We start from the raw sequence: 46,094 nt of genomic DNA, 5'->3' as shown, positions 1-46,094 counted from the left end.
GGACCGTGAAACAGGTACGCGCCGATGATAGTGAGATCCGCTCTCGTGAAAGTAGGTCATCGTCAGACTTAACCCATTCAAAACACCCCAGTTCGCCCAAACGCAGACTGGGGTGTTTTACGTCTACTCCCACTTCACGCAATTTCCCCGGAAAGCCGACTCCGATCTGATGCAGCAGGGGGACGTGACGAGCGCAGCAGATGCTCTGTTAGATGACGAAAATGAGATAGTTTTCCTTGAAAGCAGAAAGTGAAGTTCAAACCGGTACGGGAGAGACGTCACAGCAACTGTGGCTGGGTTCGTTTGATGGTTGTGCCTGGCCAAATCCTGGAAAGATCGGTTTGGGACTTGTCCTTGTTTCTCCTGAGGGGAATATCCTCACGTTTAGTGAGCGGGCGTTGGGAGCCGGGTGCAACAATGTGGCTGAGCTGCTCGCCTGCCAGAGTGTGTTAGAAAAAGCTGAAGAAAATGGGGTTGAGCGCTTGCTGCTCCATTCCGACAGCGACTTCGTTGTACGTCACTGCGATGGTTCTGAGCGGACAGCAGTGCTGCATTTGAATCTGCTCGTCGAGCGTGTTCAGCAGATGATGAGTCGGTTCAAGTGGGTGAAACTATGCTGGGTGCCCCGATATCGAAATCGTGAGGCTGATGCACTGTCCAGGCGCGCTTTGGGCCTGCCCCCAAAGCCTGCCCCTCACCCTGGAAAACGCGATCGAAAGAGACGTTGATTGCGGATTTATCGGTTCCTGCTGGCCTCATCCACAGTCCCATTGTTATAGTTCATACCTTTAGTTTTTTCGCTCGTGTCCGTGCGAGTCGGGAAAACACGCACGACTCGTCGCAGTCGCGCGTTACCGGTGGTCGCTGCGGGGGCATGCGCTTGCGTGGCCACGAAACAGACCGCCGGCTGTAACCCCAATGGAGACTGATTCATGCGCCAAGCAGAGCGCGCCATTTTTGATTTGCGTCGTGGTTTGCCGGTGCTTCTTGGCAGTGAGGACGGAGATACGCTGGTGCTGCCAGTTGAAGGTCTGGTCAGCGAACGGATTGCGGAGGCGGTTGCATTAGCGGGCGCTTGCCCGGTGCTGGTTTTGTCGAGTCACCGGCTTGCAAGCCTGGGAATGACCGTGGATGGTGATTGCGCCTGTCTGCCCTTGGCAGAGGATGTGCAGGCTGCACAGGTCATCAGGTTTGCATTGGCTCGGGCGGAGGCGCTGGCGGCAGATCCGCCGCCAGCCTTGAGGATGCCTTCCGTGGCGGAGTCTGCAGCCCTGCAGTTGATGCGTAGAGCGCAGCTTATTCCAGCCGCGTTGGTGTTCAAGGTTGAGGCGACGCAAGGTGCCGCGGTAGAGGCTGTTCGTTTGGCGGGAGACGTCCTAAAAGTGGATTCCGCTGCGGCGCTGGCCTTGTGCCAGGACAGTGCGGGTCAGCTGACCATGGTCAGTGATGCACGCGTGCCGCTTGCCGGGCTGGGTGACGCCCAGTTTGTGCTGTTCCGGGAGGAGGATGGCATTCGTGAGCATGTTGCGGTGCTGCTTGGAGAGCGTAATGCCTGGCCCGAGGCGGTGCCACTTCGGGTGCATTCTGCCTGCCTGACCGGCGATCTGTTCGGTAGCGAACGCTGCGACTGCGGCGCGCAATTGCGTAACAGCCTATCGGCCATTCACGCGCTGGGTGGCGGTATCGTGCTTTACCTGGCCCAGGAAGGCAGGGGCATCGGACTGGCCAACAAGCTGCGTGCTTACCGCCTGCAGGATCAGGGACTGGATACGATCGATGCCGACGAGGTGATCGGTTTCGGCAAGGACGAGCGGGATTACAGAGTTGCACACCGCATGCTCGACGCACTTGGCATCCAGAGAGTCGAGTTGCTGACCAATAATCCCGAAAAAGTGCGTGCCCTGTGTGACGCCGGCATTGATGTCAGCAGTCGTCGTGCCCTGTTCGGCCAGCTCAATGACAACAACCAGCACTATCTGAGGACCAAGGCGGATCGTCACGGCCACATGCTTGAAGAGTTGCTGGCGACGCCGGTCAAGCGCTGAGAACGGTGCGTGCGGTAGCCTCGCTGGCCGCAGTGGCAGTAGGATCAGGGTATCGGGGGTGGGCTATGCGGCAGCACTGCGTAGCCCACCCCCGATGCGTCTTTGCTACCCAGTCGTCGCCTACAGACGGAAGCGCCTGACCGTTTCGCGTAGCTGCCCGGACAACTGCGCGAGCTGGCGTGTCGAACTGTCCACCGCGCGGGCAGATTCGCTGTTGCGACCGCTCATGTCGGCGATGTCGGCGATGCCACGGGCGATTTCGCTGCTGGTCGCGGATTGCTCGTTCAACGCGGAGGACACTTCGGTGACGGTGGCGACCACTTTCTGGGAGGCCGCATTGATGCGGGAGATGGCTTCACCCGCTTCGGCCGCCAGCGTCACACTGCTCTGAACGCTACGGACCTGCTCATCCATGGCCCTGACCGCCGAGTCGGTACCGGTGGTGATCAGGCCGACAATACGGCCGATGTCCTCGGTCGATGCCGAGGTCCGTTCGGCCAGCTTGCGCACCTCGTCGGCAACGACGGCAAAGCCACGGCCTTGCTCTCCGGCACGGGCGGCCTCGATTGCGGCGTTCAGGGCCAGCAGGTTGGTTTGGTCGGCAACCTCCTTGATCACGGTCACGACCGAGGCAATCTCCTTGCTGTGCTGGCCGAGTGAGCGAATCGCCGCAGAAGACTGATTGACCGATTGGGCAATACGCTCGATGTCACTGACGACGCGGTGAATCACGCCGGCGCCACGTTGCGAAGCTTCTCCGGATTCGCCCGCAATCACGCGGGCATCTTCGGTGAAATTCGATACGTGGCTGATCGAGACTGTCATCTGCTCGATGGCGCTGGCGATGGACTCAGCGGCCTCGGATTGCTGGATGGTGGCCGACGAGATGGCGCCGGTGCTGTTTGCGAGTGCTTCGCTGGCCGATGCCATCTGTTCTGCGTTACCTTGAATCAGCTGCACCATGTTGCGCAACTCTGCCTGCATCTTCAGCAGGGAGCCGGTCAGTTTGCCGATCTCGTCGTCGCGGCGGATCTGAATGTGGGTGCCGAGGTTGCCTGAAGCGATGTCGTCGGCAAACCGCCGGGCGTCGTCCAGCGGGCGCATCAGGAAGTTGCGCGCAAAGACAAAGCCGCCGATGCCCGATGCCAGGCCGCCAACCAGGATCAGTGCCAGCATGATGGCGACCGCCTGCTGAAAGCTGGCTTGTTCCGCATCGTAGTCCTGACGGGTTTGTTCCAGTTGCAGTTCGATCAGTTCGCGAATGACGTTCGCGATCGGGTCGATGGTGGGGTATAGCGATCTCTCGGCAATCGCGTGAATCTCGCTCAGTGCGCCCAGCTTGAGGCGTTCGATCATCAGATCGACCATCTCATTGCCCTTGGCCATCAGCGGTGTGGCGGTTTCCACCAAGGTCTGTTCGGTGGTCGACAGCGAACCCTTGCTGTAGGCCTGCCATTTTTCGTCGATCAGGCGGCGGGCGTTCTCCATTGCGGCGGCGCCGTCTTCCGGCGTCAGCGTCCCGTCGCGGACTTTCTGGGTGGCGTTGACCACGGACACCGCGTATTCGTCGGAGATGACCTTGAGGTCGCGTAGCGGAATGACGCGATGGTTGTACATCGCGTCCAACCCGTTCAAGGTGGAATACATGCCTTTGACGCCAAGCAGGCCAAGAAAGAGTGCCAAGCAGATCTGCAGGGCAATGGCGGCGTATAGCAGGGTGCGTACGGCGAGGCTGCCGCCGGATGCGGGTGTGGACGCTGTTCTCATGGGTCTCCTCTGGCGCTTGTGGCGCCGTTTTATTTTGAGTGTTACTTATTGAACGATAATTCGAAAAGTCAGCTGCGTCTACTAACGGCACATGACTGGAAATCTTGAAGCGGGTTGGGTGAGTGCTTGCTGAAGAGGGGACGAGTCGGAGTCACGCCACCTGCACGCGATGAACCGCATCAACCGATGAACACCAGCATTTGATGTGCGTCAGGACTTGATCTGCTTCAGGGCTTGAGCAGCCGTCCGCACAAGGATTGCAGCAGCTCCAGCATCGACTGCTGCGTTCCAGTCGCTGGACGCCTGGCGCTGACCGCGAGGGCGAGACGGCTGCGCAGGCGTGGCTCGACAATGGCGCGCGCGTTGAGCATGCCGGCCTTGCCCGAGGTGGTGACCGCATTCATCGATAGCACCGCGCAGCCCACGCCATCGGCGACCAGGTCGAGGATGCCGGTGATGCCGTCCACCTCCAGCACTGCGCGCGGGTGAAAGCCCAGGCTGGCCAGTTCGGCTTCGACCAGCATCCGGATCGAGTGCGGCCGTCCGGGGATCACCAGTGGCAGACCTGCCAGTTCGCGCAGGTCGATTGGCCCGAGGTTGCTCTTCGGATGCAGGCGTTCGACCAGGAAGAGATCCTCCTCGATGATCGGCAGGGTGTCGATTTCGGGTGAGGGGGGGGCGTTGTACAGCAGCGCGATGTCCAGGCGGCCGTTGATCAAGGATTCCTGCATGGTCAGCGAAAGCCCCTCGCTGATCGACAGCGTGGCTTCAGGCAGACGCTCGCGGAATTCGCGCGCCAAGGGCACCGTCAGCACCTTTGACAAGCTGGGTGGCAAGCCGACGGCAACACGGCCCGACAGCGCACCGCGAATGCGCGAGAGCTCTTCCTTCGCGCGCTCGATCTGGTGCAGTACGCCGCGCGCGTGCTCCAGCAACAGCTTGCCTGCTTCAGTCGTCGTCACACCGCGGCCATTGCGGATCAGCAGGTTCTGCCTCAACTCGACTTCCAGCAGACGAATCTGGCGGCTGAGCGCAGGCTGTGCGATATCCAGCGCGATCGAGGCGCGGGTAAAGCTGCCCATCTCGGCAACACGCACGAAGTATTCGAGTTGTTTCAGGTCCATGGGTTTGATCTATCTAGTAAGCCGGGGAATATCTCGTTCAATGTTATCGCAAACTGCAATAGCTGTTAGTGCGTAGTCGATCTGTCACAGGGCGTGGGGGCTGACCATAATTGACTTCATGCAAAAAGCCATTCCTACCTTGTTCATGCGCGGCGGCACTTCGCGCGGTCCGTTCTTCCGTGAATGCGACCTGCCGGCGGACATCCCGACCCGCGATCGTGTCCTGCTTGCCGTGATGGGGTCGCCCGACCGCCGTCAGATCGACGGGCTGGGCGGTGCCAATCCATTGACCAGCAAGGTCGGCATCGTACGCCCGAGCACCACGCCGGGCTGCGATCTGGATTTCCTGTTCGCGCAACTGCAGCCGGAAAAGGATACGGTGGATACCACCCCAAACTGCGGCAACATGCTGGCCGCTGTCGTACCTTTTGCGCTGGAAACCGGCATGGTGAGGGCGCAGGGCGAGGTCTCCACCTTTCGCGTCCTCACCCTCAACACCGATATGCAGTGCGACATCACCGTGCAGACGCCGGGCGGGCAGGTGAGTTACGAGGGCGACGCGCGCATTGACGGCGTGCCGGGCACTTCGGCACCGATCAAGATCAATTTTCTGGACACGGCCGGTTCGGTCTGTTCCGGCCTGCTGCCGACCGGAAATGTCCGCGACATCATCGACGGCATCGAGGTTACCTGCATCGACAATGGCATGCCGCTGGTCATCTTCAAGGCAGCCGATGTCGGACGTACGGGTTACGAAAGCGTGGCCGAACTCAATGCCGACACCGAGCTCAAGGCATGTATCGAGCGCCTGCGCATCGCCTGCGGTCACGCCATGGGGCTGGGCGACGTGACGCCAAAGAACTACCCCAAGATGACGCTGATTGCACCGCCCCGTGACGGCGGCAGCCTGAGCACCCGCAGTTTCATCCCGCATGTCTGTCACGACGCCATCGGCGTGCTGGCGGCGGTGACCGTGGGGACGGCCTGTGTGCTCAAGGGCGCAGTCACCGACGGCATCGCCGTGGTGGCGGACGGGCAGGCCCGGACGGTATCGGTCGAACACCCCACCGGAGAGTTTTCGGTCGAGCTGGAGCTCGACCCGGCCAATCCGCAGAACGTCACTCGTGCGGCGCTGTTGCGTACTGCCCGCCTCATCATGCGTGGCGAAGTCATGGTGCCCGCATCCACCTGGAACACACAAGGAGACAAAGCATGATCATCGATTGCCACGGTCATTACACCACCGCGCCCAAGGCCCTTGAAGAATGGCGCGCCAGACAGATCGCCGGCATCAAGGATCCCTCGGTCATGCCCAAGGTTTCGGAGCTCAAGATCTCCGATGACGAGCTGCGCGAAACCATCGAGAAGAACCAGTTGCGCCTGATGAAGGAGCGCGGTTCGGACCTGACCATCTTCTCGCCCCGTGCCAGCTTCATGGCGCACCACATTGGCGACTTCAACATCAGCTCGACCTGGGCCGCGATCTGCAATGAATTGTGCTACCGCGTCTCCGAACTGTTTCCGGACAACTTCATCGGTGCGGCCATGCTGCCGCAGTCGCCGGGCGTCGATCCTGCGACCTGCATTCCCGAACTGGAAAAATGCGTCAAGGAGTATGGTTTTGTCGGCATCAACCTGAATCCCGATCCGTCCGGTGGCCACTGGACCAGCCCGCCGCTGTCCGACCGTCAGTGGTACCCGATTTACGAAAAGATGGTCGAGTACGACATTCCGGCCATGGTGCACGTCAGCACCAGCTGCAACGGCTGCTTCCATACCACGGGTGCGCACTACCTGAATGCCGATACCACGGCCTTCATGCAGTGCCTGACCTCCGATCTGTTCAAGGACTTCCCGACGCTGAAGTTCGTCATCCCGCACGGTGGCGGCGCGGTGCCGTATCACTGGGGCCGCTTCCGCGGTCTGGCGCAGGAGCTGAAGAAGCCCTTGCTGACCGAGCACCTGCTCAACAACATCTTCTTCGATACCTGTGTGTATCACCAGCCGGGTATTGACCTGCTGACCAAGGTGATTCCGGTCGAGAACGTGCTGTTCGCCTCTGAAATGATCGGCGCGGTACGTGGTATCGACCCGGAAACCGGTCACTACTTCGACGATACCAAGCGCTACATCGAAGCGGCGGCGATCAGTGCCGAAGACCGCTACGCCATCTACGAAGGCAACGCCCGTCGCGTCTATCCGCGTCTGGATGCCGCACTCAAGGCCAAGGGCCTGTAAGGAGAGTACGAATGACCCAGGCATTGAACCAGCTCGGCGTTGTCAAGCGCAATATCGTCCGCGCCGACAAGGCCGCTGTCGACAAGCTGTCACGTTTTGGCGTGGCCACCATCCACGAAGCCATGGGCCGTGTCGGCCTGATGAAGCCCTATATGCGTCCGGTGTACAACGGCGCCAGGATGTGTGGCACCGCCGTCACCATCCTGCTGCAACCGGGCGACAACTGGATGATGCATGTGGCTGCCGAGCAGTTGCAGGAGGGCGATGTCGCGGTAGCCGCATGTACCACCGACAATGCCGACGGCTTTTTTGGCGATCTGCTTGCCACCTCTTTCCAGGCCCGTGGTGCGCGTGGCCTGATCATCGACGGTGGAGTCAGGGATGTGGCCGATCTGGAGAAGATGGGTTTTCCGGTGTTTGCCAAGGCCATCCATGCCAAGGGCACGATCAAGGCCACGCTGGGTTCGGTCAACGTGCCGGTGGTGTGTGCCGGTGCGCTGGTCAATCCGGGCGATGTGGTGATTGCGGATGTTGACGGCGTGGTGGTGGTACCTGCCGCGCTTGCCCGGCAGGTTGCCGATGCGGCCGAAAAGCGCGAATCGTTCGAAGGCGAGAAGCGCGAGAAGTTTGCCGCCGGCGTGCTCGGCCTGGACCTGTACAAGATGCGTGAAGGCCTCGAGAAGGCCGGGCTGAAGTACATCGACTGATCACCTCGACGCCCCGGTCCCCGCAATCCAGCGGGACCAGAGGGGCGCGCTTCCCACACCAAAAAGGATCCCCTGATGGAATTCCAGAAAACCCCCGGCTGGCTTGACTGGTACGCCGGTCCCAGCAAGCCCCGCTTCCAGCTGCCTGTGGGTGCGGTGGACGCCCACTGCCATGTATTCGGTCCCGGCGCCGAATTTCCCTATGCGCCCGAGCGCAAGTACACCCCGTGCGATGCCAGCAAGGCCCAGTTGTTTGCGCTGCGTGATCATCTCGGCTTTGCCCGCAATGTGATCGTACAGGCCACCTGCCACGGTGCCGACAACCGCGCGATGGTCGATGCCTGCAAGGCGTCCAACGGCAAGGCCCGTGGCATTGCCACCGTGCGCCGCTCGATCACCGATCAGGAACTGCAGGACCTGCATGCAGCCGGCGTACGCGGCGTGCGCTTCAACTTCGTCAAGCGTCTGGTGGATTTCACCCCCAAGGACGAACTGCTCGAGATCGCCAACCGTATTGCGCCGCTGGGCTGGCATGTGGTCATCTACTTCGAGGCGGTCGACCTGCCCGAGCTGTGGGACTTCTTCACTGCACTGCCGACCACTGTGGTGGTGGATCACATGGGGCGTCCGGATGTCACCAAGCCGATCGACGGGCCCGAGTTCGAGCTGTTCGTGAAGTTCATGCGCGACAACCCCAACGTATGGTCCAAGGTCAGCTGCCCCGAACGTCTGTCGGTCACCGGGCCGAAGGCACTGGAGGGTGAGCAGGCGGCCTATCAGGACGTGGTGCCGTTTGCCCGGCGCATCGTCGAGCTGTTTCCCGATCGTGTGTTGTGGGGCACCGACTGGCCGCATCCCAACCTCAAGGACCACATGCCCGATGACGGCCTGCTGGTGGACTTCATTCCGCACATTGCCCCTACCGCCGAGCTGCAGCACAAGCTGCTGGTGGATAACCCGATGCGTCTCTACTGGCCGGAGGAGTGCTGATCATGGCGCTGGACAAACCGTATCTCGACCTGCCCGGCACCATCATTTTTGATGCCGAGCAGTCGCGCAAGGGCTACTGGCTCAACCAGTTCTGCATGTCGCTGATGAAGGCGGACAACCGTGCCCGCTTCAAGGCCGATGAGCGCGCCTATCTCGACGAGTGGCCGATGACCGAGGAGCAGAAGCAGGCCGTGCTGGCGCGCGACCTGAACTGGTGCATGCGCACTGGCGGCAACATCTACTTCCTGGCCAAGATCGGCGCCACCGATGGGCTCAGCTTCCAGCAGATGGCAGGCAGCATGACCGGCATGACCGAAGAGGAATACCGCGAGATGATGATCAAGGGCGGGCGTTCGCCCGAAGGCAACCGCTACCTCGGCGAAGAAGGTGACGCGCAGCCGCATCGTCAGCCGCAGGGCGCCGCCGGCAAGAACAAGGACTGACCATGGCCAAGATTTCCGCATCCGTCTATACCTCGCACGTGCCGGCCATCGGCGCAGCGATCGATCTCAAGAAAACCGGCGAAGCCTACTGGCAACCGCTGTTTGCCGGTTACGAGTATTCCAAGCAGTGGATGAAGGAGAACACGCCCGACGTGATCTTCCTGGTCTACAACGACCATGCCACCGCCTTCAGCCTGGACATGATTCCGACCTTCGCCATTGGCACTGCAGCAGAGTTCAAACCCGCAGACGAAGGTTGGGGGCCGCGTCCGGTGCCGACGGTCATCGGCCACCCGGAACTCGCGTCGCACATCGCGCAGAGTGTGATCCAGGACGACTTCGACCTCACCATCGTCAACCGGATGGAAGTCGACCATGGCCTGACCGTACCGCTGTCGCTGATGTTTGGTGAGCCCGATGCCTGGCCGTGCAAGATCATCCCGTTTGCGGTCAACGTGGTGCAGTATCCGGTGCCGTCCGGCCGTCGCTGCTTCCAGCTTGGCCAGGCCATCCGCAAGGCGGTCGAGTCCTATGACGAGGATCTCAAGATCCAGATCTGGGGTACCGGCGGCATGAGCCACCAGCTGCAGGGCGCGCGCGCCGGTCTGATCAATGCCGAGTGGGACAACCGTTTCCTTGACCGTCTGATCGCCGATCCGGCAGGCCTGTCCGAAGTCCCGCACATCGAATACGTCCGCGAAGCCGGATCGGAAGGCATCGAGCTGGTGATGTGGTTGATCGCCCGTGGCGCGATGTCCGACATCAAGGGCGGCCCTGCGCCCACCCTGAAGCACCGCTTCTTCCACGTGCCCGCATCCAACACCGCCGTGGGCCACCTCATTCTGGAGAACAACTGACATGAGCAAGACGATCAAGGTAGCGCTGGCCGGCGCCGGCGCCTTCGGCATCAAGCATCTGGACGGCATCAAGAATATCGACGGCGTGGAAGTCGTTTCCCTGATCGGCCGTGATCTGGAGAAGACCCGTGAGGTGGCCGGCAAGTACGGTATCGGCCATGTCACCACCAACCTTGCCGACAGCCTGGCATTGGCTGAAGTGGATGCAGTGATCCTGTGTACGCCGACGCAGATGCACGCCGACCAGTCCATTCAGTGCCTGAAGGCGGGCAAGCACGTGCAGGTCGAGATTCCGCTGGCTGACACCCTCAAAGGTGCGGACGAAGTGGCCCGCCTGCAGAAGGAGACCGGACTGGTGGCGATGGTGGGCCACACCCGCCGTTTCAACCCCAGCCATCAGTGGGTGCACAATAAGGTCAAGGCGGGGGAGTTCAACATCCAGCAGATGGATGTGCAGACCTATTTCTTCCGTCGCACCAACATGAATGCGCTCGGCCAGCCGCGCAGCTGGACGGACCATCTGCTGTGGCATCATGCAGCCCACACGGTGGACCTGTTCGCCTACCAGGCCGGCAGCCCGATCGTGCAGGCCAACGCAATCCAGGGGCCGATTCATTCGGTGCTGGGCATTGCCATGGACATGTCGATCCAGCTCAAGGCCGCCAACGGTGCAATCTGCACCCTGTCGCTGTCGTTCAACAACGATGGGCCGCTCGGCACCTTCTTCCGCTACATCGGCGATACCGGCACCTACATCGCGCGTTACGACGATCTGTACAACGGCAAGGAAGAGCAGATCGATGTATCGCAGGTCGCGGTGTCGATGAACGGCATCGAGCTGCAGGACCGCGAGTTCTTCGCCGCCATCCGCGAAGGGCGTGAGCCCAATTCAAGCGTGGCAAAGGTGCTGCCGTGCTACCAGGTGCTGCATCAGCTCGAACAACAGTTGAACGCGGCCTGAGTCTGAGTTGAAGAGAGCATGCCGACTGCAGGTCTGCAGCCGGCTGACCGGCCCCAGCCTTACCGCTGGGGCCGTTTGCATCGTCAAGGAGAGGTCATGAAGCAGCGCAAACTCGGTCCCTTTCAGGTCAGTGCCATTGGTCTGGGTTGCATGAATCTGAGTCATGCCTACGGTGTGCCGCCGTCGCCCGAGCAAGGGGCTGAGGTGCTGTCCCGGGCGCTGGACCTGGGCGTGACCCACTTCGATACGGCTGCCTTGTATGGCTTCGGTGCCAACGAGACCCTGGTGGGCAAGGTACTGTCACCGTATCGCTCGCGCTTCACCCTGGCAAGCAAGTGCGGGATGACCGGCGTGGACGGCAAGCGCGTCATTGACGGCCGGCCCGAGACGATCAAGCGGACCTGTGAGGAGGCCTTGCAGCGTCTGGCTACGGACGTCATCGACCTTTATTATCTGCACCGCTGGGACAGGAAGGTTCCGATCGAGGACAGCGTGGGCGCCATGGCCGAATTGGTGCGCGAAGGCAAAATCCGCAGCATCGGCCTGTCCGAAGTCTCGGCCGACACCCTGCGTCGGGCGCATGCGGTTCATCCGGTCGCGGCGTTGCAGACCGAGTATTCCCTGTGGACGCGCAACCCGGAAATCGCGGTGCTCGATGCTTGCCGAGAACTGGGTGTGAGCTTTGTGGCCTTCAGCCCGCTTGGGCGCGGATTCCTCACTGCTGCGCTGACTGACCCCGCCCAGGTTGCCGCGTTCGACGCCAAGGACATACGCCGTGCCATGCCGCGTTTCCAGGGCGAGCACCTGAGCGCCAACCTGAGCTTGCTGGGCGACTATACTGCGCTGGCCGCCGAGGCCGGCTGCACCCCGGCGCAGCTTGCACTGGCCTGGCTGCTACAGCGTGGTGAGCATGTCCTGCCCATTCCGGGGACGACCCGGCTGGATCATCTGGAGGAAGATCTGGCTGCAGCAGATGTCGTGCTGAGTGCCGACATGGTGGCGCGGGTCGAGCGCCTGATCAACCGCAGCACCGTGTCCGGTCCGCGCTACAACGCCGCCACCCAGACCGAGATCGACACCGAAGAGTTTCCAGCCTGAGTCGGCGCGCTGGCAGCCTTTCAGTCTGGCTGGGTGGGGAATAGCACCTCGGTATAGCCGAAGCGGGTGAAATCACGCACCCGCATCGGGTATAGCGTTCCAGTCAGATGGTCGCACTCGTGTTGCACGACCCGGGCATGAAAGCCACTGACCTGACGATCGATCGGGCTGCCATCGGGCGTATGGCCTTGATACCTGATGGCGGTGTGGCGGGGCACCACGCCACGTAGCCCTGGCACTGACAGGCAACCCTCCCAGCCGTCCTCCAGATCGTCTGTCAGTGGTGTGATCACCGGGTTGATCAGCACGGTCCTGGGCACCGCTTCGGCGTCGGGATAGCGTTCGCTATGGTCGAAACCGAAGATCACCACCTGCAGGCCTACGCCAATCTGAGGTGCAGCCAGGCCGACGCCACCGGCCGCCGCCATGGTGTCGAACATGTCGGCAATGAGGGTGTCGAGTTCGGGTGAGGGGAAGCGGGTGACCGGTTCGGCTGGCGTCAGCAGGCGCGGGTCTCCCATGCGCAAGATCTCGCGTATGGTCATTGCTGTTTCCGGTGGCGGTTCATCATGGTGCCCAGTGTAGCGCTGGTTCGGGCGCCGTGAACTGCTCACTTGACTTGGGTTCGCTTGATAAGGGGGCCCTGACGCTGTCACGTCGGGACGTGCTTCGCACTTGGCTTGCGGAAAACCACAGGCGCGCACCAAGGGGGATGTTTCCTAGAATCCGGGTACAACATGCGCCCCGCGCCACGGGGTGGCAAGAACAATGCCCCGAGGAGACAGAGATGACCCCGTTTGTTGCCCCCGCCGTCAAGCTGATGAACAGCTTGCGTTTTGCGCCGCGTTTTCTCCTGATCGGCGCCGCTGGTGGCTTGCTGGTGGCTGGATTGCTGTTCCAGTTCCTGAGTTCGGTCGGCGAGCGCCTCCGCCTCACCGAGAACGAGTTGCAGGGCGTGCGGCATGTAGTCGCCCTGAGGGCGGTCAGTCAGTTGCTTGATCAACATCTGCTGGCTTCGTCCCTGTATTCCCTGGGTGAGAACGATCAGGCGAGGGAGGCACAAGCCCTGCGTGGACGCCTGGGTGCCGCACTGGCAGCCGCCAGGCAATCCGATGCAAGTGGGCAAGACAAGGTACTGGACGAGGCTTGGGCCGGGCTGGACAAGGAGTGGGACGTGTTTCAGACGGTCATCGGTGCCTCGTCTACCCCGGAGATTCGCGAGCTTCATCAACGGTTTGGCGATCGGCTTGCGGCACAGGCTCGCTTGGCGGCAGATCATGCGGGTCTGCCGCTGGATCCTGAGGTCGATACCAACTACCTGTACGACACGCTGGTCAATCGCCTGCCGCAACTGTTCGATGCGGTGGTGCAGATCCGGCTCAAGGCTGCCTCCATCGCCAGTGTGCAGATGATTGATGGTGCTGACATCGGTCGTCTCGAACGTCTCGTCGCCGACGCCCATGTCCAGCTCACCCGTATCCGGGAGAACACCGAGAAGATCGGCAGGGCCGCACCCGAATACAAGACGGCGCTCGAGGGCGGTCTGGCCGCGGTGCAGGCGGGCATCGACCAGACCCGTCGGCTGATCGACAACAGCCTGATCAACACCGCCAACATCGAGATTCCGTTTGCCGAAGTGATGCAGAAGACCGAGGTGCCTCGGCAGGCAGCGTTGGCGATGGAGCGCAGCATCATTGATGCGCTGGGGGCCAGACTGGAGCTGAGGATCGAAGGGCTGGCTGTGCAGCGCGCACTCAATCTTGCCTTGGTCGGACTGGGCCTGTTGCTTGCCGGCTACCTGTCCATGGGGTCCTACCTGAGCTTGCAGCAAGGTACGGCACGTCTGCTGGAGGGCGGAAAGCGCCTGGCCGATGGTGATCTGGCCTACCGGATCGATATCGGCACACACGACGAACTCGGTGATGTGGCCGACCGTTTCAACCGGATGGCAATGGCCTTTCGCGGCGTGGTCGGGACCCTGCAGACCTCATCCGAAGCTTTGCGTCAGGCCGCAGCCGAGATGACGGGCGCCACCGCCCGGGTGGCAAGTGGGTCGGCCGAACAGAACCGGCTCAGTCACGATACCGCGAGCGCCGCGGGGGAGATGTCGGCCCGGATCGGACAGGTTGCGGCACATGCCGACGAGGTCGACCAGATCGCACGCCAGGGGCGTCAGCAGACCGACGAGGGTTACCAGGGCCTGACCCGGATGCAGGACGAGATCCGCATCGTGCGTACGGCGGTGGAGCAGATCACCCACGCGGTTTCGGCGTTTGTCGCGACAACGCTGGAAATTCGCGGCATGACCGGACAGGTCCGCGACATTGCAGAGCAGACCAACCTGCTGGCGCTCAATGCGGCCATCGAGGCTGCGCGCGCAGGCGAGCAAGGCCGCGGGTTTGCGGTGGTGGCCGACGAAGTCAGAAAGCTGGCCGAGAAGTCAGCCAATTCTGCCACCGAGATTGATCGTCTGACGCAGGCGATCAATGCACGCTCAGATGGCGTCAGCGGTGCGATCCAACGCGGGCAGGAGTCGCTTGCGGCAAGCGAGGGCTTTCTCGCACAGGTGGCCAGCCAACTCTCCTCGGCCAGTGAAGCGGTGGCCCGCACCTCGGACGGGGTGGACCGGATCACCGATGCGATGCGCGAACAGGCTGAGGCGGTTCGTCGCATTGGTGACTTTGTTGGCCAGATTGCCGACATGGCCGGGCAAAACGATCAGGCCGTTGTGGGCGCTGCGGGTGAGGCACAACGTCTGCAACGGCTGTCGGAAGATCTGCGCGGTCTGGTGGCGCGTTTCAAGGTCTGAGCCCGCGCCGGTTCTGGCTGCTTCAGCGCGCGTCTGGGCCGGTTTCGCAACCGGCCATGCAGGCTTCGTGGCGGGTTTCGCACTGCGCCTTGCTGCTCGAGCCGCTTCCGTGCTGACAGGCATACAAGGCATCACCGCAACGCCGTGCGCAGGCGTTCCAGGTTTCCTGACCGAAGGCTGGGGCGCTGAGCGATGGAGACAGATGTCGCGGACAGGACAGCAGGTCGATGCGGCGCGGGGGGCCGGGCAGCAGGCTCCATTCTGCGGCGCCCAGTCCGGAAAAACGTGCCTGCAAGTCGCCGAGGTCGTCCAGCGACATCAGGCCCGAGCGCAACAGACTGCTGCCGGCCCAGCAGTCGGCACGGCGGCTGTCATCGCGGTTGCGCGGCTCGCCAGGGGCCATGCCGAGGTTGAGCCGGGCGCATTCATGGGCAAACAGGAACAGATGTCCCGCCTCGCCCAGTTTGGGCACGACAGCCGGGTTGTAGCGGATCACGGCGCCGTCCGTGCCGGACACGCTCTGCACCGCAACCGCTTGGTCTGGCGCAAGTTGCGCGATGACCGGTGTGCCGCTGGCATCCACACAGCCGCCATAGAACATTGACTGATCCGCATCGGCGGGAGAGGCAAGGCCGACGCCCAGCCAGAGCAGGGGGATCATCAACAAGGTGTTGTGCATGTTCTGTCCGATTGAGCAGGGGAGATTACCCTCATGCCATTGAGGATACTGCAGCTGGGGCATTGAAACAAAGGCGCAAGCGTGCGCAAAGGAAGGTGGAATGCCAAAATGGCGGGCTTTGACATGGAAACTTCGGGGAGTACTTGAGCATCATGATCAACATCCGACCCATGTCGGCGGGCGACATCGAAGCCGTGTTCGCCGTTCAGGCAGAAGCGTATGCGCAAGGGTTCATCGAGTCGCGCGAGGTCATTGGTGCGCGTCTGGCAGCAGCGCCGCAGACCGCCTGGGTCGCCGAAGCGGACGGAAGGGTGGGCGCTTACCTGGTGGCTTACCCGTCCGTTCGCGGCCGCCTGAGTGCCTTGGGCGCCCGGTTTTACCCCTCGACCGAGGCGGACAGCCTGTATATCCATGATCTGGCCGTGCAGCAGCGACTGGCGGGGCAGGGCGTCGGGCCTGCGCTGGTGCGACATGCATGGGCACAGGCCGTGCAGCTTGGGCTGACGCATTCTTCGCTGGTGTCGGTTCAGTCCAGCGTGGCGTTCTGGAAGCGGTTGGGTTATTGCTCGCAGGCGCCGGGAGAGGGCGATCAGGACGCGCTTCGTACTTATCCGGGGCCGGCGTACTACATGCTAGCCAGGCTTGTCGTTGCTCCGTGATGCATGCGGTGAATGGACTCAGCCGTTGTCCCCATCCGGTGTGGCGAGCAGCTTGATCAGGTCAGCGACCGGAATCGGACGGCTGAACAGATAGCCCTGGCCGCCGGCACAGCCCATGCGGGTGAGGATGACTGCCTGTTCCGCCGTCTCGATGCCCTCGACGATGATGTCCATGCGCAGGGATTCGGCCAGTGCAACCATGGCCTTTACAATTGCCGCACCGTCGGGATTGTGCTGCAGGTCGTGGATGAAGGAGCGGTCGATCTTGATGCGGTCGATGGGCAGATTGCGCAGGACACTCAGCGAAGAATAGCCCGTACCAAAGTCGTCGATACTGACGGCAATGCCAAGTTTCTTCAGCTCGCCCAGGATTTCCAGACTGCGGTCGATCGTCTGCAGGGTGCTTTCGGTAATCTCCAGCTCCAGCGCAGCAGCCGGAAAACCGGTACGTGCTAGGGTTTCGCGCAAGGCGTCGATGAAGTCGCTGCGCATGAACTCGCGTGCCGAAACGTTGACCGCCAGATGCAACTGACCGCCAAGCCCGTCCTTTAGCCCGGCCATCTCCAGGCAGGCGTGCTCCAGCACCCAGCGGCCCAGCGCGTCGATGACGCCGCTTTCCTCCGCGATCGGAATGAAGCGGGCCGGTGGAATCATGCCAAGTTCGGGGTGTTGCCAGCGGACCAAGGCCTCGACGCCAACGATCTGGCGGTCCGGCAGGGTCACCTGTGGCTGGAAGTGCAAGGTGAGTTGCCCGCCGTCGATTGCGCGACGCAGGCCTTGTTCCAGATGCAGGCGCTGATTGCTGCGTTCGGCCATGTCCTGGGAGTAGAACTGGTAACGATTGCGGCCTTCAGCCTTGGCCGAATACATCGCGATGTCGGCGGCGCGCATCAAGGCATGGCGATCGACACCATCGCTGGGATAGGTGGCGATACCGATGCTGCCGGAAATGGTGATCGAATCGCCACTCAGCGGCACAGGCTCGCACAGGACATCGAGAATCTTCTGCGCAAGGTCGGCGGCATAACCCGGGTTGTGGCTGCCGGCCAGAATCACGAATTCGTCGCCGCCCAGGCGGGCTATGGTGTCGGTGGCACGCAGGGTGTTGCGCAAACGTTCGGCGACGATGCACAGCAAGGTATCGCCATGGATGTGACCCAGGGTGTCGTTCACCACCTTGAAACTGTCGAGGTCGAGAAACAGCAGCAGGCAGTAGTGTTGCTCCCTACGCGCCAGTTCAAGCGCCTGCTCGAATCGGTCCTCGAACAGCAGGCGATTGGGCAGGCCGGTCAGCGGATCGTGATGCGCCAGATGGCTCAGTTGCTGCTCGGCCGCGTGAATCTCGCTGACATCGGAGAACGCGATGACGAAGTTGCTGACCTTGCCATGCGTGTTGTACACGACGCTGATGCTCTGCCAGGCCGGAAAGCGCTCACCGCTGCTGCGCTGGCATTCGACTTCGCCCTGCCAGTAGCCTTCCTGGCCGGTCGCAAGCTCTTCGAAGAAGTAGACGCCGTCCGCCGTCGCGCGCCGGGTCCGGAGCAGCACGTCGATATCCAGCCCGCTGGCCTGCTCTTCGGTATAGCCGGCGATGCGGGTAAAGGCGTCGTTAACCGTGGTGACCCGACGTTCATGGTCGACAATCACGATGGCTTCTGCCGCGGTGCGGAACACGACGCTGGATTTGTGCAGCTTGTCCTCCAGCAGCCGTCGTTCGGTGACGTCGCGCAGCACGCCAACCACGCGCTGGCCTTCGCCAGGGGTGTGGTACGCCTTGACATTGGCTTCGACGAAATACAACGCTTTTTCATCCGGTGCGGTGCGGAACTCGATCTGTGTGCCTTTACCCAGACTGCGCTCACGATCGAGCGCGGCGACCACTTTCGCACGATCATCGCGGTGTACCCGGGCGAGAAAGGCAGGGCAGGATTCGTCGAGCGTCGCTGACCGTTCGCCAAAGAAGCGGCCCAGATGCCCGTCGCTGCGCAGCAGGTTGCCCTCTGGCCGCCACTCGAACACGCCCAGCGAGGCAGCATCCAGTGCCAGCTTCAGCCGCTGCTCGCTCATCTCGACCGCGATCTCGGCTTCGCGGCGGGCAAGCGCCATCTGTATGGTGGCATGCAGCTCGCGAGCATCCCAGGGTTTTACCAGGTAACCAAAGGGGCGGCTGGCCAGCGCGCGATTCAAGGTGTCGTCCTCGGCAAACGCGGTCAGGTAAATGATGGGCACGGGCATCCGGCGCTGGATCTCGAGTGCGGCCTCGACGCCGTCCATTGCCCCGTCGAGATGAATGTCCATCAGGATCAGGTCGGGTGCCAGTTCGGTGACGCGCTGCACGGCCATCTCGCCGCTGGCCACCGTTGCGCCGACACGATAGCCAAAGGATTGCAACTGGTGCTTCAGGTCGAAGGCCACGACACGTTCGTCCTCGACCAGCATCAGGTTGATAGGCTCGGTTCGATTCATGATCAGATCCTTCTGGACGGATCGCTCGCAAAGCGCAGGGTGATGCAGCATCCGGGGTGCCCCTCGATCGCCAGTTGTCCGCCGATCTGATCCGCCAGCAAGGGGACCAACTGCAGGCCGAGTGAGGTGACATTGGCCATGTCGAAGCCGGCGGGCAGGCCGACGCCGTTGTCGGCCACGCTGAGTTCGATCTCGTCTCCCCGCGTCCGCAACTCAATGCGGATCTCACCCCCCTGCATGCCGGCAAAGGCATGCTTGTAGGCATTGGTCACCAGTTCGTTGACCATCAGCCCGCAGGGAATGGTGCGTTCGAAGTCGAGATACTGGGGGTGTTCCGGCAGTATCTTATGCACGGCAATCTGCTTGCCTGTTTCACGATAGCTGCCAATCAGCAGTTGTACCAGGCGATTGAGGTAGTCGCCCAGGTCGATGCGTGAGTAGTCCTTGCGCTCGTAAAGCAGTTGATGTGTCAGCGCCATGGCCCGGACCCGGCTCTGGCTCTCGCCCAGGATGGCGCGCAACTGGGGGTCGGTGGCATGGAGGGCCTGCAGGTTCAGCAGGCTGGAAACCAGCTGAAGGTTGTTCTTGACCCGGTGATGCACTTCGTTGAGCAGCACCGTCTTTTCCGCCAGTGCGTTCTCGATGCGTTGTTGCGCCCGCCTGCGCTCGCTCATGTCGACGATCGAGGCCAGCACCATGGTGCCTTCCGGCGTGTCGATCGGATTCAGGCCGATTTCGACAGGAAACTCGCTGCCGTCCTGGTGTCGTGCATAAAGATCACGACCACTTCCCATGGGCCGCGGGTGCGGGTTGGCAAAAAAGCCTTCCCGAAAACCGCCGTGCGTGGCGGTATAACGTTCCGGGATCAGGCATTCGACGGTCTGGCCTTGCAGGTCTTCACGGCTGTAACCAAACAGGCGCTCGGCCTGGGCATTGATCAGGGCGATGCGGCCGGAACCGTCGATCAGCACCATGGCGGTCGGTGCCCATTCGACGACACGGCGAAAGGCGTCTTCGCCCAATGCCTGCGTCGCGCCGGATGATCGTGTATCCATGACCGCATTCCAGTCTGAATGACATTGATTCAGCATAGCCGATCGAGTCTCGCCCGCAAGCAGGGTTTTCATCCATGCGATATCGACAGGACGGACGATGACGGGGCAACGGGGCCCACCGGGTCACGACACGGAGACCGGCTACGGACGTAGGAAGGCGCGCGAGCATGAAGCACTTGATCCTGGTCATTTTCTTTCGATGGGGCACGCGTTGTAATCCGCTGACAACAACTTCATTCCCCAGAGAGCAAGATGGCACTGATTCCCCTCGAAGAGCCGACGACGCGGCGCATCGCGCCTGATGTCTTCTCCCTGTTCGCACTTGGCTTCCGGCCTTTCTACCTGCTGGCTGCGCTGTTGGCCGTACTGGCGATTCCGGTATGGGTGCTGGTGTTCGCCGGTGTGCTCGCCACACCGATTCCCGGCATCTGGTGGCACGCGCACGAGATGGTGTTCGGCTTTGCGGTGGCGGTGATCATTGGCTTCCTGTTCACCGCCGGTCGCAACTGGACAGGCCTGGACACGCCCAGTGGTGGCTTGCTGGCCGGACTGGCGGGATTGTGGCTGGCCGGTCGCTTGGCGATGGCCTTCGGTAGCGGGCTGTGGGTCGCCGTGCTCGATGTGGCGTTCCTGCCGCTGGCCGCGGCGGCTTTGTTGCGGGTTTTGATCAAGGCTCGCAGTTGGCGCAACTACTTTGTCGGGGTCTTGCCGGCGATGTTGTCGCTGGCCAACCTGGCCTTTCATCTTGCGGTGAATGGCTGGCTGGCCATCGATCCGCTGGCGGCAGTGTATGTTGCCCTCGGCCTGGTGGTGGTACTCGAGACCATCATTGGTGGGCGGGTGATCCCGATGTTCACCTTCAATGCCCTGCGTGGTGTCCGGCAGTGGCGCAATGCCCGCTTTGACCTGATTGCGGCACTATGCACGGGTCTGGCGCTTGTGCTGTGGGCGGCAGGGGCGGTGGGCTGGGCGGGCGGGGTGTCGCTGCTGGCCGCATTGCTGCAACTGGTTCGCTGGGGAGGCTGGAACCCGTGGGCCACCCGGCGTACGCCCCTGCTGTGGGTGCTGCACCTGTCCTACCTGTGGATTCCGCTGGGCCTGCTGCTGACGGCGCTGGCGCAATGGGGGGTGATGCCGCGCTCGGCCGCGGTGCATGCCCTGGCGATCGGCGCCACCGGTGGGTTGATCATCGGCATGATCACCCGCACCGCGCTGGGCCACACGGGCCGGATGCTGGTAGCGGGCCGCCTGGAGGCGATTGCCTATGCGCTGGTGCAGCTTGCCGCAGTCGCCAGGGTGTTGACCCTGGTCGCGATTCCGGCGGCGGTGGTCGGTGGCATCCATCTGGCGGCAACCGCCTGGACGCTGGCATTTGCGCTGTACTTGTGGCGCTACACGCCTTATCTGCTTTATGCGCGGGTGGATGGCAAGGCAGGTTGATGCCCGGCGGAAGGTGAAGTCTCAGAACTTGTGAATAAATCTACTGCGCGGCTCGATTGCGGTGTTGCTCACTCGCTCACTCCTTGCCTATCCATTTGATATGTCTCGTCGTTCGCATCGCTCGCGCCTTGCACTCGACCCGCTCGTTACGATTTCTTCACAAGTTCTCAGGCGTTGCCAGACTCGAGTTGGGTCAGGTGGCGCTTGAGACGGTTCAGTAATTCAAGCAACTGCATCTTTTCGCCGTGGTCGAGGCCGCTGAACAGTTCGATGACCCAGCTTTCGTGCGACTGGGCCATGTCGCGGAAAGCGCGCTTGCCTGCCGGCGTCAGATGGACTGAATAGGCGCGGCGATCGCGCGGATCGTCGCGGCGTTCGACCAGGCCTTCCTCCACCAGTTTGTCGGTCAGGCCGGTGACATTGCCACCCGTGACCATCAGGCGGCGCGACAGCTCGCGCATCTTCAGACCGTCCGGGTTGCGATCAAGCTGGGCCATCAGGTCGAAACGCGGAAGGGTGGAGTCGAAACCGGTGCGCAGTTGATTGCGCAGGCGTGATTCGACGATATTGGTGCAGGTCAGTAGCCGCAGCCAGACACGCAGCGCTTCGTGGTCGTCGTCGGTGGCACGGGTTTCGTGATCGACGATTTCCGGATCCTGGGCCGAAAGGGCTTCGTATTGAGCTAATGTCATGGCTTCACCTGCAATATCTGAATAGTGCAGCGGGCTGATCCCGCTGGATTTTTCGCTATTCTACTCCTCGAAATCGAGTAAAACATTCATTTCTAAATTGATGCCGATGGCTTGGCGCCGGATAAGCGTGTCAAACAGATGCTGGCAAAGCGCGAATCAGTTCGAGACTCCGTTTGAACAGCGCCGAATGCGGGTCGGCAAAGGCGTCGCACAGGGTCAGGTGATCATGCCCGGGCATCGGTACCGTGCCTTGCCATACCGCAGACCAGCAGTGCGCCAGCAGTGCGAGATGGCGGCGGAACTCGGGGCTCTCGGCACCGCCGACGGCCCCGATCAACGGGGCCGCGGTGGCGGGTGTCAGCCGGATGGGGCTGAGTTGGGCAATGCGCTCTGCGGTGAAATCGACATCGTCGTGCAGCATCGGCACGGCTGCGAGCGGGGCCAGGTCCACCACAGGGCTCAGCGCCACACCCGCCGCGATCATGCGGGCCGGCAGGTCGGCCGCCTGCGCCGGCCAGTGGGTTGCCAGCGCCATGCAGCTAAGGTGACCACCGGCCGAGTGGCCGGAAACCACCAGCCGCCCGGCGTCGATACCGTAGTGACCGGCTTGCCGGTGCAGCCAGACCAGGCTGCGACGGGTCTGGGCGACAATCTCTTCCAGCGGGGTTGAGGGCGCCAGCCCGTAATTGACGATCGCGACGGCAACGCCTTCGGCCACCCAGGGCGGTGCAATCCACGAGAAATCGTCCTTGTGCAGCTTGCGCCAGAAGCCCCCGTGCAGAAACACCAGTAGCGGAGCAGGTCGTGTGTCGGGGGCTGGCAGGAACAGGTCCAGCGTTTCTGCTTCTGTGGGTCCATAGCGCAGGTCGCGCAGTCCTGGCAGGGTGTCGCGCGCCTCGGCGGCGCGGCGGGTCCAGCCCGCCTGGTGGCCGGGCGAGTCCGGTGCCCACTGCCTTACATCGTACTCGTGGGCGAAGTCGGTGCCGGTCGCGGGCTGAAGCGCGGGCGGCAGATCGAAGGGGTCAAGATCAAAGGGGTCAGACACCAAGATAGCGCTCCCATAGTTCGGGTTCGGCTGCCAGCGCAGCGTTGTCGCCACTCCACGGGCTGCGCCCTTTTTCGATGAAGGCGTGGCGGTCCGCCACCCGCATCAGCTCGGCCAGGTACTTGTCGATCACCAGGATGGCCTGCCCGGCTTGCTTGAGCTGACCGAGTACGCGCCAGATCTCCTTACGGATCAAGGGCGAGATGCCCTCGGTGGCTTCGTCCAGGATCAGCAGGTGTGGATTGGTCATCAACGCGCGGCCGATTGCCAGCATCTGCTGTTCGCCACCGGAGAGCTGGTTGCCCATGTTCTGCGCGCGCTCTTCCAGGCGGGGGAACAGGTGATAGATCTTGTCCAGCGTCCACGGGTCACGATTACCGCTGCGGTTGGCGGCGAAGGCCAGCAGGTTCTCCTTGACCGACAGGTTGGGGAAGATCTGTCGGCCTTCCGGTACCAGCGCCAGTCCCATCTGCGCAATCTGCTCGGTCGGGCGGCCATCGATGCGTTCGCCAAGAAAGCGGATCTCACCGGACCACGCGGGCAGTTGGCCGAACACTGCACGCAGCGTGGTGGTCTTGCCCATGCCATTGCGCCCGAGCAGGGTTGCCGCTTCACCCTCGCGGATTTCCATGTTCATGCCGAACAGCACCTGGCTGGGGCCATAGCCGGTTTCCAGATTTTCGATCGAAAGCAGGGCACTCATTGCATGTTCTCCGTGGCGGTCTCGTCCTCGCCAAGATAGGCGGCGATCACCTGCGGGTCATTGCGGATCTCGTCCGGCTGGCCGCTGGCAATGACGTGGCCGGCAACCAGCACCGAAACCCGGTCAGCGAGGCGGAACACCGCATCCATGTCGTGCTCGACCAGGATCAGGGTGTGCTCCTCGCGCAGGCTGTTGATCAGGTCGCCCATCTTCTTTGATTCTTCCGGATCGGTGCCGGCCATGGGTTCGTCGAGCAGCAGCAGGCGCGGCTTGCAGGCCAGTGCCATGCCCAGCTCGAGTGCGCGCTGGCGGCCGTGAGACAGCGTGCCGACGATGTGCTCCATCAGGTCGAGCAGCCCGACACGGCGCGCGGCCTCTTCGGCGCCTTCGTCGAGGTCGGATTCGTCCGCGACCGTGCCGAGGAAGTCGAAGGAGTGTCCGGTACGCGCCTGTACCGCGAGCGCCAGATTCTCGCGTACGGTCAGGCGCGGCAACAGGGTGGTGATCTGGAACGAGCGGACGATGCCCTCAGCCACCCGCTTGTGGATGGGCAGACGAGTGATGTCGCGGCCTTCGAACAGGATGCGGCCGCTGTCCGAGGCCAGCTCGCCGGAGAGTTGCGCCAGCAGTGTGGTCTTGCCCGCCCCGTTGGGGCCGATCAGCGCATGGACTTCGCCGGCGCGGATCTCCAGGTTGCAGTGGTCGGTGGCCACCAGGCCACCGAAGCGTTTGACCAGTTGGTCGACCTGCAGGATGGGTTGGCTCATTGCGCTTTCTCCCCGGCAGCGATTGAAGACTGGGCCTCGGCTCCTCCAGCGGGCTTGCGTCCGAGCAGCGCACGCACCCGCTCGCGCAGGCTCATGACGCCATCGGGCGCGACCAGCACGATGAACAGCAGCAGGGCACCCAATACCAGATTCCAGTGTTCGGTGTGGGCAGAGATGGTTTCCTCCAGCAGCAGGAAGATTGCCGCGCCGGTGATGCCACCCCAGAAATAGCCCGAACCGCCGATGATCACCATTACCATCAGGATGCCGGACTGGTGCCAGGTCAGGGTGTGTGGCGTGACGCCCAGGCTGAGATTGGCAAGCAGCGCACCCGCCAGCCCGGCCAGACCGCCAGACAAGGTGAAGGCCATCAGCTTGAGCCGGTACACCGGATAGCCGATCGCTGCCATGCGCCGCTCGTTCTCGCGGATGGCTACCAGTGCGCGACCGAAGCGCGAGGACACCAGGCGGTACAGCAGCACGAAGGCAAGGCCGGCAGTGAAATACACGAAGTAGTAAAAGCCCAGGTCGCCATCGAGCGGCAGACCGGGAATCACCGAACGTGCCGTCATCGGCAGGCCATCGTCGCCACCGAACTGCGGCAATGAGATGGCGAGGTAGTAGAACAGCTGGGCAAAGGCGAGCGTGATCATGATGAAGTACACCCCACGCGTCCTCAGACTGATCGCGCCGATCAGGCAGGCTGCGGCTGCCGCACACCCGACTGCCACCGGCACCGCAATCCACGCTGCGTCGATGCCGGACTTGGCCAGGATCGCCACCGCATAGCCGCCGATACCAAGGAAGGCCGCATGGCCCAGGCTGATCATGCCGCCGTAGCCCAGCGCCAGGTTGAGTGCGCTGGCCGCCAGCGCCAGGATCAGCACCCGGCTGCCCATGCTGATGTAGAAGTCCTCGCCCATCGAGTTCATCACCAGCGGGTAGATGGCCAGGATGACGGCTACCGCGATCGCGGTCCATGGACCGGGCAGGCCGATCAGCAAAGGGGTTTCGGTGCTGCGGCTAGGTCCGAATCTGGAGATCATGTCGATTACCCCCTTGCCGGGAACAGGCCCTGGGGCCGGAAGAACAGCACCGCCACCATCAGCAGGCTGACCATCATCGAGGCCAGCGTCGGCCCCAAGGTTGCGGCGGTGCTGCCGTCGACCACCAGCTTCAGGCCGAAGGTCAGCAGCAGGCGGCCGACGGTGTCGATCATGCCCACCAGCAGCGAGCCCACCAGCGCACCGCGCATCGAGCCGATGCCGCCGATCACGATCACCTCGAAGGCCGGGATCAGGATCGATTCACCCATGCCCACCGATACCGCCAGCAAGGGGCCCAGCAAGGCACCCGCCAGCGCACACAAGGCTGCACCCAGTGCGAACACGAAGGTAAACAGCGGCTTGATGCGTACCCCCATGACCGCGGCCATCTGCGGGTTGGAGGCGCCGGCGCGCATCCACATGCCGATGCGGGTGCGGTTGACCAGCACATACAGGCCGACTGCCACCACCAGGCCGACGGCAATGATCAACAGGCGGTAAGCCGGGTAGTACAGTTCGTCGGTGACCAGTTCGACCGGGCCGGACAGGCTTGCCGGCATGCCGATCATCAGCGGCTGAGCGCCAAAGATGATCTTGATCGTCTCGTTCGCGATCAGGATCAGTGCGAAGGTGGCGAGCACCTGGGACAGGTGGCTCATGCCCTGCAGCCTGCGGTAGAGCAGGCGTTCGAGGATCACGCCAATCAGTGCCGTGGCGATGATGGCGAGGAACAGCGCGGGGAAGAAGCTGCCCAGCCACTGGTAGAAAGCGGCCGCCAGGAAGGCGCCGATCATGTACAGCGAGCCATGGGCAAGGTTGATGAGATCCATGATGCCGAATACCAGCGTCAGGCCGGCGGCCAGCAGGAAGAGCATCAAGCCGTACTGCAGGCCATTGAGGGCCTGCTCGAGAATCAGATAGAGCATGTCGGATCTGCCTGAGTGAGGGCGACAGAAGTCCCGCCAGACGCCTTTTCAGGCAGTCCGGCAGGCCGGGCACGTAGATCGTTCAGCAGAGGGCCGGGGCCCTCCACCGACGATTACATCTTGCAGTCCTTGGCGTAGGCGTCGACGTGTTCGTCCATGACCTTGCCGACGAACTTGTTGCTGACGCTGCCATCGGCGTTCTTCACCACTTCGCGCAGGTAATAGGCCTGGATCGGATAGTGATTGTTGCCGAAGCGGTACTCGCCGCGGGTGGAGGGCGCCTTGACCGTGGCCAGCGCCTTGCCGAAGGCGGCCTTGTCCTCGATCTTGCCGCCTACGGCCTTGACTGCGGCATCCATCAACATGGCTGCATCGTAGCCCTGCGAGGCATACAGCGTCGGCAGACGGCCGAAATCCTTCTGGAAGTCGGCGACAAAACGCTGATTCACCGGGTTGTCCATCTCGCGGTACCAGTGGCTGGTGTTGAAGGTGCCTTCCATTGCCGGACCGACGGCCTTGACCACATCCTCGTCACCCGAGAAGCCCGGTGCGAACAGGGGCGTGCGCTTGAGCATGCCCGACTGAGAGTATTGCTTGATGAAGTTGATGCCCATGCCGCCGGGCAGGAAGATGTACAGCGCGTCTGCGCCGGATGCGCGGATCTGGGCAATCTCGGCGGCGTAGTCGAGTTGGCCGAGCTTGGTATAGACCTCTTCCGCAACGGCACCCTGGTAGAAGCGCTTGAACCCGGTCAGCGCGTCCTTGCCGGCAGGGTAGTTGGGGGCGATCAGGGCGACCTTCTTGTAACCCTTGTCCTGCACATGCTTGCCCATGGCTTCGTGGAGGTTGTCGTTCTGCCAGGCAACATTGAAGAAGAAGGGGTTGCACTCGGCGCCGGCATACTGGCTGGGGCCGGCGTTGGCGCTGATGTAGAAGGTCTCGGACGCGAAGAAGGCCGGGCCGACGGCCAGCATCAGATTGGAGAACACGACGCCGGTGGCGATATCGACCTTGTCGCGCTTGACGAAGCGCTCGGTGATCTGTTTGGCGGTCTCCGGGTTCTGCGCGTCATCGGCGGTGATGACTTCGGTGTTCAGTCCGCCGATCTTGCCGTCGAGGTGCTTCAGTGCGAGGTTGAAGCCGTCGCGGATGTCGATGCCCAGTCCGGCTCCGGGGCCGGAGAGCGTGGTCATCATGCCGACCTTGATGCTGTCCGCAGCCAGCGCGGTGCCGGCCAGCAGGGTGGAGCAGGCGAGTGCAACGCAAGTCTTCTTGATCATTATTTATCTCCAGAGGTAGGACGTGTTGCAGGCGCGATCTTCTCATGGCGCGCAGCTGCCGGCGACCCGCGAGCGGGCGCAACGGTGCGTGCGGCGGTGGGATCGTTCAGCCGAGGGACTTCAGCCGGAAGCGTTGCAGCTTGCCGGTTTCGGTTCGGGGCAGGGTGTCGACGTAATCGATCGCCCGTGGGTACTTGTACGGGGCCACCGTGTTCTTGACGAAGTCCTGCAAGGTCTTGGTCAGTGCTTCATCACCGGTGAAGCCAGGCTTGAGCACGATGAAGGCCTTGATGATCTGACCGCGGTCCGGGTCGGGCACACCGATCACGCCGCATTCGGCCACCGCCGGATGGGCCAGCAGTGCCCACTCGACTTCGGGACTGGAGACGTTGTAGCCCGAAGTGACGATGATGTCGTCGACCCGCGCGTGGTAGTAGAAATAGCCGTCGGCATCCATGTGGAAGGCGTCGCCGGGCAGGTTCCAGCCATCGCGCACATAGTTCTTCTGGCGTTCGTCGGCCAGGTAGCGGCAGCCGGTGGGGCCCTTGATCGCCAGCTTGCCGACTTCACCCGGCGGCAGCGGATTCATCTCGTCGTCGACGATCATGCCGATGTAGCCGGGCAGCAGCTTGCCCAGCGCACCGGGGCGGTAGTCCTCGGGACCGGAGGCGATGTAGATGTGGATCATCTCGGTGCCGCCGATGCCGTCATGGATCTGGATGCCGGAAGCCTCGCGCCACTTGTCGCGGGTGTCGGTGGGCAGGGCTTCGCCGGCGGAGACGCATTTCTTCAGGCTGGATACATCGTATTTGCCAACCATGCCCGCCATCTGCCGGTAGGCGGTGGGTGAGGTGAAGCAGATCGTTGCCTTGTGTGTGGCGATGGCCTGCATCAGCGGTTCGGGCGCGAGCTTTTCCAGCAGCACGGTGGCGGCGCGTGCCCACAGCGGGAAGCACAGCAGCCCCCCCAGGCCGAAGGTGAAGGCCAGCGGCGGCGTGCCGATGAAGACGTCGTCCTGCGTGGGTTTGAGACAGTGGCGGGGGAACACCTCGCACATTGCCATCACGTCGCGATGGAAGTGGATGGTGCCCTTGGGAATGCCGGTCGTGCCGGAAGTAAAGCCGATCAGTGCCGGGTCGGTGGCTGCGGTGGGTACCGCGTCGAAGTGATCTGCCTTGTCACGCATCGCGGCGGCTAGTTCGCCACCTTCGCCATAGCGCATCAACTGACGCAGCGTGGGGCTGTCGGCACGGGCCAGCTCCAGCTCCTCGGCCAGGCCGGCATCGCACAGCGCATGGCTGATCTGCGCCAGGTGGATGATCTCTTTCAGCTCCTTGGCACGCAGCAGGGGCATGGTGCCAACGGCCACGCCGCCAGCCTTCCACACGGCCAGCCAGCATGCCGCCAGCCAGGGGGTGTTGGCGCCGCGCAGCAGCACCCGGTTGCCGGGCACCAGGCCCATGTCCTCGACCAGTACCCGGGCCAGCAGGTTGACCTGGCGCTGAAGCTCGCGATAGTACCAGTGGATGTCCTTGCCGATGATCGCGGTGCGGTCGCCGTGGCCTTCGTCGATGGCGCGATCGACCAGTTCGACGCAGGCGTTGAGTTGTTCGGGAAACTGCAGTTCCGGCTGCTCGAACAAAAATTCGGGCCACTGCGCTGCCGGTGGCAGGTTGTCGATGACGAAGCGATCGAGGTGCGCACTGCTGCTCATGTTTCTTTCCTCTGCCTGGGGCTGGGGGCCCTGGTTCAATACCGGACTCTGACGGTCCGCTGCAGCCCTGCCTGAGATGCGCAGGATGACGGTGTGAGACAAGTTTTTTCCAATCGGCAGATGAAGTCAATAGGTAAATAGTAGAAAGAAGAATAATTTATAAATGAACTATATGAAATGGAATGGAAAATATACAACTATATGATTTTAAATAATTTGATACTTTTGTCCGCCGACGAGAAATGAGTGCCTCATGTGGCGACTTGCCGTCGTGCCAGGATCCGTTCGACCAGGCGGTCGTGAGGTGCAGATTGCTGGCCTGCGTGCTGGGCGTCCCGATCAGATCGTGACAAGCGTGCAAGACTGGTCTTATCATCGCCCGCCAATGCGCTGCTGTGGCGGCGCGTGACAGCGGTTAAATAGGAAGTGCGGTCGTCGAGCGCGGCGAACTGCACCAGTCGGAGACAGAAAGCCATGGATTTCCCGTCGTTCGCGTTGGGAGCGCCGCCCCGTTCCCGCCCCATTTGTTCGCCTGCGGCCTGGGCCGATGCGGTCAATGCCGGATTCCTGCCGCTGGAGCACACACCACGGCACACCAGTGAGTTCGTTGCGCATATCGATGTCCTCGACCGCATGCCCAGTGTGTTGGCCATGATCCGCACCCAGGCCCATCGCGTCACGCGTACGCCGACGCTGGCTGCAAGGTCCGACGAGGCCTACTTCAAGGCCTTCTGGTTGCTGCGCGGGCGTTGCGAGATCGAGCAGGGTGACAATCGCAGCATCCTGCAGCCGGGGTACTGGACGGTGTACGACACCGCACGGCCTTACTCGGTGGAGATTGATGATGGCAGTCAGTTTCTGGTGCTGCTGATGCCGCAAGGCACATGTCGCGAATGGCAAGCTTTTGCCGATACCCTGTGTGGACGGCCGCTGGAAACCGATACCTGCTCGCGCAGCGCCTTGTTTGCGCTGCTGTCGATGTTCGACGCACCTGCAACCGGCGGTCAGGAAGAGGGTAGCGCGGTGGTTGATGCGGTCGGGCGGATGCTGTCGGCCTCGATCCTCACCCAGGCGTGTACGCATGAGCGTGGTGGCCGTCTGGAACGCCGCCTGCAGGAGGCCAGGCGTTATGTCATGGCACACCTGGGAGATGCCAGGTTGACGCCGGATCGTCTCGCGGCTGCGCTGAATATGTCCCGACGCGCGCTGTACGGCTTGTTCAACGCACTGGGGGTGACGCCGGCCAATTTCATTCTCGAGGAAAGGCTGGAATGCTGCCGCACGGCGCTGTCGGATTCGATACACCGTCATCGAACGATCACCGAAATTGCGCTCGACAACGGCTTTTGTGACAGCGCCCATTTCAGCCGCCTGTTCAAACGCCGCTATGGCGTGACCCCAAGGCAATGGCGGGAGCGCAGCTGAATTTCCGAGCCCCGGCGTGCACGTCGGTACAAGTGCCGGTGCACGGTCGTAAAAGTTAGCGCGGCGCGTGCCTGCCAGACTCCCCATCGCATTCAACAAAACGATGGGGAGACACATGAAACTGCCGTCACGCCTGCACCTCGCCGGTGCCTGCCTGATCCTTCCGCTGGCGTTTGGCGCCAGTGCCGCCGGTGCGCCGGCCGCGGTCGATGCTGCACGGATCATTGCAGCCGATCGCGAGCCGGGTAACTGGATGAGCCACGGCCGAACCTACGACGAGCAACGTCACTCGCCACTCAAAAGCATCAATGATCGCAACGTTGGCGAACTGGGCCTGGCCTGGACCGCCAGGCTTGATATCGATCGAGGCGTCGAGGCAACGCCGATCGTGGTCGATGGGGTGATGTACACCACCGGCGCCAAGAGCATTGTCTACGCCTTCGATGCGCGCTCTGGCACGCTGCTGTGGAAGTTCGATCCCGAAGTGCCCGGCATCCGCCTGTCCGAGGGCTGTTGCGATGTGGTCAATCGCGGCGTGGCGGTGTGGCAGGGCAAGGTTTATGTCGGCGCCTATGACGGCAGGTTGATTGCACTCGATGCACGCGACGGGCGCAAATTGTGGGAGACCGATACCGTGGTCGACCCCGCCCGCAGCTACACCATCACCGGTGCGCCACGCGTGGTCAAGGGCAAGGTGCTGATCGGTAACGGCGGAGCAGAGTACGGCGTACGCGGCTATGTGTCTGCCTATGATGCCGATACCGGCAAGCTGGCCTGGCGTTTTTACACCGTGCCTGGTGATCCGGCTCAGGAGAAGGACGATCGCGCGATGGAAATCGCTCGCAAGACCTGGCACGGTACCGAGTACTGGAAGCAGGGCGGCGGCGGTACGGTGTGGGATTCGATGGCCTACGATCCTGAGCTCGACCTGTTGTACATCGGTACGGGCAATGCGTCGTGGTGGAACCGCCAGGCCCGCTCCGAAGGCAAGGGCGACAATCTGTTCGTGTCCTCCATCGTCGCCCTGCGTCCCGACAGTGGCGAATACGTGTGGCACTACCAGACCACGCCGGGCGACATGTGGGATTACACCGCCACCCAGCACATCATCCTGGCCGAGCTGCCGATCGACGGCAAACAGCGTAAGGTGCTGATGCAGGCGCCGAAGAACGGCTTCTTCTACGTCCTTGACCGAACCAACGGCAAGCTGCTGTCGGCGGAGAAGTTCGCGCCGGTCAATTGGGCCACCCACGTTGATCTCGCCACCGGTCGGCCAGTGGTGGACGAGGAGGCGGCCAACTACCTGAAGGGGCCGAAGGTGATCTCGCCGGCCTTCATCGGTGCGCACAACTGGCACCCGATGTCCTTCAATCCGGCCACCGGGCTGGTGTATATCCCGATGCAGGAGACCGCCGGCATGTTGTCGGCACCTGCCAATCCGCAGCGGATCGCCCACAAGTCGGTGGTCAACCTGGGGGTGGATGTGCCGGACCTGCCGGAGGATCCCGAGGTGGTCAAGCAGATTGCCGCCAGCTTCAAGGGCAAGCTGCTGGCCTGGGATCCGGTCAGGCAGCAGGCGGCGTGGACGCAGGACTATCGCACCATCTACAACGGTGGCACGCTGAGTACCGCGGGCAATCTGGTGTTCCAGGGCACGGCCGACGGTCGGGTCACCGCTTATGCAGCGGACAGCGGCAAGCTGCTGTGGTCGTCACCGGCCAATACCGGGGTCATGGCCGGGCCGGTCACCTATGAGGTTGATGGCGAACAGTACGTGACCTTCATGGCCGGTTGGGGCGGCACCTTTCCGCTGATTCTGGGGCCCTTGTCGCTTGAAGCCAAGGTGCAGCCCGAAGCTCGGGTCCTGACCTACAAGCTGGGTGGCAAGGCGGTATTGCCGCCACCGGCGCAGTTGCCGCAAGCGGTGCCACAACCGCCGGCAGTCACCGCCAGCGCCGAGGACATTGCCGCCGGCCGCACGCTGTACAACGGCTTCTGCGGCAGCTGCCACGGCTTGAATGCGATTTCCGGCGGTGTGCTGCCTGACCTGCGCTACCTCGATGCGCGCAAGCATGCCCAGTTCAAGGACATCGTGCTGATGGGGGCGCGCGCCGCCAAGGGCATGCCACCCTTTGCGGGTACGGTGTCCGACGCCGATGCCGAGCGTATTCATCAATACCTGATCAAGCGTGCGCACGACCTGCGGCAGGAAACGGCCCGTGCTCGACCCTGAATCCCACCGGGGAGCCCCGGGCTCCCCGTTTCTGCTTCACCCACATAACACCGATAACGGAGACGAACCATGAAACAGACCTTACGCGGCCTGGCGGCCCTTGTCGCACTCACGTCCGGCGTGGCTCATGCTGACGTCAAGCCCGATGCCGGCGATTACCAGGCCGCCCCGCCGGGCACTGACCTGCTGTTGCTCTACTATCAGCATCACGAAGCTGACAAGGCCTATAGCCGTGGTAAGCGGGTGGCGGACAAGCTCGATCTCGAGCTTGACGTCGGTCTCCTTCGCTACGTCCATTTCACCCGCTGGGGCGACTACATCGTCGACCCGCAGGTCATCCTGCCATTCGGTCAGCAGCGTGTCGGTCTTGCCGACAGCAAGACGTCCGGCATTGGCGACCTGATTTTTGGCGGTACCTTGTGGACCATTGCTGACTTCGAGCGTGGCGAGCATCTCGGCTGGTCAGTGTTCATTACGGCCCCGACCGGCAGCGACAAGAACAGGGGTTTCGCGCTCAGCCAGAATCGTTGGGCAGCGGATTTTCAGGTGGGCTATGTGCGCAAGCTCGCGCCCAAGTGGTCCGTCGACGCCATTGGCGAGGTCGAGTTCTACGAGGACGACCGCAAGACCGGCAGTCAGCGCGATCCGCTGCTGCAGATCCACACCCACTTGCGCCATCACGTCTCCGATGCGACCCATCTGGCGGTGTCCTACCGTCACAACTGGGGTGCGCGTGAACGCCTGTCCGGTACCACGCTGGCCAGCGAGCGCAACAATGGCAACCTGACGCTGACCTGGGCCTCCTTCATCGCCCCCACCTGGCAGGTTCAGCTGCAGTACAGCCACGACACTCAGGTGCGGGAAGGTCCGCTGACCCGCGGCATCCAGACGCGTCTGCTCAAGATCTTTTGAAGGGGGAGTGCAACATGCGTGAGTTCAACATGATCATCGACGGCAAGGCCGTGTCTGCGGTACGCGGACTCGAAGTCGTCAACCCGGCTTCCGGGCGGCCATTCGCGGTCGTGCCTGCAGCGAGCGAGGCCGATGTCGACCGTGCAGTGGCGGCAGCGCGGGCCGCCTTCCCTGGTTGGAGTGGCACCGTCGCTGCCGAGCGCCAGCGGCTCATTCTGGCATTGGCCGATGCGCTCGAGGCGAACATGCCCGAGCTCATGGAGCTGGTGACCCGCGAGACCGGCAAGCCGCTTGGTGGCCTGAATGGTGTCGGGGCCGGCATGGAAGTCGGCGGCGCCATTGCCTGGACCCGCGTGACCGCCGCACTGGAGCTGCCGGTGGAGGTGATCCAGGACAACGATGAGGCTCGCGTGGAGGTGCATCGCAAACCCTTGGGCGTGGTTGGCTCGATCACGCCATGGAACTGGCCATTGATGATCGCCATCTGGCATGTGATGCCGGCCTTGCGTGCGGGTAACACCGTGGTGATCAAACCGTCCGAACTGACCCCGACGGCCACCTTGCGCTTTGTTGAACTTGCCAATGCCATCTTGCCGCCGGGTGTGCTCAACATCGTCACCGGCGAGCGCGACATCGGCGCGGCGATGGCGGCGCATCCCGGAATCGACAAGATCGTATTCACCGGCTCGACGCCGACCGGACGCAAGATCATGCAGAGTGCCGCAGGCAACCTCAAACGGCTGACGCTGGAGCTGGGGGGCAACGATGCCGGCATCGTGCTGCCGGATGTCGATCCCAAGGCCGTGGCGCCACGTCTGTTCGCTGTTGGCTTTCACAACAATGGTCAGACCTGCGCCTGCCTCAAACGCCTTTATGTGCATGACAGCCTCTACGACGAGGTGGTCAGCGAACTGGCGCGCATCGCCCGCGAAGCGGTGGTGGGCGACGGCATGATGTCCGATACCCAGCTGGGTCCGGTGCAGAACAAGGCGCAGCTGCGGTATGTGCACGAACTGGTCGAGGATGCCCGCGCCCGCGGCGCCCGCATCCTGTCCGGCGGGGAAATGCCGACCGGGGACGGCTACTTCTACCCGCCCACCATCATTGCCGATGCGATCGACGGCATGCGGGTGGTGGACGAAGAGCAGTTCGGCCCCGTGCTGCCGGTGATCCGCTACACCGACCTGGACGATGTCATCGCCCGCGCCAATGACAACGACAACGGCCTGGGCGGTTCGGTGTGGTCCAGTGACATTGACCATGCAACCCGGATCGGCATGCGGCTGGAGTGCGGAACGCTGTGGGTCAACGAGCATGGCGCCGTGCAGCCCGACGCCCCCTTCGGCGGCGTCAAGCAGTCCGGCATCGGGGTGGAGTTTGGACGTTATGGGCTGGAGGAATACACCTCGATCCAGACCGTGAAGGTCATGAAACGCTGACTTGCGCGCAATGCGCAGTCCCTCCTGACCGCCTCGAGATGTGGTGTCGCGGGGTGGTCGTTTTTGTCCAGTGTGGGACAGTGCCGTTCAGTCCGGTCCGGGCTGGACGGCAGGTTTTTTTGAGCGGCGTAGAGGACAAGGCGCGTGCGGGAGACGATGATCGATCTTGATCCGTACAGGTCGATTGACGCGTGCCGAGGCTCTCCGGTACTGCCCCATTGTGGGGCTCCTGGATCACCCGCGCATCGTGCCGAACAAGCGGCGCCAACTGTCGATGCCGCCCGTAGGCAGTGCGCCCAACAGTGCCCCCAGGGAAACGATCACAATGCCAAGCACGGTGGTGATTCCCAGCACCTCGTCCAGAATCAGAACGCCACCCCCCGCCGTGAAGGCCGGAACCAGCGCGAGCATCATCGACGCCTGGCAGGCACCGATCTTCTGGTTGGCGTAGCTGTACATGCCGGCCGCGAGCAGGGCAGCGATGACGCCCTGATACACCGCCTGCAAACCGATTTCGCCCCAGCCCGCCTGGGCGATGTTGCCTGGCAGCCAGAGCAGGTAAATCGGTAGATACACCACCATCGACAGACTGGCGATGCCGAGGATGCCCTGCTGGGGGCGGATCTGCCAGCGACGCATCAACAAACCGAAGATTGCCCAGCTCAACGCGGCAGCCAGGAACAGGACATCGCCGATCCACGCATCGCCCGACGACGGCGCGAGCAGACTGTGAAAGCCGATCAGGACCAGCCCGCTGGTCGACAACAACAGCGCCAGCACGGTCTGGCGTGCAATGTGAAAGCGCGCGAGCGTGGCGACGATGACGACTGTCCAGAACGGGATGCCGCCATTGACGAAGATGCCGGCATGCGCGCTTGGTGCAAAGGCAAATCCGGCGTACACCAGGAGGCCGTAGCCCAGCCCGCCAAACACGGCCAGCACTGCATAGTGTGGCCAATCGCGCATCGGCACCAGTTTGATGAAAAAGGGCAGGGCAAGTGTTCCGGATACACCGAAGCGCAAGGCGGCAAGGTCGAAAGGGGTGAAGCTGGCCGTACTACCGAAGCGGGACACGAGATTGAAACCCGACCAGCAGATGACGACAAGCAGTGCGGCCAGCAAACCCTTGATGGTGTCCGTGCGCTCAATGGGGAGTGGATTCAACCGGGCCTCGTTCCGTGTCTGGCGATGAAGGTGAAAAAGGGGACCAGGCATAGTCGCCGAATGCGTCCAGCGCCGCCAGCAGATCTTGATCCTCACGCAACGAAAAAGCATCGAAACCGCACCGATGCAGGAAGTAAAGCTGGTCGCGCAGGATATCGCCAACCGCGCGCAGTTCTCCGGTGAAGCCGAAGCGGCTTCGCAGCAGGCGTGCGGTGGAGTAGCCGCGGCCGTCGGTGAATACCGGGAAGTGGATTGCAATGAGGCGGATATCGTTGAGGTAGGGCGCAATGGCTTCGGGCTCATCATCCGGGCCGAGCCAGATGCCGATGCGCGGGTGCTGCACCCGGAGCGTTTCCGCATGCTGGCGATAGTGAGCCAGCGGCAGGATCTGCAGTGGTCCGTCCGGTTGCAGGACGACGGCGTCGAGGTCTTCGTTGGACAGTCGTTCCCATTCGTCGGGTACGACCAGGCCACCTTTAATGAGCCTTTTCATGGCGTTCTCCGTAGACAGCGTGCTTGAAGGGGTCGAGTCCGATACGTTCGAGTGTGTCGATGAAAGGCTCTTCGGGGTGCCGCTCACGGACATAGGTCTGCATCAGCTGTTCGATGACATCGGGGATATCGCTGGCGGCAAACGATGGACCGATGACCTTGCCCAACTGCGAGCGTGTTCCTTCGCTCCCGCCCAGCGTGACCTGGTACCACTCTTCGTTGTTCTTATCGACGCCCAGGATGCCGATATGTCCGATGTGGTGATGCCCGCATGCATTCACGCAGCCAGAAATGTTCAATTCCACCGGGCCGAGGTCGAACAGGTAGTCCAGATCGTCGAAGCGTGCCTGGATGGCCGCAGCCACGGGTAGCGACTTGGCGTTTGCCAGTGAGCAGAAGTCGCCACCTGGGCAGCACACAACATCGGTCAGCAAGCCAATGTTGGGCGTCGCCAGTCCTTGTGTGCGGATGATTTCCCACAGCGGATAGAGCTCACGGAGTGGTACGTTGGGCAGGATCAGGTTCTGTTCATGGCTGACCCGGATCTCGCCTGCGCTGAAGCGATCTGCCAGATCGGCGACCAGATCCATCTGATCCGCGGTTGCATCGCCGGGGGGCACTCCCGTCCTTTTAAGCGAAAGCGTGACAATGCCATGGCCTGGATGACGATGCGGTGCGACGTTGCGTTCGACCCAGCGTGCAAAGGGACGATTTTCGGCGAGCGGTGCGACGAAGGCCGCGTCGGTGGCACGGACATCGCCATACATGGGAGGGGCGAAGAAGGCTTCCATGCGCTTGAAGGTGGATTCGGGGATGCGCTGACCCGAGCCCCGTGAATGCTGCCATTCGGTATCGACCTCATTGGCAAAGCCCTCTACGGTCAGATCCTTTACCAGGATCTTGATGCGTGCCTTGTACTTGTTGTCACGTCGTCCGTGGCGGTTATAGACGCGCAGAATGGCTTCGAAATAGTTCAGCAGTTCGGCGCGCGGCAGGAAGGGCATGATGCAGTGGCCGACCATCGGGGTACGACCCAGGCCACCACCGACATGGATCTCGAAACCCGCCTCACCCCGTTCGTTGAGTCGTGCGCGCGCGCCAATGTCGTGAAACCGGACCGCAGCACGGTCTTCCTCACCTCCGGCGATGGCGATCTTGAACTTGCGCGGCAGGAACTGAAATTCCGGCGCCAGCGCGGACCATTGGCGGACGATCTCGCAATACGGTCGCGGGTCCAGAATCTCGTCGTGTGCGACCCCGGCGAACTGGTCGGTTGTGATGTTCCGGATGCAGTTGCCCGACGTCTGGATGGCGTGCATCTGTGCGGTGGCAAGCAAGGCGAGGATGTCCGGCACTTCGGCGAAGCGTACCCAGTTGAACTGAATGTTGCTGCGCGTGGTGAAGTGACCATAGCCCCGGTCCCAGGTACGCGCGATATGCGCCAGGGTACGCATCTGCTGGCTGGACAGCGTGCCATACGGGATGGCCACGCGCAGCATGGGGGCGTGACGCTGCAGATACAGGCCATTCTGCAGCCGGAGCGGGCGAAACTCGTCTTCGTTGAGCTTGCCTGCCAGATGCCGCTGCATCTGGTCGCGGAACTGGCGGACACGGTCGTCGACGAGGCGTTGATCGGTTTCGTTGTAGCGATACATGGCGGTCATGCTCCGTTCAGCGGGGCGGCAGGATGAAGGTGCTTTTCTCTCGGACGGGCTGGCTGCCATCATGCAGGGCCGCAGTGGTGAACTCGATCGCTTGCACACCGGCAAGTTGATCCGTCAGCGGCGCTGACACGGTCAGTGATACCGTTCGCAGGCTGCCGGGCTCTACCGTGAAGGTGTCGGTGCCGTCGATGCGCAGCCCGGGCAGGCCACTGACACCGATGCGGAAACTGCGCTGCGTCTCTTCCATGTTGATGAGCTTGAGTGTGTAGGTGTTTTCGATCAGGCCTTCCGCAGTCTCACGCAGCAAGCTGCCTCGATCACGCAGTACATCCACCCGCAGCAGCACCCGTTCGCTCAGCGTCCACCCCGTCAGGGCGCAAAACAGCAGCAACAGGCCGGCGTAGATCAGCACTCGTGGGCGCAGCAGGTGCCGGCCGGGCGTCGTCGGTTTGCCGGCCACATCGTTTTCGCTCATGAAGCGGATCAGGCCGCGTGGGGCGTCGATCTTGTCCATCACCTGGTTGCAGCCATCGATGCACAGCCCACAGTTGATGCACTGGTATTGCAGACCATCGCGGATGTCGATGCCGGTCGGGCAGACCTGCACACAGACCCCGCAATCGATACAGTCGCCGCTGGTGCCGCCTTTGCCCGAGCGACGCAGTGCGCCGCGGGGTTCGCCGCGAAGCGGGTCGTAGCTGACGCTGGTGGTGTCGGCGTCGATCATCACGCCCTGGAAGCGCGAGTACGGACACATGTGCTGGCAAACGGCCTCCCGCGCCAGGCCGGCCTGCACATAGGTGAACGTGGCGTAGAGGATCAGCCAGAAAGCCTCCCAGGGCCCGGTCTGCAGGTTGGCAACGGCCGGCAGCAGGTCGTGGATCGGAGTGAAGTAGCCGACAAAGGTGATGGCGGTCCAGATTGCGAGCAGTACCCAGATGCTGTGTTTTGCTGCCTTGACCAAGAGTTTGTGTATCGATGCCGGACTGGCATCCAGGCGCTGGCGGGCGAGGTGATCCCCCTCGATGCTGCGTTCGATCCAGACGAAGATCGAGGTATAGACCGTTTGCGGACAAGCAAACCCACAGAACAGGCGACCTGCCAACGCAGTCACGAAAAACAGCGCGGTCGCCGCCAGAATCAGGCAGAAGGCCAGCAGCAAGGCATCCTGCGGCCACAGCACCAGGTCGAAGAGATAAAGTTTTTCATTGGCGATATCGAACAGGATCGCCTGGCGCGTGCCCGTCTCGGTCGTCCATGGCAGCCAGCATGCGCCGTAGAACACGATCTGGGTCAGCCACACCATGGCCCAGCGTGCGGTGTTGAAGCGACCCTCCACCGACTTCGCGTGCACCGTCCCTTGCTTGCGGTAGAACGCCAGCCTGGCTTCCCGCGCCTTGCTCACAGTCTGATTCATGCACCTGCTCCACGTCTGACAATGGCGCGCAGTACATCATTCAGACGAAAATGAGGGCAGATTCAGATTGTGCGATTTTTGATAGGTACAGATTGGAAGGGTGTCTGCCGAAGGACAAAGTCGTTGATGGGTGGGGTTCCGTTTTCTACCAGATCCGGGTGCAAAAAAAAAGGTAAATGGTCAATTAGTCTGTCGTGGAGAGGCTTCGAGAATCGATTCCACCCTACATGTGCAGGATGTTATGTGCATGGTCTTTTAAGTATGATCTGTACATGTTCGGTTAGGTCGATAGCAATTTCCCGAGGTGAGGCAGATGGTTCGTGCAAAAGGGGGGAGAAAGACTTCGGCATGTCGTTTCAGCGTATCAATGGCAAGAAACGTGTTGATCGCGATGTCTATCGTCTCAGTATGGGTGGGGGGCGATCTGCTCAGTGCTGGAAATTCCGGCGTGGGACTGATTGGTATCGGTGCTGGATTGAGCATCTATGGGGTAAGTATCAATCCCGAGAGAGTCGTTCAGCGTTTTGAATGGCGTGCCCTCGTACTTCGGGATCATGAACCAAATTTGGGGGACTTTTTAGGGCATTCGGGTTTTGTTGTCATGATTCTCGGTGTTTTCATTGCAATCTTGGGCGGGTGAATATTATGAGAGAGCTTGCAGTCAAGGATCTGGAAGTGGTTTCGGGGGGTTTGGCTCCACCTACAAACCTACATCCACGGATGGATGCCAGGATTGCTGTGGAGTCATTCAAAGGATGGGGGGTTCTGGGGTCGGCGTTTGGACTGGGGTACACCATCGGCTCGTGGCTCAATGACAACACTCCCGTGCAAGCTTGGATTGCCGATGGGCTCGATGCACTCGCCGGAACCAACTACAACAACCAGGCGGGAGTCAGATATCAAGATTGATTGCGGATCAAATCACCCAGGGTCGCAAGGGCATCCCGCTGTTGCGCGTTTGCGGGGTGGCCGAAGTTCAGCCGCAGGTAGTGGCTGAACTCGCGCTTTGCGGAGAAGAGAGGGCCGGGCGCAATGCTGATGCGGCGCGCAAGCGCGTCCTCGTGCAGGCGCAGGGTGTCGACGTGACCGGGTAGTTCCAGCCAGACGAAGTAGCCGCCCCCGGGTCGGGCAAGGCGCGTGCCTGCCGGGAACAATGCCTCGATGTCGGCCACCAGTTGTCTCTCCTGCGTGGCCAGTTGCTGGCGCAGGCGGCGAAGGTGCAGGTCGAAACCGCCGTGCTTCAGGTATTCAGCCACCGCGATCTGTACGGGAACCGTGGTCGCCAGGCTGGTTGCATATTTTTGCCGCTGTACCGCTTGCGCGTAGCGCCCGGCGGCGACCCAGCCCAGGCGATATCCTGGAGCAAGGCATTTTGAGAACGAGGACACGTGCAGTACCAGCCCGTCATGGTCCACAGCCTTGCTGCAAAGGGGGGCCGAGGCGTCGAAGTGCAGTTCCGCGTAGACGTCGTCTTCGATCAGCGGCACCTGATGCGTGTGCAGCAACTCGATCAGGGCCCGCTTGTTGTCATCTGACACCCGGCTGCCGGTCGGATTGGCAAAGTTGAGCATGAACAGGCAGGCCTTCACCGGATGGTGGCGCAGCGTATCGGCCAGCGCCGCCAGATTGACCCCTTCACGCGGATGGCTGGGAATCTCGATGACCCTCAGTCCAAGCCGCTCGCTCGCCTGCAGGCCGGCATAGAAAGTGGGGGACTCGACTGCGATCAGATCGCCCGGTTGAGTCAGCGCCTGCAGGCAGAGGTTGATCCCCTCCAGAGCCCCTGAAGTGACGATGATTTCCTGCGGTGACACTGACGCACCATGGGCGAGATAGCGTAGCGCAAGCTGCCGGCGTAACGCCTCGTTGCCCGGTGGCAGGTCGGTGACCGTGGCCAGCGGGTCCAGCCGACGCGCCGCAGAGGCAAGGAAGCGCCCCAGCTTGTCGAGTGGAAACAGGTGCGGGCTCGGAAAGCTCGAGCCCAGCGGCACGACGGCCGGATCACGGACGCTGTCGAGGATCTGGAAGATGAAGTCGCTGACCTGGAGCGCAGTCGATCCGCCGACCGGATGGGTCATGTCCGGTTCCGGCAGCGAACTCCCCAGTCGTGCGCGGACGAAATAGCCGGACTTTGGCCGTGCTTCGATCAAGCCTCGCTGTTCCAGCAACTGGTAGGCCTGGGTGACCGTGACCGGGCTGATTGCATTCGACCTGCAGGTCTGCCGGATTGAAGGCAGGCGGTCGCCGGGGCGCAACACGCCGTCGGCAATCAGCCGGGCAGTGCGGTCGGCGAGGTCTTGATAGAGGCTCATGGGCGAATGCTAGCAGTGTGTGGCAGGTGCAGGCAGCGCTTCCATGTAGTCACCGTGAGGGTGTCCATCAAAATGATGCGTGCAGGGGCTGCCGCTGACGCGGGCGCCTAGCTCACCCGCCTCAAGTCCGGACTGCTCAAGGTCATTCCGGCTAGCCAACGGGTCCGGCTGCAGCAGATCCACCGCCACTCATGTCATACTGCATGAAACGTCATTAAGGATTTTTGCAATGCCTGCTACTGTTTCGGTCGATCATTTCCGCCTGGTCAAGGGCGCCCGACAGCATGCCAGCAAAGTGTTCCGCCGCAGGGATCTGGCCGCCTCGCTGTCCAGTGTGGACCGCGAATTGGACCGGGCACTCAAAGCCGGGCTTTTTGCACGAACCCCCATACTTCGTCGACCTGCAGCGCCTGTTAGCCCACCAGATCGGCATCGCGAAGTGGTATGAGGGACTAACAAAACGCGCGATCTTCTGAAAGGAGCTGCCATGAATCCCGCTCGCGTCATCTACGAAGACACCCCGGCCTACATTCCAATCCCGGAGGAGCTTCGCCATCGCAAGGTGGAGGTCATCTTCTGGCCGCTGGAGGGCGCTCAATCGGACAACGCGGACGTCGACACGCCGAAGCCACGGTGGTCGGAGTTGTTTCAGCGCTTTACCCGTAACTCCGACGTCGACCCCAGTTTCGAAAGGGATGAACTCTATGACGACCGTCTGCGTTGATACCAATATCTGGGTCTACGCACTGACACGTCCAACAAGCGGTGATCCAAGCCGGCACGAGCGTGCGCAGCAAGCCATTCAGGCCACCGAGTCAGTGTTGATCACTCCACAGATCATCAATGAACTCGGTTTTGTTCTGCGGCGAAAACAAGGTTGGCAGGATGCCGAGCTTCGTCCATTCATCGAACAGTTGCAATCCGATTGCCGGCTGCATATTCCCTCTGCGCAGTGGCACCTGCTCGCACTCGATCTGCGCAACGCTCACCGCCTCGCCTACTGGGATAGCCTTATCGTTGCTGCCGCCATCGAAGCCGGATGCGATACCTTGCTCAGCGAAGACATGCATGACGGGCACACCTTGCCGGGTATCCGCATCCTCAACCCACTCGTCTGAGTGACTGCCCGCGGCTGGAAATGGAATCGACGCATTGATGACAGGGACGGAGCTTGCTGCCCTGGCGGGACGGTGCCACCCGGACGTGTGGCACCGTCCCACCTCAGTCGATCACCACAGTGCGCCGCGCTCGGCGCGCATCTTGCGCACCATCGCCTCAAAAAACTTCACCGCGAAGCCGCTGTCGCGGATCAGCATCTGGGTCAGGTCGGCGCATTTCTGGCCGATCTCGGCGGGCAGCGGGTTGTCCTCACCGGGGATCATGCCGGCGTGGCACTGGATCTCTGCGGCGCGCTGCACCGTCCAGAGCAGGAAGAAGGTCTTGGCGATGTCCATTTCGCCGACGGCCACGCCGTGGTTGCGCAGGACCAGGATGTGCTTGTCACCCAGGCTGGCGAGCATGCGCACCTTCTCTTCGGGGAACAGGGTGATGCCCTCAAAGGTGTGGTAGCCGACGCGGCCGTACAGTTGGGCACCGTAGAAGTTGTCGTGGCTGAAACCGGCCTTCTTGTTGGCCACTGCCGACACCGCATTGGTGTGGGTGTGGATCACGCAATGGATATCCTCACGGGCGCCGTGAATGGCGCTGTGCAGGGCGAAGCCGGCGGGGTTGGCATCGTAGGGCGAAGGCTCGACCTTGTTACCCTGCAGATCGACCTTCAGCAAGTTGGCTGGGGTGACTTCGGTGTAGTTCAGGCCGAAGGGGTTCACCAGGTAATAGTTGTCGCCGCCGGGCAGGCGGGCGGAGATGTGGTTGAAGATGGTCTCGGTCCAGCCGAAATAATCGACCAGGTGATAGCACTCGGCGAGCTGGATGCGCAGGGCCCATTCTTCATCGCTGCAGTGTGCCGGCTTGACGACGGCCGGGTGGATGGCTGCGTTCATGTCGTGTTCCTTGGATCTGAGAGGGAGGGAGAGGGGAACTCAGGCGCTTGCGGCGACTGCCTGCGGGTCGTGGGGATGCGTGCCGCGGAAACGGGCGAGGTCGATCACCTTGCGGGTAACCGGCATCGGAATGTCGAAGCGTTGTGCCAGTTCCAGTACCGCGTCGCCAATTGCAGCCAGCTCCAGCGGACGGCGGCGCTCGTAGTCCTGCAGCATCGAGGTCCGTACCGGGCCCATGGCGGCACCCAGTTCGACAAAGGTCAGCGGGTCGATCTCGACCCTCGCACCGTAGCTGGCCGCCACCAGCAGCACCTCGCGCATGATGGCAACGACGGTCTCTTTCAGCTCCGGGCGGGTGTAGAGCTCTTCCAGCGTGGCGCCACTGATCACCGACAGCGGGTTGGTGCTGATGTTGGCAATGATCTTGGTCCACAGCTTGTCGCGGATGCGATCGAGCGGACGGGCTTCGATACCGCCACGCTCGATGGTGGCGCACAGTGTGCGCAGGCGGTCGCTGACGCGATGATCCGGTTCGCCGAACATGATCAGGTGCGGATTGCGTGCAATCACATGCCCCGGCTGAGGGGATTCTGCGGTGATGAACACGACACAGCCGATCACATGCCGGCCGGGCAGGGTGGCAGCAAGGATGCCGTCCGGGTCTACTGCATGTACCGGTTCGCCCGCAAAGCGACCGCTGTCGCCGTGAAAATACCACCATGGCACGCCGTTTACTGCGGGCACGACGATAGTGTGTTCGCCGATCAACGGGGTCAGTTTCGGCATCATCGCGGGCAGGTCCTGCGCCTTGGCGCAGACGAAGATCACGTCCTGCACACCGAAATCAGCCTGGTCGCTCGCGCGTACCGGTACCTGGTGGGTGCCTTCAAGGTCGGTCAGGGTGATGCCGTCGCGGCGCAGTGCCTCCAGCGTGGCGCCGCGGGCGAGCACGCTGACATCGAGGCCGGCCTTGGCCAGGCGGGCGGCAATGGTGCCGCCAATGGCGCCGGCACCTGCGATGCAGATTCTGGGACTTCGGTCGGAAGTCATGTTCAGCTCCATGTGAGGCGCACGGGGGTGGCCCATGCGCCGGTTTGCGTCCGCTCCGCCGGGGTATGGCGGGGCGTCGCGTGGGTTGGGTCGGGACGGGTTGCCCGGTGTCTTCGCACACCGTTATCTTGAAGATAGACACGGATGTGACGAAGTGGGCGGTGTCCCGTCTCCTTGCCGTTGTGGGGGCGGTTCAGGGTTCGTCGCCCACGGACTCAGGTTGCCAGCATCTCCTGATGCTTCCCGCCCAGACCGAGGTAGGCCTCGATCACCCGCGGGTCGTCCTTCAACTGCGCCGCCGGCCCCTCCATTGCCACCTGCCCGGTCTCGAGCACATAGGCGTAGTCGGCCACCTGCAGCGCCGCCCGTGCGTTCTGCTCCACCAGCAGGATCGACACCCCGCGACGGCGCAGCTCGGCAATGATCCGGAAGATCTCGCGCACGATCAGCGGCGCCAGCCCCAGGCTCGGCT

42 protein-coding genes are annotated in these 46,094 nt (G+C 62.4%); 20 read left to right on the top strand and 22 right to left on the bottom strand.

Features of this window, described 5'->3' with window-relative positions; all coding sequences use genetic code 11:
• Positions 1-236: 236 nt before the first annotated feature.
• Positions 237-728 (top strand): ribonuclease HI family protein, encoded by a 492-nt coding sequence (locus DNK49_RS20870; RefSeq protein WP_110529421.1) that lies wholly within the window; start codon positions 237-239, stop codon positions 726-728.
• Positions 729-932: 204 nt separating this feature from the next.
• Positions 933-2,045 carry a GTP cyclohydrolase II gene (locus DNK49_RS20865; RefSeq protein ID WP_110529418.1) on the top strand — a complete coding sequence of 371 codons (1,113 nt, stop codon included), beginning with the start codon at positions 933-935 and terminating at the stop codon, positions 2,043-2,045.
• A 120-nt stretch (positions 2,046-2,165) separates the two neighbouring features.
• Here DNK49_RS20865 and DNK49_RS20860 read toward each other — a convergent pair whose 3' ends face one another.
• A complete protein-coding gene (locus DNK49_RS20860; protein WP_110529415.1) occupies positions 2,166-3,812 on the bottom strand; it encodes a methyl-accepting chemotaxis protein in 1,647 nt (548 codons plus the stop codon).
• Positions 3,813-4,039: 227 nt separating this feature from the next.
• Positions 4,040-4,936, bottom strand: coding sequence for a LysR substrate-binding domain-containing protein (locus tag DNK49_RS20855; protein ID WP_110529412.1), 897 nt, complete (start codon positions 4,934-4,936; stop codon positions 4,040-4,042).
• A gap of 118 nt (positions 4,937-5,054) precedes the next feature.
• Here DNK49_RS20855 and DNK49_RS20850 point away from each other — a divergent pair, with 118 nt between their 5' ends.
• From DNK49_RS20850 to DNK49_RS20815, 8 genes are all read left to right on the top strand, one after another.
• The gene (locus tag DNK49_RS20850; RefSeq protein ID WP_110529409.1) at positions 5,055-6,152 is read left to right on the top strand and encodes a 4-oxalomesaconate tautomerase; all 1,098 of its coding nucleotides are present in this window, start codon (positions 5,055-5,057) and stop codon (positions 6,150-6,152) included.
• Positions 6,149-7,174, top strand: a complete 1,026-nt coding sequence (locus tag DNK49_RS20845; RefSeq protein WP_110529404.1) for an amidohydrolase family protein — start codon at positions 6,149-6,151, stop codon at positions 7,172-7,174. The genes DNK49_RS20850 and DNK49_RS20845 overlap by 4 nt, the downstream gene beginning before the upstream one ends.
• 11 nt (positions 7,175-7,185) lie before the next feature.
• Positions 7,186-7,881, top strand: a complete 696-nt coding sequence (gene ligK / locus DNK49_RS20840) for a 4-carboxy-4-hydroxy-2-oxoadipate aldolase/oxaloacetate decarboxylase (RefSeq protein ID WP_110529400.1) — start codon at positions 7,186-7,188, stop codon at positions 7,879-7,881.
• Between the two features lie 75 nt (positions 7,882-7,956).
• The gene (locus tag DNK49_RS20835) at positions 7,957-8,871 is read left to right on the top strand and encodes an amidohydrolase family protein (protein ID WP_207807064.1); all 915 of its coding nucleotides are present in this window, start codon (positions 7,957-7,959) and stop codon (positions 8,869-8,871) included.
• 2 nt (positions 8,872-8,873) lie between these two features.
• Entirely contained in the window at positions 8,874-9,314 is a 441-nt protein-coding gene (ligA, locus tag DNK49_RS20830) for a protocatechuate 4,5-dioxygenase subunit alpha (protein WP_110529394.1), read from the top strand.
• 2 nt (positions 9,315-9,316) lie between these two features.
• Positions 9,317-10,171 carry a class III extradiol dioxygenase subunit beta gene (locus tag DNK49_RS20825; protein ID WP_110529391.1) on the top strand — a complete coding sequence of 285 codons (855 nt, stop codon included), beginning with the start codon at positions 9,317-9,319 and terminating at the stop codon, positions 10,169-10,171.
• 1 nt (position 10,172) lies between these two features.
• The gene (locus tag DNK49_RS20820; RefSeq protein ID WP_110529388.1) at positions 10,173-11,132 is read left to right on the top strand and encodes a Gfo/Idh/MocA family oxidoreductase; all 960 of its coding nucleotides are present in this window, start codon (positions 10,173-10,175) and stop codon (positions 11,130-11,132) included.
• A gap of 96 nt (positions 11,133-11,228) precedes the next feature.
• Positions 11,229-12,230 carry an aldo/keto reductase gene (locus tag DNK49_RS20815; protein WP_110529385.1) on the top strand — a complete coding sequence of 334 codons (1,002 nt, stop codon included), beginning with the start codon at positions 11,229-11,231 and terminating at the stop codon, positions 12,228-12,230.
• Positions 12,231-12,250: 20 nt separating this feature from the next.
• Here DNK49_RS20815 and def read toward each other — a convergent pair whose 3' ends face one another.
• The gene (gene def / locus DNK49_RS20810; protein WP_110529382.1) at positions 12,251-12,775 is read right to left on the bottom strand and encodes a peptide deformylase; all 525 of its coding nucleotides are present in this window, start codon (positions 12,773-12,775) and stop codon (positions 12,251-12,253) included.
• 242 nt (positions 12,776-13,017) lie between these two features.
• On the opposite strand from def, the gene DNK49_RS20805 reads away from it, so the two are divergent.
• Positions 13,018-15,039, top strand: coding sequence for a methyl-accepting chemotaxis protein (locus DNK49_RS20805; RefSeq protein WP_165843401.1), 2,022 nt, complete (start codon positions 13,018-13,020; stop codon positions 15,037-15,039).
• A 22-nt stretch (positions 15,040-15,061) separates the two neighbouring features.
• On the opposite strand, the gene DNK49_RS20800 is transcribed toward DNK49_RS20805, so the two are convergent.
• Positions 15,062-15,718, bottom strand: coding sequence for a hypothetical protein (locus DNK49_RS20800; RefSeq protein WP_110529376.1), 657 nt, complete (start codon positions 15,716-15,718; stop codon positions 15,062-15,064).
• A 152-nt stretch (positions 15,719-15,870) separates the two neighbouring features.
• On the opposite strand from DNK49_RS20800, the gene DNK49_RS20795 reads away from it, so the two are divergent.
• Positions 15,871-16,377 (top strand): GNAT family N-acetyltransferase, encoded by a 507-nt coding sequence (locus DNK49_RS20795; RefSeq protein ID WP_207807063.1) that lies wholly within the window; start codon positions 15,871-15,873, stop codon positions 16,375-16,377.
• An 18-nt stretch (positions 16,378-16,395) separates the two neighbouring features.
• Here DNK49_RS20795 and DNK49_RS20790 read toward each other — a convergent pair whose 3' ends face one another.
• A complete protein-coding gene (locus DNK49_RS20790) occupies positions 16,396-18,843 on the bottom strand; it encodes a two-component system response regulator (RefSeq protein WP_110529374.1) in 2,448 nt (815 codons plus the stop codon).
• A 2-nt stretch (positions 18,844-18,845) separates the two neighbouring features.
• Positions 18,846-19,898, bottom strand: a complete 1,053-nt coding sequence (locus DNK49_RS20785; protein ID WP_110529371.1) for a sensor histidine kinase — start codon at positions 19,896-19,898, stop codon at positions 18,846-18,848.
• Between the two features lie 252 nt (positions 19,899-20,150).
• On the opposite strand from DNK49_RS20785, the gene DNK49_RS20780 reads away from it, so the two are divergent.
• Positions 20,151-21,338, top strand: coding sequence for an NnrS family protein (locus tag DNK49_RS20780; RefSeq protein WP_110529368.1), 1,188 nt, complete (start codon positions 20,151-20,153; stop codon positions 21,336-21,338).
• 167 nt (positions 21,339-21,505) lie between these two features.
• On the opposite strand, the gene DNK49_RS20775 is transcribed toward DNK49_RS20780, so the two are convergent.
• The 8 genes from DNK49_RS20775 to DNK49_RS20740 form a co-directional block, all read right to left on the bottom strand.
• A complete protein-coding gene (locus tag DNK49_RS20775; protein ID WP_110529365.1) occupies positions 21,506-22,030 on the bottom strand; it encodes a MarR family winged helix-turn-helix transcriptional regulator in 525 nt (174 codons plus the stop codon).
• A 130-nt stretch (positions 22,031-22,160) separates the two neighbouring features.
• Positions 22,161-23,075, bottom strand: a complete 915-nt coding sequence (locus tag DNK49_RS20770; RefSeq protein ID WP_165843400.1) for an alpha/beta hydrolase — start codon at positions 23,073-23,075, stop codon at positions 22,161-22,163.
• Complete coding sequence (locus tag DNK49_RS20765) at positions 23,068-23,778, bottom strand: ABC transporter ATP-binding protein (RefSeq protein ID WP_110529359.1); 711 nt, start codon at positions 23,776-23,778, stop codon at positions 23,068-23,070. The genes DNK49_RS20770 and DNK49_RS20765 overlap by 8 nt, the downstream gene beginning before the upstream one ends.
• Positions 23,775-24,545, bottom strand: coding sequence for an ABC transporter ATP-binding protein (locus DNK49_RS20760; protein ID WP_110529357.1), 771 nt, complete (start codon positions 24,543-24,545; stop codon positions 23,775-23,777). The genes DNK49_RS20765 and DNK49_RS20760 overlap by 4 nt, the downstream gene beginning before the upstream one ends.
• On the bottom strand, positions 24,542-25,591 hold the full coding sequence (locus DNK49_RS20755; RefSeq protein ID WP_110529354.1) for a branched-chain amino acid ABC transporter permease: 1,050 nt from the start codon (positions 25,589-25,591) through the stop codon (positions 24,542-24,544). Before DNK49_RS20755 ends, DNK49_RS20760 begins: the two co-directional genes overlap by 4 nt.
• 5 nt (positions 25,592-25,596) lie before the next feature.
• On the bottom strand, positions 25,597-26,517 hold the full coding sequence (locus DNK49_RS20750) for a branched-chain amino acid ABC transporter permease (RefSeq protein ID WP_110529351.1): 921 nt from the start codon (positions 26,515-26,517) through the stop codon (positions 25,597-25,599).
• 113 nt (positions 26,518-26,630) lie between these two features.
• Positions 26,631-27,797 (bottom strand): ABC transporter substrate-binding protein, encoded by a 1,167-nt coding sequence (locus DNK49_RS20745; protein WP_110529348.1) that lies wholly within the window; start codon positions 27,795-27,797, stop codon positions 26,631-26,633.
• 106 nt (positions 27,798-27,903) lie between these two features.
• The gene (locus tag DNK49_RS20740; RefSeq protein ID WP_110529344.1) at positions 27,904-29,511 is read right to left on the bottom strand and encodes an AMP-binding protein; all 1,608 of its coding nucleotides are present in this window, start codon (positions 29,509-29,511) and stop codon (positions 27,904-27,906) included.
• 474 nt (positions 29,512-29,985) lie between these two features.
• On the opposite strand from DNK49_RS20740, the gene DNK49_RS20735 reads away from it, so the two are divergent.
• The 4 genes from DNK49_RS20735 to DNK49_RS20720 all read left to right on the top strand — a co-directional run bounded on the left by DNK49_RS20735 (position 29,986) and on the right by DNK49_RS20720 (position 35,520).
• On the top strand, positions 29,986-30,936 hold the full coding sequence (locus DNK49_RS20735) for a helix-turn-helix domain-containing protein (RefSeq protein WP_110529341.1): 951 nt from the start codon (positions 29,986-29,988) through the stop codon (positions 30,934-30,936).
• A gap of 115 nt (positions 30,937-31,051) precedes the next feature.
• The gene (locus DNK49_RS20730; RefSeq protein ID WP_110529338.1) at positions 31,052-33,169 is read left to right on the top strand and encodes a PQQ-dependent dehydrogenase, methanol/ethanol family; all 2,118 of its coding nucleotides are present in this window, start codon (positions 31,052-31,054) and stop codon (positions 33,167-33,169) included.
• Positions 33,170-33,238: 69 nt separating this feature from the next.
• A complete protein-coding gene (locus tag DNK49_RS20725; RefSeq protein WP_110529336.1) occupies positions 33,239-34,081 on the top strand; it encodes a transporter in 843 nt (280 codons plus the stop codon).
• 14 nt (positions 34,082-34,095) lie between these two features.
• Entirely contained in the window at positions 34,096-35,520 is a 1,425-nt protein-coding gene (locus DNK49_RS20720) for an aldehyde dehydrogenase family protein (RefSeq protein WP_110529334.1), read from the top strand.
• Between the two features lie 234 nt (positions 35,521-35,754).
• On the opposite strand, the gene DNK49_RS20715 is transcribed toward DNK49_RS20720, so the two are convergent.
• The 4 genes from DNK49_RS20715 to ccoG are packed head-to-tail and all read right to left on the bottom strand — an operon-like array spanning position 35,755 to position 40,257.
• Complete coding sequence (locus tag DNK49_RS20715; protein ID WP_243632465.1) at positions 35,755-36,684, bottom strand: DMT family transporter; 930 nt, start codon at positions 36,682-36,684, stop codon at positions 35,755-35,757.
• Positions 36,665-37,177 carry a DUF934 domain-containing protein gene (locus DNK49_RS20710; protein ID WP_110529331.1) on the bottom strand — a complete coding sequence of 171 codons (513 nt, stop codon included), beginning with the start codon at positions 37,175-37,177 and terminating at the stop codon, positions 36,665-36,667. Before DNK49_RS20710 ends, DNK49_RS20715 begins: the two co-directional genes overlap by 20 nt.
• Positions 37,161-38,831: a nitrite/sulfite reductase gene (locus DNK49_RS20705; RefSeq protein WP_110529427.1), complete on the bottom strand. Its 1,671-nt coding sequence runs from the start codon at positions 38,829-38,831 to the stop codon at positions 37,161-37,163. Before DNK49_RS20705 ends, DNK49_RS20710 begins: the two co-directional genes overlap by 17 nt.
• 16 nt (positions 38,832-38,847) lie before the next feature.
• The gene (gene ccoG, locus DNK49_RS20700) at positions 38,848-40,257 is read right to left on the bottom strand and encodes a cytochrome c oxidase accessory protein CcoG (protein WP_110529328.1); all 1,410 of its coding nucleotides are present in this window, start codon (positions 40,255-40,257) and stop codon (positions 38,848-38,850) included.
• A gap of 313 nt (positions 40,258-40,570) precedes the next feature.
• Between ccoG and DNK49_RS20695 the strand changes: the two genes are divergently transcribed.
• Positions 40,571-40,897 (top strand): hypothetical protein, encoded by a 327-nt coding sequence (locus DNK49_RS20695; RefSeq protein WP_133255138.1) that lies wholly within the window; start codon positions 40,571-40,573, stop codon positions 40,895-40,897.
• A gap of 259 nt (positions 40,898-41,156) precedes the next feature.
• Here the strand turns inward: DNK49_RS20695 and DNK49_RS20690 are convergent, their stop codons facing one another.
• The gene (locus DNK49_RS20690) at positions 41,157-42,569 is read right to left on the bottom strand and encodes an aminotransferase-like domain-containing protein (protein WP_110529323.1); all 1,413 of its coding nucleotides are present in this window, start codon (positions 42,567-42,569) and stop codon (positions 41,157-41,159) included.
• Between the two features lie 487 nt (positions 42,570-43,056).
• On the opposite strand from DNK49_RS20690, the gene DNK49_RS20680 reads away from it, so the two are divergent.
• Both DNK49_RS20680 and DNK49_RS20675 read left to right on the top strand, forming a co-directional pair.
• The gene (locus tag DNK49_RS20680) at positions 43,057-43,293 is read left to right on the top strand and encodes a hypothetical protein (protein WP_110529317.1); all 237 of its coding nucleotides are present in this window, start codon (positions 43,057-43,059) and stop codon (positions 43,291-43,293) included.
• Positions 43,274-43,687 carry a PIN domain-containing protein gene (locus DNK49_RS20675; protein ID WP_165843399.1) on the top strand — a complete coding sequence of 138 codons (414 nt, stop codon included), beginning with the start codon at positions 43,274-43,276 and terminating at the stop codon, positions 43,685-43,687. Before DNK49_RS20680 ends, DNK49_RS20675 begins: the two co-directional genes overlap by 20 nt.
• A 111-nt stretch (positions 43,688-43,798) precedes the next feature.
• Here DNK49_RS20675 and DNK49_RS20670 read toward each other — a convergent pair whose 3' ends face one another.
• The 3 genes from DNK49_RS20670 to DNK49_RS20660 form a co-directional block, all read right to left on the bottom strand.
• Complete coding sequence (locus tag DNK49_RS20670) at positions 43,799-44,572, bottom strand: class II aldolase/adducin family protein (RefSeq protein WP_110529311.1); 774 nt, start codon at positions 44,570-44,572, stop codon at positions 43,799-43,801.
• A gap of 39 nt (positions 44,573-44,611) precedes the next feature.
• A complete protein-coding gene (locus tag DNK49_RS20665) occupies positions 44,612-45,622 on the bottom strand; it encodes a ketopantoate reductase family protein (protein WP_110529424.1) in 1,011 nt (336 codons plus the stop codon).
• Positions 45,623-45,837: 215 nt separating this feature from the next.
• Positions 45,838-46,094, bottom strand: a 257-nt coding sequence (locus DNK49_RS20660; protein WP_481345587.1) for an ABC transporter ATP-binding protein C-terminal domain-containing protein, incomplete at its 5' end; no start/stop codon positions are given.

Source organism: Parazoarcus communis SWub3 = DSM 12120 (assembly GCF_003226565.1).
GTDB classification, from domain to species: Bacteria; Pseudomonadota; Gammaproteobacteria; order Burkholderiales; family Rhodocyclaceae; genus Parazoarcus; species Parazoarcus communis.
Note: the sequence above shows the minus strand (reverse complement) of the source record. Positions and strands in the feature narration are given on the sequence as shown.

Bases quoted from the DNA above. Each gene is read 5' to 3' on its own strand.
- DNK49_RS20865 (WP_110529418.1), top strand. From the start codon at position 933: ATGCGCCAAGCAGAGCGCGCCATTTTTGATTTGCGTCGTGGTTTGCCG.
- DNK49_RS20860 (WP_110529415.1), bottom strand. From the start codon at position 3,812: ATGAGAACAGCGTCCACACCCGCATCCGGCGGCAGCCTCGCCGTACGC.
- DNK49_RS20855 (WP_110529412.1), bottom strand. From the start codon at position 4,936: ATGGACCTGAAACAACTCGAATACTTCGTGCGTGTTGCCGAGATGGGC.
- DNK49_RS20850 (WP_110529409.1), top strand. From the start codon at position 5,055: ATGCAAAAAGCCATTCCTACCTTGTTCATGCGCGGCGGCACTTCGCGC.
- DNK49_RS20845 (WP_110529404.1), top strand. From the start codon at position 6,149: ATGATCATCGATTGCCACGGTCATTACACCACCGCGCCCAAGGCCCTT.
- ligK (WP_110529400.1), top strand. From the start codon at position 7,186: ATGACCCAGGCATTGAACCAGCTCGGCGTTGTCAAGCGCAATATCGTC.
- DNK49_RS20835 (WP_207807064.1), top strand. From the start codon at position 7,957: ATGGAATTCCAGAAAACCCCCGGCTGGCTTGACTGGTACGCCGGTCCC.
- ligA (WP_110529394.1), top strand. From the start codon at position 8,874: ATGGCGCTGGACAAACCGTATCTCGACCTGCCCGGCACCATCATTTTT.
- DNK49_RS20825 (WP_110529391.1), top strand. From the start codon at position 9,317: ATGGCCAAGATTTCCGCATCCGTCTATACCTCGCACGTGCCGGCCATC.
- DNK49_RS20820 (WP_110529388.1), top strand. From the start codon at position 10,173: ATGAGCAAGACGATCAAGGTAGCGCTGGCCGGCGCCGGCGCCTTCGGC.
- DNK49_RS20815 (WP_110529385.1), top strand. From the start codon at position 11,229: ATGAAGCAGCGCAAACTCGGTCCCTTTCAGGTCAGTGCCATTGGTCTG.
- def (WP_110529382.1), bottom strand. From the start codon at position 12,775: ATGACCATACGCGAGATCTTGCGCATGGGAGACCCGCGCCTGCTGACG.
- DNK49_RS20805 (WP_165843401.1), top strand. From the start codon at position 13,018: ATGACCCCGTTTGTTGCCCCCGCCGTCAAGCTGATGAACAGCTTGCGT.
- DNK49_RS20800 (WP_110529376.1), bottom strand. From the start codon at position 15,718: ATGCACAACACCTTGTTGATGATCCCCCTGCTCTGGCTGGGCGTCGGC.
- DNK49_RS20795 (WP_207807063.1), top strand. From the start codon at position 15,871: ATGATCAACATCCGACCCATGTCGGCGGGCGACATCGAAGCCGTGTTC.
- DNK49_RS20790 (WP_110529374.1), bottom strand. From the start codon at position 18,843: ATGAATCGAACCGAGCCTATCAACCTGATGCTGGTCGAGGACGAACGT.
- DNK49_RS20785 (WP_110529371.1), bottom strand. From the start codon at position 19,898: ATGGATACACGATCATCCGGCGCGACGCAGGCATTGGGCGAAGACGCC.
- DNK49_RS20780 (WP_110529368.1), top strand. From the start codon at position 20,151: ATGGCACTGATTCCCCTCGAAGAGCCGACGACGCGGCGCATCGCGCCT.
- DNK49_RS20775 (WP_110529365.1), bottom strand. From the start codon at position 22,030: ATGACATTAGCTCAATACGAAGCCCTTTCGGCCCAGGATCCGGAAATC.
- DNK49_RS20765 (WP_110529359.1), bottom strand. From the start codon at position 23,778: ATGAGTGCCCTGCTTTCGATCGAAAATCTGGAAACCGGCTATGGCCCC.
- DNK49_RS20760 (WP_110529357.1), bottom strand. From the start codon at position 24,545: ATGAGCCAACCCATCCTGCAGGTCGACCAACTGGTCAAACGCTTCGGT.
- DNK49_RS20755 (WP_110529354.1), bottom strand. From the start codon at position 25,591: ATGATCTCCAGATTCGGACCTAGCCGCAGCACCGAAACCCCTTTGCTG.
- DNK49_RS20750 (WP_110529351.1), bottom strand. From the start codon at position 26,517: ATGCTCTATCTGATTCTCGAGCAGGCCCTCAATGGCCTGCAGTACGGC.
- DNK49_RS20745 (WP_110529348.1), bottom strand. From the start codon at position 27,797: ATGATCAAGAAGACTTGCGTTGCACTCGCCTGCTCCACCCTGCTGGCC.
- DNK49_RS20740 (WP_110529344.1), bottom strand. From the start codon at position 29,511: ATGAGCAGCAGTGCGCACCTCGATCGCTTCGTCATCGACAACCTGCCA.
- DNK49_RS20735 (WP_110529341.1), top strand. From the start codon at position 29,986: ATGGATTTCCCGTCGTTCGCGTTGGGAGCGCCGCCCCGTTCCCGCCCC.
- DNK49_RS20730 (WP_110529338.1), top strand. From the start codon at position 31,052: ATGAAACTGCCGTCACGCCTGCACCTCGCCGGTGCCTGCCTGATCCTT.
- DNK49_RS20725 (WP_110529336.1), top strand. From the start codon at position 33,239: ATGAAACAGACCTTACGCGGCCTGGCGGCCCTTGTCGCACTCACGTCC.
- DNK49_RS20720 (WP_110529334.1), top strand. From the start codon at position 34,096: ATGCGTGAGTTCAACATGATCATCGACGGCAAGGCCGTGTCTGCGGTA.
- DNK49_RS20710 (WP_110529331.1), bottom strand. From the start codon at position 37,177: ATGAAAAGGCTCATTAAAGGTGGCCTGGTCGTACCCGACGAATGGGAA.
- DNK49_RS20705 (WP_110529427.1), bottom strand. From the start codon at position 38,831: ATGTATCGCTACAACGAAACCGATCAACGCCTCGTCGACGACCGTGTC.
- ccoG (WP_110529328.1), bottom strand. From the start codon at position 40,257: ATGAATCAGACTGTGAGCAAGGCGCGGGAAGCCAGGCTGGCGTTCTAC.
- DNK49_RS20695 (WP_133255138.1), top strand. From the start codon at position 40,571: ATGGTTCGTGCAAAAGGGGGGAGAAAGACTTCGGCATGTCGTTTCAGC.
- DNK49_RS20690 (WP_110529323.1), bottom strand. From the start codon at position 42,569: ATGAGCCTCTATCAAGACCTCGCCGACCGCACTGCCCGGCTGATTGCC.
- DNK49_RS20680 (WP_110529317.1), top strand. From the start codon at position 43,057: ATGAATCCCGCTCGCGTCATCTACGAAGACACCCCGGCCTACATTCCA.
- DNK49_RS20675 (WP_165843399.1), top strand. From the start codon at position 43,274: ATGACGACCGTCTGCGTTGATACCAATATCTGGGTCTACGCACTGACA.
- DNK49_RS20670 (WP_110529311.1), bottom strand. From the start codon at position 44,572: ATGAACGCAGCCATCCACCCGGCCGTCGTCAAGCCGGCACACTGCAGC.
- DNK49_RS20665 (WP_110529424.1), bottom strand. From the start codon at position 45,622: ATGACTTCCGACCGAAGTCCCAGAATCTGCATCGCAGGTGCCGGCGCC.